This window comes from Kluyvera sichuanensis (assembly GCF_014218705.1).
Lineage (GTDB): Bacteria > Pseudomonadota > Gammaproteobacteria > Enterobacterales > Enterobacteriaceae > Kluyvera > Kluyvera sichuanensis.
In genome coordinates this window covers 1-55382 of sequence record NZ_JABBJF010000027.1, presented here as the reverse complement: position 1 = coordinate 55382, position 55382 = coordinate 1, and the positions used below count along the sequence as shown (strand labels likewise).

The window sequence follows — 55382 nt, the reverse complement described above, 5'->3', positions numbered from 1 at the left end:
GCTGCGCGGTAGCGATCTGTTTCGTGGCGCGCTGAAGGTTGCCGGGCTTACCCACTCCAGCTACCAGATTGGTACCTGGGTCAATCTTGCTCACCCGTTGTACGCGCTGCTCACTCAGGTGCATCTTATCTCCAGCAATCGCCACCAACTCACGCCGACGACCAACGTTGCGGCATCCACCTCCCTGAGCAAAAACGCATTGCAGATTATCAGCGCTGGGCTGCTGGCCCTGCTGTTCTTTATTCTTAGCCTGATGCTGATGATGTGGCGGCATATGAATAAGAACCGGGCCATTAACCGCAGCATTGTTGAGGCGATGGAGAAAATTAACCATGTCCATGATGATGAGACCGGGTGCCATATTCGCCGGGTAGCAGCCTATTGCAGCCTGCTGGCAGGCGCGCTAAAGCTACCGCCAAAGCATATCCGTGAGATAGAGACCTTCGCTTCCCTGCACGATATTGGCAAAATTGCCGTGCCTGAACATATTCTGCGAAAAAAAGGCAAATTGACCGACGATGAGTTTAAACAGATCCAACAGCACGCAATTAAAGGCTGGCGTATCGTCCAGGGGCTGGTGCTGGGATCGGTGGCAGAAAACCTGATTCACTATCACCACGAAAAATGGGACGGTACTGGCTATCCCGAAGGTTTAGCCGGAGAGGAGATCCCGCTGGAAGCTCGTATTCTGGCACTGGCCGATGTCTACGATGCCCTGCGGCAAAAGCGTGTTTATAAGCCGAGTTTTTCTCATGAAAGCGCCTACGAAATTATCGTCAGCAGCGCCGGCAGCCATTTTGACCCAACGCTGGTATCTCTGTTCTGCGAGCTACACCCGCAATTTAAGGCGATTTATGAGTCACAAGAGGATTAGCCCCAGGTTATTGCGGCTATTCAAAGGATTGCGTTCAGGAACGACAGCTACAATGAGATCACGATTATTGCGCAGAGCGAATTGATGAAAAGCCTCATTCTTATTCCCGCCCTCCTGGCTCTGACGGCCTGTACCGTACCCCGTGCGGCGAGCGTAAGCCAGGTTGATGCCAACAGCGGCATCGTCCGTCTGACCTATGGGCAGGCGATGTTGCAGAATGCAAAAACCGATAACTATCTCGCCCAGTCCGAGGCCAATAAGGCCTGCCAGCAGATAGGATACGCCACCGCCTTTTCCTACGGCCAGCCTATCACCACCTGTACAACCACCAGCGGTTCGCTGTGTCTGAACGAACACATCACCTTGCAGTATCAGTGCCGCGGTATTGCCAACGTTCCCACCTCCGCCGCCTATTATTAAATGCGCGCCGGTGTATTCCGGCGTTAATATCACAATAAAATAAACCGTTATATTTATGCCAATGCGTTTTATTCCCATTCGCATTATTAAATAAATGTTTTTATATTTACCTTTTGCAAATAAATTAATAACAATTTATAGTGCCGCTGTAATTAACTCGTAACGTATTTTTCCAGGAGCGAAAACATGCTTAAAGCGGCAATGATCGAGAAATTAAATGAACAGATGAATCTCGAACTCTATTCTTCTCTGCTGTATCAGCAGATGAGCGCCTGGTGTAGCTTCAATAGTTTTGAAGGGGCTGCGGCCTTTTTACGCCGCCACGCTCAGGAAGAGATGACCCATATGCAGCGCCTGTTTGATTACCTGACCGATACCGGCAGCCTGCCGCGTATTGCCACCATTCAGACCCCGTTTGCCGAATATGCGTCACTGGACGAACTGTTCCGCGTGACCTACGAGCATGAACAGCTGATTACCAGTAAAATCAATGAACTGGCTCACGCAGCAATGACCAATCAGGACTATCCGACCTTTAATTTCCTGCAGTGGTATGTGGCTGAGCAGCACGAAGAAGAGAAGCTGTTTAAATCCGTTATCGATAAGCTGACGCTGGCGGGTAAAAGCGGTGAAGGCCTGTACTTTATTGATAAAGAGCTGGCCACGCTCGATACACAAAATTAAGGTTCGTGCAGCGGCGTATTTCACGCCGCTGCCGATTAATGGCGACAGATTTTACTTTCCGTCGTCGTAAAGCCAGATTCCTGCGGAATAAACTTCCCTTTCTTATGCAGAAACGCGACCAGTTCGCCAGCACTCATATTTTCCGCTGAACAGGTATGAAAACGCGCCTGCTCGCCAAAGCGTGCATGAATGGCCGTTTCCAGGCTTTCAATACTGTACTGCTCACCTGAATCAATCATCATATTCAGGACTTCATGACCGTGAATGGATTCCATTATTCCTCCTGTAAAAAATGCCACCATAAACTGCATTTACTTTGCATGTTTTGCGCTAACGCAGCTTTTATCACACCGCCTTAAATCGTAAATAATACTGTACACCTGCTGTAATTCAGATTTGACGAACCTTCGGGTTTCACATACTCTGCGCGACATCTTTGGTCGTTAATCTGTTCTGCAGTAGAGGAAAGCGTGAAGAACCGTACCCTGGGGAGTATTTTAATCGTAGCCGGCACCACGATCGGCGCAGGAATGTTGGCGATGCCTTTGGCATCGGCGGGCGTAGGCTTTGGCGTCACCGTCTTGCTGCTAGCAGGCCTATGGGCGCTGATGTGCTATACCGCCCTGCTGCTGCTGGAAGTCTACCAGCACGTACCTGCCGACACCGGTCTCGGGACGCTGGCGCTACGCTACCTCGGCCGCTACGGCCAGTGGGCGACCGGTTTTAGCATGATGTTCTTGATGTATGCGTTAACCGCCGCCTACATCAGCGGCGCAGGCGAACTGCTGGCTTCCAGCCTGAGCCAGTGGTTCAGCATGGATATGCCGCCGTCACTTGGCGTGCTGCTGTTTACCGCCGTCGGCGGGCTGGTGATTTGTATTGGCACTTCGCTGGTCGATCTGTTTAACCGTTTCCTGTTCAGCGCCAAAATCATCTTTCTGATCGTCATGCTGATCTTGCTGCTGCCGCATATCCACAAGATCAACCTGATGACGCTACCGCTGGAGCAGGGTCTGGCGCTCTCGGCAATCCCAGTGATTTTCACCTCCTTCGGCTTTCATGGCAGCGTGCCGAGCATCGTCAGCTATATGAACGGCGATATTCGTAAACTGCGCGGCGTGTTTGTTATCGGCAGCGCTATCCCGCTGGTTGCCTATCTGTTCTGGCAGCTCGCCACGCTCGGCAGCATCGACTCGCCGGTGTTCAGCGCGCTGATGGAACAACACTCCGGGCTGAACGGCCTGCTGCTGGCAATCCGTGAAGTGGTGGCCTCGCCGCACGTCGAACTGGCGGTCCACCTGTTTGCCGACCTGGCGCTGGCAACCTCATTCCTCGGCGTGGCGTTAGGGCTGTTCGACTACCTGGCCGATCTGTTCCAGCGCAAAAACAGCGTGCGTGGCCGTCTGCAAACCGGTGCCATCACCTTCCTGCCGCCGCTGGCCTTCGCGCTGTTTTACCCACGTGGGTTCGTGATGGCGCTCGGCTATGCCGGCGTCGCGCTGGCGGTACTGGCGCTGATTATTCCGTCGCTGCTGACGATGCAAAGCCGTAAACACCACCCGGAAGGCGGCTATCGCGTGGCGGGTGGCAAACCGGTGCTGTGGCTGGTCTTTGCCTGCGGGATTGCGGTGATTTTGATTCAGGCGGGGATTGCGACGGGGTTGCTGCCGTCGGTGGGGTAACATCGCGACTGCTGCCTGGCCCTTACTTTTTTAGTTTCCCAGGCCAGGCAGCATTGTCGGTTCCAGCGTTGAGCCAATAATTACACCTTTATCCTTTTCAGGATTTCCTCTACCGCTAGGTAGTTATGGTATTTCTTCTGAATGCTGTGGTTATATTTTTCAAGTGCGCGATCCCAATAGGTAGCAATGCCCTCATGTACCCCAGGTAGTTCCAGAAACTCAAGACAGTCTGCAAAATCGCCGCGAAACGACACCGATTTCGAATCCGGCAAGGCCGTTTTGTAGTAACCCGTCGCTATCTCTCCATCGCGCTTTCTTAACCACGCCAATGTCCTCTGATGCTTCAAAATCAGGCTATCCATACGTAGCATATTCGATTGATAGTCGTTGGCCCTCGTACAAAAAGCCACTTCATGACTATGAATATTGAGCGTAAAGAAGCGAGCCCAGCCAGAATGAGTGGCGCCAGGAAAGAGAGTAAACGTCCAGACTCCCTCTTTTGAACGCCAGCGTTCGCATCCTGCAGTGCTGAACAACTTAACCAAATAATCACTCATTGCCTGGTTATGAAACATACGATCAATTTTGGGGCGCGCGGTCGGGAGTAATGGTCCAAGTTCTTCAAGACGCAGTGAAACATCGCTAGCCGGTATCAGGAAAAGTTCTTTTTGGTTAGGGATGTCCCGACAAAGGCTGTCACGATAAATATAATGCAGATGATGTTCCACCTCACGCCAGTTATCAACTTCCCTAAAATCAACGATATGCCATGGTGCATACTGACTGTAGGCTGGCATCTTATCTATCTCTTTACATCTTTTCTGTGGCAGATAATCGGTTCCACCAATCTTGATATAATTCGTTTTTTCGGATGCCAGAATATAGACATAGCCATGTGTAGATACCCTATTCATATCAACCTCTGCTATTCCATGCAAAAATCCTTTCGCCCACAATAGCAGAGTGTTTTACAACTGAAATCCGATAAACGACGTAGTTTGTTGCGCGCGATATACAAATACTGCAGCGCCTGCTATTTAGCGCCTCAGCGCTAAATAGCAGTTCAAACAGCTGAAAAACCAGCGCTAGAAATCAAACGTAACAGATGCCCGCACTTCGCGCCCCGGGCCGAGGAAAGCGCTTTCTGAGCCGCCGGATCCGTTAATATCGCCAGGGAAAATCGATGCCCAGTAGTGCTCGTCGGTGACGTTGGTGACGTCAACGCGCCAGGTCGAGCCGACGTTCTCAATCTTCCTGTTGTAACGCAGGCCGAGATCCAGCGTGGTGTAACTGGCCGCCCAGGTGGTGTTGGTGTCGTTTGCCGCGCGCTTGCCGGTGTAATGGACGTTAGCGTCATACACCACGGACGGAATCGACGGCAGGCTGTACTCCATCAGAATATTACCCTGCACCTTCGGTACGCCAACGACGCGTTTATCGGTGGTGGTTTCATCACCGGTATCTTTCAGCTGCGGATCCAACAAGGTGACGCCGCTATAGATATTCAGCGTTGACCAGACGTTGCCGTTTGCCGTCAGCTCCAGCCCTTTGTTGAGCTGCTCGCCTTCTTCGCGGAAATAGTCGTCATCATCAACGTAGGCGAACGGACGCTTCAGGCGGAACAGCGCCGCGCCGTAGTTCATCCCGCCTTCCGTTGCTTTGATACCAAACTCAAGCTGCTGGCTGCGGTAAGGATCCAGCGTCTGACCGGCGTTTTTCACACCGTCATCGGTCGGCGCGGTATCGCCCATCTCCAGTGAATCGGCGTAGCTGATATAGGTCATCACCGACGGCACGATTTTATACATCAGCGCCGCTTCCGGGCTCATGCCCTGCTGATCGTCCTGATCGGTCTTCTCACCGGTTTTGGCGTAGCTTTGCGTCTCCATCCAGCTCTGGCTGAGATAGATCATGGCCGACCACTGCGGGTTAAAGGCAATGGTGTCACCGGCGGTGATGCTCTGCTGGCTGCTGGTTCCCGATTTGTAGCGGTCGCCGTCGGTATGAATTTTACCGTCCGACGGCTCTACCATCGCGTCCGGGTCATACATATTGGTGGTGCCCAGATCGTAGCTCTGGCTTTTACCCGTCGCCGAATAGCTAATTTGCTGATAGCCGGTTGTCGACAGCGCCACATCATGGCCCCAACTGCCGGTGTCGAAGTGGCCATTCAGGGTCATTAAATCACTTAATACCCGAAAACGCCCTGCCGCGCTGTAGTCGCTAATCGAACGATCGATATCGCCTTTATTATCGACAATTTTATTCGTCACATTGCGTGTGGCGCGGTCAGCCTGTTGATATCCCGCCGCCGTGGTTAAATACCAGTCCGGGGAGAAATAATTAATCAGTTTGGTGCTGATAGTATCGGTGGTTAAATCTTCCCCCGCCGTATTGAGCGCCAGATTTTTATTTTGTGGGTCTGGCGCTTTCGGTAACTGAATATCATCGCTGTAGCTGAAACCGCCCGGATACCCTTTCTGGATAAATTCATAATGGCTGGCGTTCAATTGCAGTTGCGTGCCCGGACGGATATCCCAGTCCAACGCCAGAGAGGCCAATTTCCGGCGCAGCGTACTGCCGACCACATCACCTTCGCCGTCTTCATCCAGTAAATTGAGTCGATAGCCAAACTGCTTATTGCTGCCCACCGTATCGCCTAAATCAAGATGGCCGGAATAGGCGCTGCGCCCTTGATAAGAGGCGGTGACGCTATGGTAAGCCTGCGGCGTAGGCCGTTTCTGCACAAAGTTAAACTGACCTGCCGGGCTCGCCGGGCCGTACAGCGCGCCGGTCAGGCTATTGACCACATCGAGGCGATCCAGCATTTCTACCGGGAACGCCGTGGTGGAGACAATATTCAGCCCGTCAAGACGGCTGTTTGCCACCACGCTGCCTTCCATGCCGCGGCTTTGCGGGCGGCCGACATCCAGCCCACCGCGCGCTTCCATCTGCGTACTCGGCGCATATTTGAGTAAATCGTTGACGCTTTTCGCCTGCTGATTTTTTATCATCGCCTGGCTGATGGTATTGCTGGAATAGGGCGTATCAATCCACTGCTTATTTCCCAGCGGCCCTAACTCAATATCATCTGCGACAAAGCCGGACCCCGCCTGGGAATCGGAGGTGTCCTCCGGTGCCGCAGCCGTCACGACCATATTGTCTTCTTTTTTCGTTTGCTGCTGAGAAGAGAGACTACCGTTTGCAAGCACCACCTGCGGACACAACGCTGCGGCAGATGAAAAGAGAACTATCCGCCAACCGTACTTATTTTTCACTTAAAAACCTATTATTTAAATCGCTATATAAAAATTTATATTACGATCGTTAATAGCCCTGCCGTTTGCGTTTGATCAACATTCACAATACGTCCACATTGTGTGTTTTTTACGTAAGAATATCTCTTTATATAAATAGAGAGTAAATAATAAATATTTGTATGATGATTGAATTCAGCGTATCGCGAATTGTAAGGTGATGTGATTAAATCGAGGATTATCCGGGCAACAACCCCTTATTGGCGGTGAAATAAAAAGGGACCATCAGGCCCCTTAAAAAATTATTTTCCGCAGCACTGCTTATATTTCTTACCGCTGCCGCACGGGCAAGGGTCATTACGCCCAACCTTCTGCTCGTTTTTAATCGGTTGTTTGACCGGCGCTTCTTTCGGATTGTCCATCCAATAGTCAAACAGCGCCAGCGCCGCCGGGCTGATGCTATCGATGCTGTCGAGATACTGCTCGGCAGTGAAAGCACCCAGCGCCGTTGTTTTTTCTTCATCACCGTGCAACGCAATGCAGTCAAACGCCGCCTGCAGCTCTTCCGGCAGGCCGGACCAATCGGTCAGCGCCGCACCGCGCAGGTAGCCATAGCACCACTCTTCAACGATGGTCAGCTCCTGGCCCTCTTCTTCGCGGGTACCAAACAGCGGATCAAACTGATCCGGGTAGTCGTTCAGACGGTCGGCGATGTCGCTCATATGCTGCAGCGTCAGATTGACGAAACGGTCACGCTCGCGGTCGGTCGCCCAGTGTGGCACGTGGTCGGCTCCGCCCCAAACGGCAAACATCCACTCGGCAGGTTCAATCTCCAGTGGAGACGACAGAATCGCCGTCAGCATGCCGTCCAGTTCAGACACATCAATAATTGACGCATCGGTGGCATACTTTGCAATTGTTTCGTCCAGCCATTCCAGTTCGCTTTCGGTTAACGGTCCCGTTTTCATACTCTTTCTCTATCGTTGTTGATGAGGCATATCAGTTAAGGCGCAATGATGCAGGAGTTTGCCGTTGAACTCCAGCGTCATTGCCCTTTCCCCGGCGACATGGCGCTGCCGCCGAGCAGCATACGCAGACCAAGACCAATCATCACCCCCCCAGTAAAGCGCTCCTGCCACTTGAGGAAACCAGGGTGTTTGCCTAACCATTCGCCAAAGCTGCCGGAAGCCATCGCTACGGTACCCAGCGAGAAGATCCCGGCAAGCTTCTGAATAACGCCAAAAATCAGCAGCTGAAGCCAGATAGGCCCGACGGCTGGGTCAACAAACTGCGGCAGGAAGGCGAACATAAACAGCACCGATTTGGGGTTAGTCAGGCTGTTGATGGCCCCCTCTTTTAGCGCCTGCTTGCCGGAAATGCGCACCGTGCGCTTGAGCCGGGTATCGGTGCCGGAGGTGGCCAACATCTTGATGCCGAGCCAGATAAGATAGGCCGCGCCGACCCAGCGCAGAATATCCAACGCCATCGGCCAGGCGTGCACCACCGTAACCAGCCCGAGAACCAGAAACGAGACCTGCACAAACCCGGCAATAAAGACGTTCCCCAGCACGCAGAGCAGCGCAATACGCCGACCCTGACCGATGCCGCGCGCAATGGTCAGCATCATGTCAGGGCCAGGAGAGATTTCGAGCAGCGCCAGCGCGGCCAGGAAGGTTAAAAACGTTTCGAGCGTAGGCATGATTATCGTATACAGCAGCCAAAGATGCTCTGTTATAGCACGCTACGCCCCGCCCAGATACGCTTTACGCACTTCCTGATTACCGAGCAGCTCTTCACCGCTGCCGCTGAGGCGAATCTGACCGTTAACCATCACGTAGCCACGGTCCGACAGCTTTAGCGCATGGTGCGCATTCTGCTCCACGAGAAAAATGGTCATGCCGTTGCGCGCCAGCTCGCGCAACGTCTGGAAGATCTGTTTGACCACGATCGGCGCCAGCCCGAGGCTCGGTTCATCCAGCAGCAGCAGTTTCGGGCGGCTCATCAGCGCGCGGGCAATCGCCAGCATCTGCTGCTCACCGCCGGACATGGTCATCGCTCGCTGTTTACGCCGTTCTTTTAAGCGCGGAAAGAGATCGAACATGGTTTGCAGATCGTCTGCCGCATACTGTGTACCCACCGGGATGGTGCCCATCAGCAGGTTCTCTTCAACGGTCATATCGGGGAAGATTCTTCGCCCTTCCGGTGCCTGGGCAATCCCGCCTGAGGCCACGTAGTGGGTCGATTTATGGCTGATATCATCACCGCAGAAGAGAATTTGTCCGCTGCGAATGCGCGGCTGGCCGAAAATCGACATCAACAGGGTCGATTTTCCCGCCCCGTTGGCGCCAATCAGCGAGACCGTTTCACCCTTATTAACCTGCAGAGAGACCTGCTTAAGCGCCTGGATCACGCCGTAAAAAACATCGACCTCACGAAACTCCAGCATCGGCTCGCTCATAGGCTCACCTCGTCTTCGCTGGTGCCCAGATAGGCGGCAATCACCTTTTCATCGTTCTGAATTTGCTCAGCCCTTCCCTGCGCAATCACATCGCCGTGGTCGAGCACGATAATGTTGTCCGATATCTCCATCACCATCCCCATATCGTGTTCAATCAGCAGCACCGTGATCGCATGGTGCTCGCGCAGGAAACGGATAATCTTGCTTAGCGCCCGGGTTTCCACCGGGTTCAGCCCCGCCGCCGGTTCATCAAGGCAGATCATCTCCGGCCCGGTGCACATGGCGCGAGCAATTTCCAGACGTCGCTGCTGGCCGTAGGACATCTCGCCCGCCAGCCGGTTCGCGCAGTCCACCAGATCCACCACCTCCAGCCAGTAGAAGGCGCGATCCAGCGCATCGCTTTCGGCCCGGCGATAAGCAGGCGTATTCAGCACCCCGGCAATCAGGTTGCGGTTGACCTGCATATGCTGCGCCACCAGCAGGTTTTCAATCACCGACATTTCGCGGAACAGGCGGATATTCTGGAACGTTCGCGCCAGCCCGGCCCGGTTTACCAGATGGGTGCCGCCAAACATTTTATAGAACAGCCGCTGGCCAAACTGCGCAGGGTTTATCCAGTCGCCGGGTTGGAATTTCTGCCCGAGGATTTGAATCACGTTGGTGGTTTTATTACGGGTATTGAACAGAATGTTGCCGCCGGAGGCTTTATAGAAGCCGGTCAGGCAGTTAAACACCGTGGTTTTCCCCGCGCCGTTCGGGCCAATCAGCGCTGTAATTGACCCGCGCTTAACCTCAAGGTTAACGTCGTTCAGCGCCTTAATGCCGCCAAAATGCATCATCAGATGCTCAACGCTCAGAATCACGTCCTGGCTCATGGCGCAACTCCTTTACGCACGGCAAAACCGCTGCGATTGATACGAATCAGGCCACGCGGCCGCCAGATCATCATCACCACCATCAGCACGCCAAACAGCAGCACGCGATATTCAGCAAAGCTGCGCAGCAGCTCCGGAGTGACGGTGAGCACAAATGCCGCCAGCACTACGCCAATGGTCGAGCCCATACCGCCCAGCACCACGATGGCGAGGATCAGCGCCGACTCAAAGAAGGTGAACGAAGTCGGGTTGACGAACCCCTGATAGGTGGCGAAGAACACCCCGGCGATACCCGCCGTGGAAGCGCCGAGCGTAAACGCCGACAGCTTCACCAGCACGTGGTTAAGCCCCATCGAACGGCAGGCGATTTCATCTTCCCGCAGCGCTTCCCACGCGCGGCCAATCGGCATGCGGGTTAAACGATGTTTGATGTAGAGCACCAGCAGCACCACCAGAACCAGCACCGCATAGATAAAGATAAACTTCATATTGGGGTTGTAGGTGAGATGGAAAAACTCGTGGAACGGCACGCCCCCCTCTTTCGCCCGCCGACCAAACTCGAGGCCAAAGAAGGTTGGCGGCGGTGCCGATACGCCGTTCGGGCCGCCGGTAAAGCTCAGCCAGTTGTTGAGCACCAGGCGGATGATTTCGCCAAACCCCAGCGTCACGATCGCCAGATAGTCGCCGTGCATCCTCAGCACCGGGAAGCCGAGCAATGCGCCAGCGGCAGCAGCCATCAGCGCCGCAATCGGCAGCATCGACCAGAAGCCCAACCCCAGATACTGATACCCAAGCGCCAGCCCGTAAGCACCAATGGCGTAGAAGGCGACGTAGCCAAGATCCAGCAGCCCCGCCAGCCCGACCACGATGTTCAGCCCCAGGCCTAGCAGCACGTAGATAAGCCCAAGGATTGCCACCGTCAGCACATATTTGGTCGCCACAAACGGGAAGCAGACCGCCAGCGCCAGGATCAGCGGGATAACCCAGCGCATGTTGCTTTTATAGTCTGGCGAGCGGACATAAACCCCGGCACTGTCACCTTCAAACCGCGCGCTGAAGCGCCTGCCGACGGCGGTCATCGACAGCGCGCTTAATGCAAAACGCCCTATCATCACCGCCGCGACAATCCACACCAGCCGCTGGCCGTTAAAGTTGAAGCTGTAGCCGTCCAGCACTACGCCCACGATGGGGCCAAAGATAATCAGCGCCACCAGGCCTGCGAAAATCGCATCCAGCACGCAGCGCTTGAGAGAAAAACCGTCGTGTACGGCCGTTGAATGCGTCATGTTCGGCTCCTACACTTTGGCGACAATCGGGCGACCAAGCAGCCCCTGCGGACGGAAAATCAGAATGACCACCAGCAGACCAAAGGAGAAGACGTCCTTATAGTCGGTGTTCACCATTCCGGAGAACTGCGCTTCGGCAACCCCGAGCAGCAGCCCGCCGAGCATCGCCCCCGGCAGCGAGCCGATGCCCCCTAACACCGCGGCGGTAAAAGCTTTAATACCGATGATAAACCCGGCATAGAAATCAAAGGTGCCGTAGTTCATGGTGATAAGCACCCCTGCCAACCCCGCCATCGCCGCGCCAATAACGAACACCAGCGAGATAATCCGGTCGGTATTAATGCCGAGGATGGATGCCATTTTGCGATCCTGCTGCACGGCACGACACATGCGCCCAAGGCGGGTATGGCCGATTATCCAGGTCAGCAGCAGCATGCCCGCAAACGAGGCCAGCAGAATAAAGATTTTGGTGTAGGTTATCTGCACAAAGCCTTCACCGATATGCAGTCGCAGCACGCCGTCGAGCATCGTCGGCACGCCCTGTTGACGCGGCCCCTGGCTGATTTGCGCGTAGTTTTGCAGAATCAACGACATGCCGATGGCGGAAATCAGCGGCGCCAGGCGCGTGGAGTTACGCAGCGGTTTATAGGCGATGCGCTCAATCGTCCAGCCGTAAACTCCCGTCACCACGATGGTAAACACCAGCGTGCCGAGGATCAGCAGCGGAAAAGAGTGCAGGCCGAAATAAGAGAGCAGCGCCAGACCGATGGCGCAGAGATAGGCCGATATCATATACACTTCGCCGTGCGCGAAGTTAATCATACCGATAATGCCGTAGACCATGGTGTAACCAATGGCTATCAATCCGTAGACGGAACCTAGCGTCAATCCATTAACTAACTGTTGCAGGAAGAATGTCTCCATCATCGCTCGCTCGTGTTGTGTCATCTATTATTGAGCGCCGGTATGAACTCATACCGGCGCTGAGCGTGATTCCGTCTCGTTACTCGACTTCCTTGTACTTGCCCTGGTCGTCCCACTGGTAGACCACGTAATCCGAGACCTTCAGGTCGCCTTTGCTGTCCCAGGCTTTTTTGCCCATCACCGTCTCAACCGGGTTGGCTTTCAGCCAGGCGCTGGCTTTCGCAGAGTCGGCACCGCCGGTAGCTTTGAACGCTGCGGCAATCGCCTGAATTGAGGCGTAGGAGTAGAGGGTGTAGCCTTCTGGCTCAAACTTGTTGGCGCGGAATTTCTCGATGACCGCTTTGCCGTCCGGGATCAGGCGTGGGTCTTTACCGAAGGTCATATAGATACCCTTGGTGTACTGCGGCCCGCCCGCGGCGGTGACCATCTCTTCGTTGACGATACAGTCGCCGGAGAAGAATTTCGCCTGTACGCCCTGCTCACGCATCTGGCGCACCAGCGGGCCTGCTTCCGGGTGACAGCCACCGAAGAAGACCACGTCCGGTTTCTGCGCGCCAATCTTGGTCACCAGGGCGTTGAAGTCCTTTTCACCACGCGATAGGCCTTCATACATCACATCTTTGACGCCACGTTTTGCCAGCGCGGCACGGGTGGCATCCGCCAGCCCCTGACCGTAGGTGTCTTTATCGTGGATAATCACCACGCGCTTGGCCTTCAGTTTATCGATGATGAAATCGCTGGCGACGCCGCCCTGCTGGTCATCGCGACCACACATGCGGAACATATCGTTCATCCCACGTTCGGTAATCAGCGGGTTGGTGGAGCCCGGGGTAATCGCAAGAACCCCAGCGTCGTTATAAACCTCTGAGGCAGGCATGGTGGAAGAGGAGCAGAAATGGCCGACCACGGCCTGCACTTTATCCTGATCGACCAGGCGGTTAGCGACCGACACGGCCTGTTTCGGTTCGCAGGCGTCATCCCCCTGCACCAGCTTAATTTTCTCGCCGTTAATCCCACCGGCAGCGTTGATATCCGCTGCCGCCTGGGTGGCGCCATGCCAGTATTGATCGCCATAGGTGGCATTTGGCCCGGTAAATGGCCCTGCCACGCCAATCACGATATCGGCCTGGGCGGAAAACGCCGTCACCAGACACCCTGCCAACACAAGAGAAAGCGGACTTTTTATAAATTTCAGCGACATTATTATCTACCTTAGCAAAGAGGTTTATGCATAACGGTGTGAAGCCGAACGACTGGCGCGAGCACCAAACAACGACATCCTGACAATATCCTGCTGATAACGGCGAGGTTTCCTTACGCTTTTCAGGCCAAATCATTAAGCAAAATGGTTGCCAACTTTACGCACCCTTGCCTGGAATTTGACAATTTTGAGTATAGAGTGCGCGGGTCAAGCCTCTGCCTCGGCGCGGTGAAATTACGGCGGGGATCACATCTCGTTAACAATAAAGTACATAAATAATGCAATAGTCACGCTTTGTGCATTTTTGTAGCAAATTGTTCGGCTTATGTTACCTGATGGTGCAAAGGGAGTGAGGCGATGCGCAGACGGCGTGCAGAGACAAACGGGGCATATTTTGCTTCCACTATGGCTAGTGGTAACATTTTATCTATACCTACCAGCGCGAGAAAAATGATGACGATAATCGAGGCCGATAAACAGATCCTGTCCGTTTTTGACTTTGACGGTACCCTGACCCGGCACGACAGCTTTATCCCCTTCCTGAAGTTCGCCTTCGGTCGTCGCCGGTTTGCCCGCAAAATGCTGCGTCTCGTTATCCCTTCGGTGCAGTGCTTTCGCCGCCGACTGACCCGCGATGAGCTTAAGGAAGTGCTGATCACCACCTTCCTCGCCGGATGTGACGAAAAATGGGTACAGGACAAAGCGGAAGCCTACTGCCAGCGCACCTGGAAAAAACTGATGCGCCCGGCCGGGCTGATGGCGGTAGCGGCAGAACGCGCATCCGGCGCCGAAGTAACGCTGTGCTCCGCCTCGCCGATGATCGTCCTGCGGCCTTTTGCTGAAAAGCTGGGGATTAAGCTGATAGGAACCGAACTGGAAAGCAAGGATGGCGTGTTAACGGGGCGGATCGTCGGCCATAACTGCCGATGCATCCACAAAATCAATCGCCTTGAGGCGGTTTATGGCCCGCTCAGCCGCTATCATCTCCGCGCCTGGGGAGATACCCGCGGCGATTATGAGCTGCTAGCCACCGCCAGCGATGCGCACTGGCAGCATTTCCAGCCTGGGTGGTCGCGCAAGAAAAACCCAATTGCGCGCTTTCGCAGTGAGTTTATGAAGGATTTGACCTGAGGGGTTTACCTAAGCGTCGTGATCCGTTTTTCTGGGTACATGGCTCCCCGACATGATATAGGGCAATTAGCTTCGGCTGTGCCCTTCACGATTAAGCAATACGTCAGGGAATAGCGAACTTGCCACGCCGATCAACAGATATTCCAGGAACGTTAATCGTGTTGGGCCAAACTCGGGCCAGATACCGACATCATTTTTATTCCACGCTTTGCACCAGAACCAGACATCCTGTTTTAGCTGCGGCCTTTCCGAGGGATATGAAACAAACAGACGTTCAGCCCAGTGCTGATACTTTAAGGTCACGTATTTAGCATCGTGTCCCGGCAGAACGGAAGCGCTCAGATCGCCAATATGATACTGGTAGTTATCCCCCCATCGAGCAAATTTGTCTTTTACCCTGTCGATATCTTTAATATTGGCGGACACCGGATTACTGCGCCCTTTTGACTCTGCTTTACCGATATAGAGCGGTATCACATCGTCGTTCTGGCGGGTAAACATCATATAAATAAGTCCGTCGAACTGCTCACGAGCGTTCGAAATATCATCGATAAGAATGGTGGTCTCGGTGATAACCTTTTCTTCCATCGATAGGCTTCGCGAGAGAATACTCCTGGATGCGGTTTTGCCTATCTGGCGAATGCGCACGACAGATTCGTGGTCCAATTCGAAGAGCGGCGCGCTGTTTTTAATTATGTTCTGATCGCGGCAGAAAGCATCCCATAATGCTTTACGCTGACCTACTGCATGTGAGTCCATCATCTTTGCATCACCATCGTAGCGTTATTATCAGACTATCGCTGGATGGTATCATTTTGCAGGTAATTTGGGTTGTGAGAATCAGAGGAATAAGCTGTTGAATGATTGCCCTCAAAATGAGGTATCGTTTTCGGGCAATCATTTCTGTCTGCAAAGCAATATTGTCGCAAGAATCAAGAAATATGAGCATTCAGGTGGTTATTAAACACGCACTACCGCTACGCTCCGATGCGTTCATCTACCCACGTAGTCATATCTTTCAGAAGCATCATCGCATCCTTTTTACTGTGCGTATTACCCCAGAAACTCAACTCGAGAAGCTGCCCCTTGCTCGTGATTGAGACATCGTAATCTTCAGGGCTGGCCGTTGGAATAAAACTCCCGTTGCTTAACGCAAGCCTCACCTCTTCTTTGAGCGCATTAATATCTGGGTAATTATCAGAGTGAATCCAACCATTCACATAAAACTCAGCTTCGCCTTGCCCATTAGAAGAAGGACGATAAACCAGGGTCACACCGGTTTTCCCCTGCCCCCAGCATCCAGGCATCAGATGAATGGCTTTATAGTAGTCCTTCCAGTTATTGATACTGGTGGCGATATGCGCATCTGGCAGGACTTCTGATACCACGAGCTTTGCTTCTTCGGTTATCGCGCTCTCATACATCTCAAGCAATTGGACCGACTTAATTAATGAGCTGAAGTTCTCAGTGACGAACTCGACATTTTTATCTGATACGCTATCCATGCTAGTCTCGCTTAAATTTTTAAGATGATTTAAAAACTCTTGATAGAAGACAGTCCACTTGCTGAGCGGATTGTCCATTAACTCACCGCCTAAACGCTGCAGTGCGGTTGTTAGCAGTTCTGAATAATTGACAAGTTGCCAACCCTCCGCACCTTTCGCGTAGTTGTTATCGGGCTTCAATATGCATCGATAAACGCGTTGATTGTTATCACCATAGCGCTCAATAAGATTTACATAGCTTGGGAAAGGGTTATACGTATCAGCACGAACCTTATGCTCAATGCCGATAATGAACTCATCATGCTTTATCAGGATATCCAGATACTTTCCATCAGCTGTTTGAGCCTCTCTCTGAACTTCCAGCGAAGTGAAATCAATATCATCAACATCAAGAGTTGTATCCAGGTTGCACAACAATGCTTTGAGCAACCATGGCGAAACGGTCTTCTGAGCCCCCATAAAAAGCGCGATTAAGTCTGACGTTGGATTTTCAAGATATCCGGAGCCGCCCAGTTCAAAAAAGTTGAGCTCAGATTCGCTATCAATTGTAATATTTTTAAGTCGTTCGATAAAATTGGTATCTAACTCTGTTATTGACATTTAACCATCCTTTTCATGCTAACACCTACTTTGTCCATCTCATCCCCACTGCAGAATGGCGCTCTTAGCGGCATCAACTCGAGCGTCAGTACCTCAATGCAATTGGCATGATCGATACTACTCGAAACCCCAAAACCGGAACGCGTCAGACAAGACAAAATTAAAAATACAGAGGAGAATAAACGGTAAAAATAAGGAGATAGATGAAAGAGAGTAGAAAGGACAAAAACAAAAAAACCACCCGTAGGTGGTTTCACGACACTGCTTATTGCTTTGATTATTCTTTTGTTTCCCATGGTAGCCGGAGTGGGACTTGAACCCACACAGCGCGAACGCCGAGGGATTTTAAATCCCTTGTGTCTACCGATTCCACCATCCGGCCAGGGAAAAAAGTGGAGGCGCGTTCCGGAGTCGAACCGGACTAGACGGATTTGCAATCCGCTACATAACCGCTTTGCTAACGCGCCTTTGATGCTTAAACACCCGCTAATGCCGATGCTTTTAATTTGGAGCGGGAAACGAGACTCGAACTCGCGACCCCGACCTTGGCAAGGTCGTGCTCTACCAACTGAGCTATTCCCGCATTATCAAGTTGATTTGCTAACCACTTGATTTTGCTATCGTCTGGCAATCAGTGCTGCCGTTCGATGCGTTGCATTCTACTTATCTGACGCGGTGAGTCAACGGTAATTTTCTCAACTTTGAATCGTTTGCTGAAAATTACGCCGAAACGATCACTCTTGAAGCAAATCACCGCGCGCCGCGTTCAAATATTGCAGCATTGACCACAGCGTCAGCACCGCTGCAACCATGAATAACGCAATACCGGCCCACTCAACCCAGATATTTGGGCGCCACAGCATCCAGACCAGCGCAGCCATCTGTGCGGTGGTTTTAACTTTGCCAATCCAGGAGACCGCTACGCTGCTGCGTTTACCCAGCTCCGCCATCCACTCGCGCAGCGCGGAGATGATAATTTCACGGGCAATCATGGTCGCTGCCGGCAGCGTCACCCACCAGGTGTGGTAGTGTTCGGCCACCAGCACCATCGCAATCGCGACCATCACTTTATCCGCCACCGGATCGAGGAAGGCACCGAAACGGGTACTTTGGTTCCAGCGGCGCGCCAGATAGCCATCAAACCAGTCGGTTACCGCTGCGATAAAGAAGATAAGCGCACACACAAAGGGAGCCCAGGTGAACGGCAGGTAGAACGCCAGCACGAAAAACGGGATCAGGACGACGCGGAACAACGTGAGCAATGTAGGAATATTATATTGCATGGCGAGGTAACTATCTGTTGTCAGTAAATATTAGCCCTATGTTGCTACAGAGCCCCTAATGTTTCAACGAGTAGAAGATCTTTTCTGCGAGTCCGACCGAGATTCCCGGCACTTTCGCAATATCTTCAATGCTTGCCTGCTGCAAACCTTGCAGCCCGCCCATGTACTTGAGCAACATCTGGCGGCGTTTTGGCCCCACGCCTTCGATGGTCTCCAGCGAACTGGTGCTTTTAACCTTAGCGCGTTTCTTACGGTGCCCGGAAATCGCATGATCGTGTGATTCGTCGCGAATATGCTGAATGACGTGCAGCGCCGGGGAATCCGGCGGCAGGCTGAAGCCCTCACCTTCCGGCTCAAAGAACAGCGTCTCAAGGCCCGCCTTACGGTCGCTGCCTTTTGCCACGCCCAGCAGCAGCGGGTGGTTTTTGTCCCACGGCACGTTAAGCTCGGCAAATACCGCTTTTGCCTGGCCCAACTGCCCTTTCCCGCCGTCAATCAGGATAACGTCAGGAATTTTGCTGTCATCGATGGCTTTACCATAACGGCGACGCAGCACCTGGTTCATCGCCGCATAGTCATCGCCCGGCGTAATACCGGTAATGTTGTAGCGGCGATATTCGGCGCGCAGCGGACCATTGGCATCAAATACCACACACGAGGCAACGGTTTGTTCCCCCATGGTGTGGCTGATATCAAAACACTCCATGCGCTTGATAGCCGGTAACTTTAGCTCAGCGGAGAGCGCCTGCAGGCGTTGATGGACGGTCGACTGTTGAGAAAGTTTAGTCGACAGCGCCGTCACCGCATTGGTGCGCGCCAGCTTCAGATAGCGCGCACGGTCACCGCGCGGCTTGGTTTGCACCTGAATGCGACGCCCCGCCAGCTCGGATAACGAATCGGCCAGCAGCGTTTTGTCTTTCAGCGTAAAGTCGAGCAGGATCTCGCCCGGCAGCGTTCGCATCTGGCTGCCCTGGAAATAGAACTGGCCGACGAAGGTTTCCACCACTTCGCCCAGTTCGGTATCGCTTGGAACTTTGGGGAAATAACTGCGGCTACCCAGCACTTTCCCCTGGCGGATGAACAGCACGTGCACGCAGGCCATACCCGCTTCAAACGCCACGCCAATCACATCGAGGTCGTCGCCGTTGTTGGAGACAAACTGTTTCTCGGTGACACGACGGACGGCCTGAATCTGATCGCGAATACGCGCGGCTTCTTCAAACGCCAGCGCCTGGCTCGCTTTCTCCATCCGCGCAATCAGCTGGGTCAGCACCTGGTCGTCCTTGCCAGCGAGAAACAGCCGCACGTAGTCAACCTGCTGGGCATACTCTTCCTCGCTTACCAGTCCTTTCACGCACGGCCCCAGGCAGCGACCAATCTGGTACTGCAGGCACGGACGCGAACGGTTACGGTAGACGCTGTTTTCACACTGACGAATCGGGAAGATCTTTTGCAGAAGCGCCAGCGTTTCCCGCACCGCATAGCCGTTAGGGAACGGCCCGAAGTACTCCCCTTTCGCGTGTTTAGCGCCGCGATGGGTCGCCAGACGCGGATGCGCGTCGCCGCTCAGGAAAATAAAGGGATAGGATTTGTCATCGCGCAGCAGAACGTTATAGCGAGGCTGATAAAGCTTGATATAGTTATGCTCAAGCAGCAGCGCTTCCGTTTCGGTATGGGTAACGGTGACATCAATCTGCGCTATCTGCGCCACCAGGGCTTCCGTTTTGCGGGAAGCAACCTGAGTGCGGAAATAGCTGGAAAGGCGTTTTTTGAGATCTTTGGCTTTGCCAACGTAAATGACCGTACCGCCGGCATCATACATACGATAAACGCCGGGCTGGCTGGTTACGGTTTTCAGAAAGGCTTTTGAATCAAAAACATCACTCACTGACTTGCTAACGACTCCGCATTGCACAGGCCATGGCGAATTGCCAGGTGCGTCAGTTCAACATCACCGTGTATGTTCAATTTGCTAAACATACGGTAGCGGTAGCTGTTGACCGTCTTAGGACTCAGATTCAACTGTTCTGAGATCTCATTCACCTTCTGGCCTTTAGTGATCATCAGCATAATCTGCAATTCACGTTCAGACAAACTGGAGAACGGGGATTCGGTCTTTTCCGGCTCAATCTGGCTCAACGCCATTTGCTGGGCGATGTCTGAGGCAATGTAACGCTGCCCGGAGAAGACCGAGCGAATGGCGTTGACCACCTCTTGCGGGGCGGCACCTTTACTCAGATACCCCGCAGCGCCGGCCTGCATTACCTTCGCGGGAAGTGGGTTTTCCGTGTGTACGGTTAACATGATGACTTTGGTGTCGACGGCAGAGCGCGCAATCTTACGCGTGGCTTCCAGGCCACCGATGCCCGGCATATTCATGTCCATCAGCACAACATCGACCGGGTTGGCGCGGCACCATTTCACCGCATCTTCCCCGCAGTTGGCTTCGCCGGTCACTCTAATACCTTTTATATCTTCGAGAATGCGTCGTATCCCTGCGCGCACCAGTTCGTGGTCATCAACAAGAAGGACGTTGATCAAAGGAATAATCTCCAGAATAGGGATAACGCTACTACTTCTTAATTCACCCATACTACCGGGTTTTATATCAACTGTGAAAGTCTAAAAATGCCAGAGCACCGTTTTCGATCTCGTTTTTGGAAATATTCGTGTACAGGTGCTGGAAAGACCTAAAAAACAATAAGATGCCCAACACAAAAGTCAGTATGCGGACAACAATAACCCGAGTAAACAGGCACTTTGTCGTATATTTGATAAATAGCCCCTATAATATGTAACAACAATTAACGATGAAGGAACCATATTTAAACAATTCGGCGCTAACTGCCTGTCTTCTCACCGCTAAATAATAATGAATAACAGATCTGAGCTGCGCGCAAAAAACAGGCGCTCCTTTTTTTCCTCCGGCTTGTGGTATACTGCGCCGCTTTCATAATCCGGAACGCGCATAATGCGCAGAAATTGTACGAGGCAATAAATGAGCACACCTGATTTTTCTACCGCTGAAAATAATCAAAATCTGGCCCAGGAACTTTCCTGCCTGAAGGCAATGCTGACGCTGATGCTGCAGGCAATGGGGCAGGCAGATGCGGGGCGTGTGATTATTAAAATGGAAAAACAAATTGCGCAGTTAGAAGATGAAGCTCAGGCTGCCGTATTTTCCAGCACCGTTAAGCAAATTAAACAAGCTTATCGCCAGTAATCTTAAACCGGCTGAAGCATCGCTGCTTACAGCCGGTTTGCCGTCTGGCACGCAGAACGTACGAACGAGTCAGATCAATCCAATCGCCGCCGCATAGCAGGCAATCTGCGTTTTGTTAGGCGCACTAAATTTCTTCTGCATGTTCTTCTGATGGAAGTTTACGGTATTCTCGGAAATAGACAGAATCATCGAAATCTCCGCCGATGTTTTCCCCTCCGCCGTCCATTTCAGAATTTCTAATTCCCGCTTACTGAATTTCATTTCCCGCGGCATCACCATTTCGTCTTCGACGCGTAATAACGCCAGCAGGCTCATCTCCAGTAATATCTGCAACCGCATCGCCATTTCGTCTTCCGCAAGCGGTTGACGCGCCACGCGCGTGCGCGATACCGACAGGAAACCGTGAGCGTGGTTTGGCAGCATCAGACACTGGGTCGCCCCGGTATGCAAACCGTGCTTGCGCGCGGCGAGCCACAACTCCTGTGCATCGCTAAACAGTTCATCGTTCCAGCGCAGGTGACCCAACGAGAAGTTATCCGGTTTCAGCACCGGATCGATAGCCATATAATTCGCAGACTTATAGTGACTCATCCAGGCATCGGGATAAGTGGTATATACCGAGATGCGAGGCCGTGTGAAAGGCACCGGATGGCGCACGCACAGTGCGAAGAAGTCATATTCCAGATATTCGGTCTGCTGCTGTAAGAGCGCATATATCTGATCGCTTGCTGTAGCCGCCTGGAAAATTTGCAGCATTTCCCGCCGCCAACTGAAAAAATCATCGTCTCTCATAACTACGAGAAACCCCCTGATCAATAATCATTTTTATGAATACAGAAACCTAACACATAAATCTTATTTATATGTATAAAATATCACGCTTCGGCAAAATAATCCTAATTTCCCCTATTTTTGCAACGAATGCCGCGTAAACACCGTCACCAGGCCATTTGGCTCTATTCAGGGCAATATAAAGCCCACCTATTGATTAGGCATACTTAAGTAAAATTTTTCATTAAAAGCGCGTAAATAACCTTAGGGCATCATTTGCGATAAAAAATAAGTCGTACGCGGACGCGCGCCGTTAATCCCGGGCGCGTCCGCGCCGCTATTACTGCATGAGGAATTTTTCCAGGAACTGGCGGGTGCGCGCCTGCTGTGGGTTCGCAAACAGCGCCTTCGCTTCCCCCTGTTCAACCACGCGCCCTTGATCCATAAAGATGGCCCGGTCGGCGACGTCGCGGGCAAAGCTCATTTCGTGGGTGACAATAACCATCGTACGCTTCTCTTCGGCCAGCGCGCGGATGGTGTTGAGCACCTCCCCTACCAGCTCTGGATCTAACGCCGAGGTTGGCTCATCGAAAAGGATCACGTCCGGGCGCATTGCCAGCGCACGCGCAATCGCTACGCGCTGCTGCTGGCCACCGGAGAGACGGCGCGGATAGCTCTCCTCTTTCCCTGAAAGCCCCACCTTGCCGAGCAACTCCCGCGCTCTGGCGGTGGCTTCTGCTTTATCTTCGCCTTTGACAATCACCGGCCCTTCAATGATGTTCTCCAGCACCGTGCGGTGCGGAAACAGGTTGAAGTTCTGGAACACAAAGCCGACGTGCTGGCGCAGGCGGCGGATCAGCCCTTTCTGCTGGCTGAGCGGACGCGCGGTGTCGATGGTCATATCACCCACCCGAATAGTGCCGCTTTCCGGCACTTCCAGCAGGTTAATGCTGCGCAAAAGCGTGGTTTTCCCCGAGCCACTCGGCCCGATGATCGCCACCACTTCACCCTCTTTTACTTCCAGGTCAATCCCGTGCAGCACCGTCTGCCCGTGGAATTTCTTCACCAGGTTTTTGACTTCGATTGCACTCATTTCGGATCTCGCTCCTGGCGGTTAAGCTGATTTTCAAAATAGTTTTGCAGCGCCGACAGCACCGTCGCCATCACCCAGTAAATCAGCGATGCAGCCAGATACATGGTGAACACTTCCAGCGTACGTGAGGTGATAAGCTGCGCCTGACGAAACAGTTCCGGCACCTGGATGGTCGCCGCCAGCGAGGTGTCCTTCACCAGGCTGATAAAGCTGTTCGACAGCGGCGGCAGCGCCACGCGGGCCGCCTGCGGCAGAATCGCGCGGCGCATGGCTTGCCACGGCGTCATCCCGATACTGGCGGCCGCTTCCCACTGCCCTTTATCGATTGACGAAATCGCCGCACGTAGTGTTTCCGCCGCGTAGGCCGCGGTATTGAGCGACAGGCCAATCATCGCCGACGGAATCGGGTCAAGTTCGATACCAAACTGCGGCAGGCCGTAGTAGATCATAAACAGCTGCGCAATCAGCGGTGTGCCGCGGAAAATAGAGATATAGCAGCGTGCCAGCCAGCGGATGGGGCCAATGGGCGAGAGCCGCATCAGCGCGAGAATAAAGCCCAGAATCAGGCCGAAGAACATCCCGCCGATACTGAGCTGGAGCGTAAAGACCGCGCCTTTAAGCAGATACGGCGCGGAGTCGATAACCAGTTGAATACTTTCTTGCATGAGCGCGTTCTATTTAAATATGAGGATGATAGGCAAAGAGCGCTGGCGCTCCGCCGGTATGGATAAACAGAATCGGCCCTTCGTCTTTAAAGCGTTTCTGATTGATACCGTCGATAAGCCCGGCCATCGCTTTGCCGGTATAAACCGGGTCAAGCAAAATGCCTTCCAGACGCGCCAGTAGCTTCACTGCTTCCATGCCGTCATCATTAGGAATGCCGTAGGCTGGGGCAAAATAGTCGTCCCACAGCGTAATACCGGCGCTTGCCGTCAGCTCAAGGCTACGGGCCACCTCCTGCTGCAGTGTAACCACTTTCGGCAACTGGTCGGCCACTTTGCGCGAAACGGTCACGCCAATCAATTCCGCGTCAGGCATTACCTGCTCGAGGCCAACGGCCAGGCCCGCGTGGGTTCCCGCACTGCCGGAAGCCACCACCACGGATGAAATCGACACCGCCCCTTCGCACTGCTGGGCAATTTCCAGCGCGCTTTCAACGTAGCCCAACGCGCCCAGCGCATTCGAACCGCCCACCGGGATGACGTACGGGCGAAAACCCTGTGCTTCCAGGCGCGTGGCAAGCTCGGCGAGCTGTGCGTTCGGGTCGGTCAGCGCGTCGCACATCTCGACCTGGGTGTTAAACAGATCCAACAGCAGACGGTTGCCGTTGCTGAGGTAGTTTTCCGCCGTCGTGCCCATCGGATTTTCCAGCAGCGCCACACAGTGCAGGCCAAGCTTGGCTGCCACTGCCGCCGTCTGGCGTACGTGGTTGGACTGAATCGCCCCAGCGGTCACCAGCGTGTCAGCGCCTTCACGTAATGCATCGGCGGCGAGGAACTCCAGCTTACGCAATTTGTTGCCGCCCATCGCCAGCGGGGTGACGTCGTCGCGTTTGATAAAGATATCGCGGCCGATGTAGTCAGAAAAACGCGGCAGATATTCCAGCGGCGTAGGTGCGCCGATCAATTCGAGGCGCGGAAAGCGGGTTAAATTTTGCAGTGACATAGCATCTCCTTGGTCTTGTTTTTATTATGCGCCTTAAATAAAAAATGTAGCCCTATTTTCATGAATCACTAAAGAGCGCCCAAGAGCATGTGTTTTCTTTATGTTATTCAATGCATTGAACATACACGCCATATGAAATTCGGTAAAGTTCATATGTGTTATAACGTCCCAATCATGCCCCAAAATGCCCCAAATATGCCTTTTTTGCCCCATAGATGCCCCACGCAGACCAGCTCTAACCGAGCTTTTTACCCGTTCACATCACCGGGCAGTCGTCAAACTCTCCCGTTCTGGCATCGTTGATGATGTACGTAATCACCCCGAAAACAGGGAGTGACCCCGTATACCCACCTTCATCTTCCGGTAGCTCTTCTCTTCGGCCATTTTCCAAATTGATCAGATGTGGAGTCGGATGCAGGCGATAACGCTTTATCCTGAACTCCCCTTCGATAGCACACACAAGCAGTGAACCATCGAATGGAGAAAGCGAAGAGTCGACCACCAGCAAGGCCCCTTGTATAACTCCTTCACGGAAATGAGAACACGCAGCTCGCATAAAGTAAGTCGCCGCTGGCTTGCTGATAAGCAGCCGATCAAGAGAAATACTTGTTTCGGCGAAATCAGCCGCTGGTGATGGAAATCCCATAATTGAGCCCTCACTTGAATACTGGATAAAAACACAGTATAAATACTGTATACATAACCAGTAAAGAGGGAGTTAATCATGTTTGTGGAACTCGTTTATGACAAAAGGAATTTTGATGGTTTGCCTGGTGCGAAGGACATCATTCTGGGTGAATTGAGCAAGAGGGTGCACCGTATTTTCCCTGATGCTGATGTAAGAGTTAAGCCGATGATGACGCTACCGGCGATCAATACTGATGCCAGTAAGCATGAGAAGGAGCGGATCAGCGCCGCTGTGCAGGAAATGTTTGAAGAGGCTGAATTATGGCTTGTGGATGAATGAGTGATTTCACCTATACTTGCGCCAGCGCCATGGCATGAACACCTGGCCTACTGCTGCGGTCTGTGCTTGCATACCACGGTCGCAGCAAACTAACATTGAGCGCTTTTGCTGCTCACTATCTTTTCCGTAACGCCTTTTGCTGCTACTTTCAACGCCCGGTTAAACGCAATAACGGTTACAGGCTTACCCTGATACTTGACCCTGTTAGAGTGGCTCTGAAAAATATAGATATCATCGGGATATTTTTCTCTGCGTCTCTGTATGAGCTCGCAAATCAGAGGGGGAGCCTCTACCTGAACACTCTTAAATCTCGCCCCCTTTTCGAGATTCAGATATTTTCCGTCAAAGTTCCTATGCTTAAGATTGATAACCTGGCCAACACTAAGTGGCACCAGGCAAAGAAAAATCCATAAATCTGACCATGTATCACTGATATCTTTTAGCTTATGGGATATTAGCGCTATTTCTTTGATGGTGAATTGGCTCATTTTCCAGGCTGCTACTTTTTTGTTCTAAATCCGCAATGACTTATAACATATATTACATCGATTAGTTACATTTCACCCCTATGTCAAATGGTGGGTCGCTTTCAGATATACGTTCCACCATTGCCTCAAAAATTACTTTTCGACTATGACCGATTCAACATATTGGCGTTTATCAACTCGCGGTGGATATCACCTGGTTTCCCTCAGTGCGAAAGCATGGGGAAAGCCATTATGATGGCGGTTCGGCAGAGCAAAGCGCTGTGGCGTTAATTTTCCGGACGCGGCGGCCACTCAATTTCCGGTGCCGCGTCCAGATCGAGCGCATCAAGTTTCTTCACATACGCCCGCCACAACTTCAGCTTAGCCAGGTCATCATCAGTAATGTCACCCAATTGTAGGTCCAGAACCCATCCGGCCATGATCCGGTTAGCTTCTTCCTTCAACTGCTCACGCAACGCTACAGAATCAGCCACATCATCAGCATGAGTTCTGATATATGGCGCATCAACAACCCACTCACCAGTGAAGCGGTTGTATGTCATTGCCCCCCCGGCAAAACCATCCGCAACGATTGCCGGGTAATTCAGGCCGCCGAACGCCGATGCGCTGGTGCTCCAGTCTCTATTATTTTTCTGGCTTACGTAGATAGTCTTCATTCTGTGATTTTCCATACGTGAATGCGTACTGGTGAAACGGTGGTGTAGTTTGTCGTAAACTCCTGGCTCGCCCCGCAGTTCAGAGAAATTGTAACAAAAGCAGCTTTGCCACATGTCATTACAATTCCCTCGCCCTGCGAATAGCTGGAAATCATCCCATAGCTGTTGGGGCTCGAATAAATCCAGGGTGTCGTTGTCCATTTCTGCAACGTCGCATGGAAAATCTCACACACGCATATCACGGGGGTATTATTGCCAAACGGATTTTCAAAAACGGTTCTGCTGCCCAGTGCTGGGTTTGTTTCCGGAGAGATAAGCGCATAATCAATGCGCGCATTAGTGGCGATAATTTTTGCAAGTAACTCAGCATCCCCAGCAGCGATAGCCGTAGCCAGTGCCAGTGCATCGATGCTGCCGCCATTGGTGGCCTTAGCTGCGTAACGGACCGTCCAGCAACCATACTGCCGGTTTGGTCGGATTTCGGTTACGCCATCCTGGTATATACCATCGTAAAGCTTAGCGTTAAAACCCAAAGGAACCCCAGAGGTTAAGGACGCAATCGTCGCCCCTTGGGTCGGTGGTGACACGGTTTCTCTCTCTAATAATTCAAACGCGCCATCGACAATTGAATCATTGCGCATTAATGATGATGTCGCGCCAAGTCGTACCACGGTCCCTTTGATGTTAGGTAGCGCCGAGCCAGCCATAGTACCTTCTAGATCCGCGACCCCACCATCACCAACTTTAACCGGAATCTTTAAGGACCCTGGCTGAACGCCGTTATCATCTGGCAGGCGCATTTTCCCCGGCGAGGACTCCAGCACATAACAGCCGCGGTTAAGCGGGTCAGCCTGCCATTCTGCTTCGGTACAGGTTGGTAGCTTACCGGCCAGCGCTTTCGCGTACAGGTCAGCGAAGATGCCTGTCTGGTCCACTTCCTGCCCGTCGCGCGGCGCCGTACCAGGCTCCAGCGCGGTGCGCATTTCCTGCCAGTCAATCTGGCCCAGATAGCCAGGCAACATGTCAGCGATTTCGGCTTTGGAAAAGACTTCCAGCGTGGCACGCGCCTCAGGGATATTTGTGAGATCAGACAAGTGCTGATCGACATGTAGCAAGTTTTTCGGGTTAACCTGCGATGCATCATGCGCCGCATTTGTTGCTGCAAGTTCTGCCGCCGCTTGTGCTGTCTCGGACTTACCTTGTGCCGCCTCTGATTTCTGCTGTGCCGCCTCCGCTTTTCCCTGCGCTGTCTCCGATGCTGTTTTAGCGGTTTCAGCATCAGTCTTGGCCTGAAGGATGATCGGCTTGTCGGTCGCTACCTGCTGCGCGTCGGTGTTGATCTGCGCTGCCGTCGCTGACAGGTCGTCTGGGTCCAATGCTGTCAACAGGTCGTTAATCTTGCGCCACGAGAAACCGGTAAGCGTCGTGCCGTCAGGCAGGAGGACATTAACGGTATCATGGGATGATAGAACTGCCTGCCAGTTAATTGCGTTCTCATTTGCGACGCGCAGTGATTCGGTCACCTGTTTATTTAGCTCTGCCGTTACACGTAGCATCGTTTTGCGCGGAACGGCCTGCCATGCCACGCCGGTGGTTGTAGGCCCGGTGAACGGCAGGGATAACACCAGAGCTGTATCGCTCGTTACAGAATCAACCGCCAGCGAATAGACGGTTCCTCCTACGGTAACCACCACAACATCGGCGGCGGTCATATCAGCTGTAAATGTTGTGCCAGTACCGATTACGGCGGTGCTGCCATTAGTGAGCTTTAAAGTGCCTGCTGACATAAAAGCCTCTTGTCAATTTTTGGATATGCGGAATCCTGCGCGGAACACGCAAAATTTATAAATATTAAGTGTGGGAATATCCCAATGAAAAAATTTATCGTTCGTGGTGGCAATGGTGCGCTGATTAACGATTCGGAAAAAGGTGTAATGACGGGCCATTGGCCCCATTTTAACTTTACGTAAATCGATCTCGTTTTGGTGATACTATTATTGACATCCCGCTAAACATAAGGGCTGCGTTTGATGAACTTGAGCCAGGGGCTACACCCCACTCAACTTTAATAGGAACATCAACCGTGTTCGCTGGTATGTCAACATAGCCAGTAGTGCCAAGTTTTATCGTCTGATCAGATTGGAACCAGCCATTAGTGAAGCCAACGCCATTTATCGCTTGCCCACCTATCGTTACCCTCGCCCTGAAAACACCAACTGCATTCACAATATTAAACTGGAAAAATGGTATAGAGATTCGGACGTCAAAATCAACGCCACCAGCCCAAGTGACCGTTCTTGAACCAGAGCCAGAAAGCCCCGTTAAATAAAGCGGAGGCATTGCGTATGTGACTGACAAATCACCCTCAATGTGCGAAGCATAAACAGTGCCATAAAATACACTGCCTCCCGTTTTGTTTAACTGCCATCCGGTTTTGTCTGTTACGCTGAAGTTAGTGGATTGAATGGTGTCAGAAATTTTCGCCATATCAATTGTTGCGTCTTTTATCTTCACACCGTCAATAGATGCATCCTGAATAAACGCATCGGTAATAAACGCCTGCCCACCCTTCACCGCAAACGGTGAGAATAGCTTGTCATCGCTGCCTGAGAGCAGTACGAACTCTTCTGCGTTAAACGCAACACGAGCGACGGGTGGCTTGCCGGGCTGAGCGATTGCCGCAATCGACATACCCGCGTTAATTTCCTGTCCGTTGAATTTCACACCGACACGAAGCGTGTGGATAGCGCTGGCGCCGTCCGAGTCAACCATGGCGGTCAATTTGTCAGAAATTGCCGCCGTGTTGGCTGCTACCTGTGCCTTCAGGTCGGTGCCTAGTTCAGCCATGGCTTCGTCGACTTTCGCCACAGTGGTCGCTACTTGCAAAATCTCGGCGCGTACCGGACCAAGCTGTGCAAACTGGCTATGCAAAATGCTTCCGCCTGCCAGCGCGTTCTGCCAGTTTGCTTCAAGGCTACCCTCAACACTTTCTGTAAGGCGCTGCCCATCTTCCGAGGTTAGCAGGCCGTCGGTTATGTCCCCCAGATAGTCGGAGGGGTTATCGTTCGCCATCCCCCGGCTCCAGCCAGTCCACCCGGACTCATTTCCGCTCTTATCTACTAGCTGCGCGCGGTACCAGAACATCTGCCCCGCTTTGAGCCCGAGCTGGATGTATTCTGATGATGGATATGGCACATCGCACAGCAGCAACGGATCAGACTGATCAGAGTTGGGAGTGTACTGAATTTCGGTTTTCAGCGTATCGGCAGTATTTGCCTGGAATCCCCAGTTCAGCTGAATCCCCCAGTTGATGCCGGTCGCCACAAATCCGACAGGCTTTGGTGGGTTGCCCACTTTGCCGGTCAGCGTGACCTCTTTCGAGTATCCCCACCCGGACGATATTTCCGCCGCATTGATTGCGCGAACGCGGACCAGGTATCGGCCGGCATAGATAGATTCAACCTCAAAACTGGTTGTCGAACTGCGAGGCACGTTAACCCAGTTGCCATCATCACGGCGCCACTGTGCTTCATAGGCGATAGCGTTATCCACAACCGACCAGGTCGCGCGCAGCGTTTCGACACTGATGCCCTGCTGCACAACGGAATAACTCCCGATGGCAATATCATCAGGCGCTGACTGGTTGCTAGGTGGAATGACGCTGACAGGCCGCTGGTCAATAATGGCGCCAGTATCGATCCGGGCATACTTATCCGGGTCATGGGCCGCGCCGGAGATCGTAAATGTGCCGTCGTTATTATCGGCGACACTGACAACCCGGTATTGCTGGGCATAGAGTTCGTCCGATTCGACAACCCACACACATTCCGCCTCTGGCGTCTCGCTGAATGCCGTTGTGACGGTTACCGTGTTGTTGTTTATGGCCTGAATCGTCCGGCTCTGTGCCGCACCGGATGGCAGGTTGAGAATCAGACGGTTGCCAGCAACAGCATCAGCAACCCGGTCAAGCTCAATGACACGACCATTTACCGAACGGACACGCCCACCGGTCACCTTTCCGGAAAGCAGCTCATCAGCGACCGCGATGATGTACCCCGGCTGCGGAATGTTTCCGTCCAGCCCGACATCAAACGAAACAACACGATCCTTGTTGTTGGTGAGAATACCCCAGCGCCCCTTTCGGTTCGCCTCTGACTGCCGGGTGCAACCGATGGCTGTCATTTCCAGCTGATTGAATCCGTAACGCGCCACCAGAGCCTGCTCAAATACCGGTTCCATCGCGTCTGCATAGGCGTTACCGGGATCGGACCATGACACCAGCGCGGTGGTGTAGCGACTTTTCGTGGTGCTGCTCGAATAGGTAAAGCGACCGCCAACAACGTTGGCGCGGGTATAGCTGTAATCCACATCGCGCGGCATATCAGCCAGTGCCACGATCTGATCACCCCCCCAGTAGGTCATGCCACGGAAAATAGCAGCAAAATCCCGCAGGACAGTGTAAGCGTCATTCCGGTCCTGAATGTACACGTTGCAGGTATAGCGTGGTTCGGTACCGTTGCCCCCTTTGCCGTCTGGCACCATCTGATCGCAATACTGAGCAACCTGATAAAGTGTCCATTTATCAATGTTTGCAGCAGTCAAACGATGCCCAAGACCGAACCGGTCAGAAACAACCAGGTCGTAAAAAATCCACGCTGGGTTATCTGTCCACGCCCACTTAAATGCGCCGGTCCATGTCCCGCTATAGATACGGTTTTCAGGGTCGTAGGTATCAGGAACGCGAATTACACGCCCGCGCGGTTCGCAGGAAATCTGCGGAATAGAACCATTAAACTGGCTGGAGTCAAATTCGATGTAGAGTAGCGCTGTGTTGGGATAGCGTAACTTGGCGTCAATCACCTCAGTAAAACTCTGCAACGTCATCGTATCGCCAATCTTCGCGCTGTTGGCGTCAGAAGTAATCTTACGCAGCCTGATTGTCCAGGTGCTGCCCTCCTGCGGCAAATCAATACGATGACTCCGTTCATAGCCCGTGGTGGTTTTCCCTGATACACGAGTACTTAGAACTGTTTTCCATGTGCCGCCGTCCGTCTGCAGGTCGATGGCGTAATTTATCGTGTATCCCACCAGGTCGCCGTTGTCCTCCTGTTTGAAAAGCGAGGGCCATTTCAGACGCAGACGAACTGCTGAAAGTTGCGTATTGGTAAACGTGCGCGTCCAGGCTGTAGCGCTTGAAACCTCAGTTCCCACGCTGATCTCGTTTTCTGTACCGGGAATACCCTGAATATATTTTTGCGCCTGTGTTCCTGCGCGAAACTCCCACGTCACGCCGCTGAAGTTTTGGGAGCCGTCGGCATTCTCCAGGGCCGTTCCGTCCAGGTAGATATCTTTGCCGGTTAGCTGCCCTGCAAACTCCCCTTCCCCAAGCGCAACGAGGATTTTTGCCTTCGCTACAGATTGCAGATCATCAGGCTGTTCGGTTGGGGTTCGGGAACTTGAGCTGCCGCCCTTGCGGCCCTTTAACACTTTTTCTGTAGCCATATTGCGCCCATAAAAAAGCCACCCGAAGGTGGCTACTGTTTGAATATCAGGATGTTGCTAACTGTTAACCCTGGTTAATGTGTGAGGTCAGCTCGCCAGTGGTGGGACACTGGCGCACCAATATTTCCAGAGGGATGGCTGTATACCTCTGCAAAGGATAAATGGAATGTCAAATCAAGATATTGATAAGTTAAAAGAAGACGTGCAGATACTTCAAGATCGAATGGGTGGGGCTGAATACCTAGTCAAAATCTTGATTCAAAAAATGCACACTAACGAAATAAAGCAAATCGAAAATGATATTAAAAGTAATATCAATAAATTTGGCGCTAATAGTGCAGTAGCCAAAATCCTTGAAGAGTCATTACGTTTGCTTGGCAAGTAAATCTTCAATTCCTTTTTTAGCGGCATGAGATACTGCCGCTTTTACTCTCTGTAATTCCTTATCCTCTAGTTTGTGTCGCTCAGTAATATCTTTAATTTCTTTTTCGAGTGCTTCAATTCGTTGTTCTAAAGTCATAACTATCTCCCACCTTTCGGCTTACTGTTTGTCTTCAACATATATTCCCGCCGACACAATCGCGCCACCGATTCGACGGCGACCGTAGAGAAGCGGTACCGGGTAGCCTTGCGCCGCGGTATTTGTCACCCCGCCGAACGCATACGATGCACGGTTATCTGCGCTTTGTTTGCTGGCCAGACCTGCCGGTTGAGGTGATAACATCTGGACAACGCCTCCCAGCATCATGGCTGCACCGAATTTTGCAGCCCCATACCCCACCGCTGATAGAGTGCCACCTGTAAAATAGCCAATCGCTACACCAACGACGACGAGAACAGCGCCAAGAATTGTTTGTAATACCCCGGCTTTTTTACTTCCTATTACAACAGGTACAATTCGAATAACTTCACCAGTTACCGGAAAACCAAAATCATCCTTTCCGATATTTTTTTTATCTTTAAAGACGGCGTAAGTCAGGCCCCTTGCTTTGCTGGTGATCAGGAATTTCTCCAGCCCGTTTATAGTTTTTGTAAGAGAATTGATCGCCTCAGCCGTTGTGCGTATTAATCGATGGTGAACCTTTCCGTAGGTTTTACCCAAAACACCGCCAAGTTCAATTCGGGTCATTACCTCTGACATTTTCTTTCTCCATAAAAAAAGCCACTCGAAGGTGGCTTAGCTTATTTTTAACTTTTCAAAGGCATGATCTGGCAGCCGTGGCCCAGTGATCGCTCCATCCCTTTGCGACGGCGTAAACTTTTACATCGCTTCCGCCTGCTTCTGATTTATCGATATTCACTACTGAAAGAGCCCCGAATATATCGTCTGATGCTGTGATTTTGTATCCTGACTCAGTGGGTATGCTGGAGCTTGAATATCGTAGCTCTACCCATTTAGGAGCAAGGCAACGGTTAACCTCATCAATAGTTTTTGTTGAATGCTCTGATAGAATAGGTTTTTGTTCTTCCAGTGAGGAAACAGAACACCCCATCTGCAGGAAGATAAAAATTGAGAGGATAATCTTTTTCATCGCACATCAGTCCTTTTGACAGATTGACTCATAAGAATCAATTTTCTTTTGGTCTTGGTCATTAATAATGATGATTGGTCCATGATTATTGACCTTTCCATCTTTGACCTCAATCCGCACATAATATGGTTTTTTACCCGTGTATGCGCCGTATGAATTTTTAGCATTCACATAACCGCAAACATATCCAGTATTTTCACCGAAATCACGGAAGAATGATTCAAATTTAGCGCTATCCGGATCTTTGAGGGTGTCTTTAACTAAGGACTCCCCCATGTCAATAAAATCCTTTTCCGAAGGTGAGCAACCAACAATAATCAGGCTACACGCCAATATCGAAAGAAATTTCCTCATATCCCTAACCCCTTTTTTCGTTTTACAAAAGGTTAGCACAGAGATTTGTAACGGAGAATCTTCATCGTTCGTTCCTGCCAGTAGCCACCATACGGCACGCGCTGACTTAGGTGACCGTACAGGTGGTGCAGCAGCATGTTTCCATCCAGCAGGATACCAGCATGGTTCCACTTATTGGCTTGGACCTGCATGATCACCATATCGCCGGGTTTCGGTGGCCCGCTAAACTCGCGGAATCCGCATTCATACCAGCAATCACGGTAAAAGTTCTCCGGGTACTGGTCTTCCCACCAGGGATAATCCACGCGGTAATCGGTCAGCTCAATGCCATGCGTCTGCCGGAAATAACTCATCACCAGCCCCCAGCAATCGAAATGTCCGAGCACAAACGGACGCTCCAGCAGCGGCAGTTCCCCACGCGGTTGGATGGTGCGTAAATCCCCCTCTGGCCAACTCACAATATGCCAGGGTAAAAGCGTTGCGTCACATTGCGCTTTATCCAGTTCGCTCGGTTGCGTCGTGGCGTCAGGGTGACTGTGAGCGATGGCGATCACCGTTCCCCAGTCTTCAGCAGTTGCATAGTCTTCGGGGCAAAGGACAAAATTGTCCTCCGGCGCCGCGGCAAGATTCCGGCACGGGAAATAACGTTCAACACGGCTTTTCTGCGCTACTACGCCGCAACACTCGCGAGGATATTCAGCTGCAGCATGCGCCATAATCGCATCGATGGTTTTCTGACGCATATCAACTCCTGATCAAAGACGTGCCCGGGAAGCCACCAAACGAGAGTTCGTTATTTTCGCCGAATCGGAGTTTGCAGGCCGTCAGCGTGCCGTTGCATTCATCCAGCGACGGATCGCTTACCGGGTTGTTGTTTTTGTCGAAATAGTGATTGCCGGCATAGTCGCAGCCGTCGCCGGTACGATATTTATTCCGGATGCACCAGGTACACAGGGAATAAAGCTGTCGCGTCGGGATCATTTGCCCCTGCAGGTCCATCGGGCTGGACAGAACAAATTCAACGGTTTCACCGGCAAGCTCGCCCGTTTTCCCGTCGATATACCAGACCTGCAGCTTTTCCTGAGCCGGGTCTGCTGTAGGGTTGCCGTCTGCGAAATTTATGGCATCGAGATATTTCTCTTTTGTGTCGTGAATAATGACTTTCGCCTGCAGCAGATCGTCATACGCAAGACACAGGGCAGAAATGGAGCTTTCGATGTTCGCTACCGTCAGGGATGGCGTTGCATTGCTCCCACTGGTTGATTTCTCCAGACCTTCCAGTTGATATGGCCAGGCGGCATATTCATTTCCCTGCCACCAGACTGGTTTTGCCGCAAGCTTGGACTCATCCCCACCAGCGGCGATGATTTCCGCTTCTGTGTGGGGAATGCTGTAATTGTGAAAGCGGAGGACGTCTGTCAGACCAAAGGAAGAACCGTCCACCTCAATCAGACGAACATCGTTTCCGGATTCCAGCTTCTGATAATCTGCGTTTAAGCTCATGGTTTAAATGCCTGGATGAATGTTGCTTCAAGGTTGAATTTTCCCGCGCCCAGCCCGGTGGGTTTATACGTTTCGCAACGATACAAACCCAAAGGTTCGAGCGGCGGCTTCCACTGGAAGGCTTTCGTTCCTTCATGCCTGTCGAGGAAAGACTTAATGGCAGAAATGTAGGTTTCGTTGCCAGTAAAATTGAGCGTCCATTGCTGAGTTCTGGTGTTCAGTCCATCCCCTGAAACCTGCTCATATCCATCGCCAAACTTGGCTTTCCTGACGCGGAAATTTGTATCAGCCTCAGCGTTAATCCGTGGGCACCATGTGAAAGTTTCGATGGCCATATTTATCGGTTTCCTTTCATTGCGTTCCAGATGTCACCGCCGGGGCGGATATCACGCATTACATTCTGCTTATATCGCTGATCAACGAATTTCCCGACTTCTGCACCAAATTGCTCAAGGCCTGGTGAGGCTTGAGTTTGAGTGTTGCCGTTGCCATCGATGGTGATATAAACCTGTGGCGCCGAAGATACAGACTGACCGCCGCCAGCGCCGACAGTTCGAACACCAAGAGAACCATCCGGCGCGCGGGTCAGCGGCATGATTGCCTCCGGCCCAGCCTCGCCCATGATTCCGGCCCCGCCTTTTGCGAAAGCGAACATAGTAGGGTTTCTGACGATCCCATTACTGAAAGCGCTAAGGGATGGCGAGTCATAAACACCGCCCTTCGCATTAAACTGGAAGCTCGATCCATAGTTTGAAACTGCAGTCCCAGTACTGGCTGATGCACCTGCCCCACCGCCGAAGAAACTACCGACACTACCGATAAGAGAGCCAAAGATGCCAGAACCGGAAGAGGCTCCACCCATCGCGCTGACCACCGCCATCTGGAGTGCCACTTTTTCAATGATCTGCAGGACAGAAATACCCCACGATTTCCAGCTAACTTTATTGCCTTCGAGCATTGAGGTGACGTTACCAAACGCGCTGTCGAGTGTAGTTTTCACCCCGTCAGAAACCGTGCCGGATACGTCACTGATTTCATCAAACCAGTTGGCATAGCCGCGTGATACTCCTGACATCCAATCCGCTTCAGCTGCTGCTATCGCCTTGTATTTCTTATCCAGAGCATCGAGGGCTTCGCTTCGAGCTATCACAGCCTGGGTGCTTTTGTCGCCACCTGCTTTAGCAAAAACACGGTCGATCTGTTGCGTCTCGTCGGATCGACTTCGCTGGCGATCACTCATGCCTGCTGTGTCGGTTGTCAGCATCGCCTCATCCCTGAATTTTCTGCCAGCGTCCATTAAATCCTTTAGAGCACCTGCCTGCTCACGCATTTTTTTAACGTTATCGTCTGCAACCTGAGTCAGTTTTGCTAATTCTTCAGCCTGTGCGCGGATTGCCTTGCGTTGCTCGTCGGTCCATTTAGTGCCTGCCTGGTGTGACGCCGCGTAAAGCTCGGAAGCTTTTTCTCCTTCCGTCGCCCGGATGCGTTGCACGTCGATAGCCACGCTCAGATCGGCCATTTTTCGGGAATACTGTTCGGCGGTACTGGCCGCTTCGCGCTCGGCTTTGCTCTGTGCTTTTGAGGCGGCGGTAGAGGTTTTTTTCGCCTCCGCAGCTGCTGCACCCTTTTTAGATGCCTGATCTTGGTTGTAGATATATTTCGTATAAAGCGCCCCCGTCAGCTGCAGGTCTTCTGCTTCATAGACGTGCTGCTGATGGAGTTTTTCTAATCCACTGAGGCTGGCCAGTACGTTATTGCGGCGCGAACGCTCCAGTGCGGTTTGCTGTTGCGGTGTTGCGTTCGCCAGTGAAACGACGGGCCCGGCATATTGTGGCGGCTTGGCTCCAGCGGTTGCTGACATTGAGCGGTTAAGCAGGTCATACGCACCTTTCAGGATTGAGACGGCACCAGCCTGTTCGATAGCCTTTTGCGTGGCCAGATCGCTGGCATTGTTTACCAGTTTCTGCGTTTGCTCGACTTTTGAGGCTGCCTGTTCGCGCTGGTACTCCAGTTGGTTCAGCTTATCGGTAAGCTCAATGTTTTTGGCCGTGATGTCGGCCTGGTCCATAAAAGTGTTGATCAATGTCCGCGTTGGATGAAGGTTGTAGTCCTGCTGTATTTGGTCAACAGCCTTAAGGCTGTCTTTCACCTTCGCAATCTGAGAGTCGAGGTCGGCCAGGTCCTGTTTTTGCGCCTGTAAGGATGTACGAGCATCGGCGGCCGTGGATCGCAGACCCAGAACCGACATTTTCTGCAGCTTGCCGTTTATTTCATCCAGATTATTGGCAAAGCCGACAGCCTCTCGGTGCACCTGCTGGGTGTGCTGATAAAGACCATACATCGCTGCGCCAGCACCGATAATCACACCGGGCCATCCGCCGAGAATACCCAACACCCCACTACCCAGCCGTGACATTACCGAGGCTGTATTGGTGAGGTTGTTAACTGCAGAGGCCCTGCCAGCAAGCGCCGTATTCAGTGATGCCTGAGCTGCAGCAAGATTACGCTCAGCGACAATCTGAGCCTCAATGCTCGTCGCCGCTGCGCGCGCCTGTTGAGCACGGTAAACAGCCTGCCGACCAGCGGCAACGCTAACCTGAGCGCCGCGAACCTGAGCCTGCGCCAGTGCGACCTCGGCGGCCGTATTAGCGAGCACTGCCCGGGTTGACTGAGCGACGCTGCCAACCATATTGCCAAAATAACGAGCGAGGCCAACACCAACCAGAATACCGGCTGTATTTGCCACATCATCGATGTTATTCGCCAGACCATCCAGCACGCCAGAAAGCGTGGATGATGCGCCGACAGCATCATTCGCCCCGCCAACCCATGCAAGGAAGGCATTTTGCACTTTCTGTGCAGATCCGCTGATGGATGCAGGAAGGGTGTCGAATTCTTTACGGAGGATCTCAACGTTGGTCAGAAGCGGGACGATCTTGTTGGTCGTCAGCTCGCCGTTGTTGGCCATATTTCGCAGCCCACCAACAGTGGTACCCAGCCCATCAGCCAGCAGTTTCGCCAGGCGGCCGCCGTTCTCCATGATGGAGTTGAATTCTTCGCCTCGCAAAACGCCTGAGCCAAGTGCCTGGCTAAGCTGGGTGATAACAGAACTCGCCTCTTCGGTACTGGCGCCAGACAGCTTCAGTGAGGTTGCTACGGTTTCCGTAACTTTTGCGACGTCAGCAGAAGCGTAACCGGCATCTCGCAGGGACTGCGCAATTCTGCTGTACAGGTTGCTGTTTGCCTCGAGGGATGTTCCGGTGCGCTGGCTAATCTCCATCAGTACGCGCTGGGATTGCACGTAATCCTCACTGGAAGAGGACGCAAGGCGAAGACGCCCATTCAACTGGTTCCACGTGTCGGCAAACTGAATCAGCTGATGCGTAGCAAATGCACCAGCCCACGCACCGGCAAGCCCGGCAGCAGAAGATCGCACGGTAGCAAGCTGAGAGTTCAGGTCAGCCAAAGAACGCTGAGTTTCACGCGTGGCCGCTGCAGCTTTTTTCCCGCCCTGCTCCATAGTGCGGTAGTAATCGGTCCCCATGCGGGAAGCTCTGGCGATCTCAGACTGGAAAGAAGAAGAGTTCGCCGATATTTTGATGATTAGCTCGCGCAGCGTTGCCATATTTCACCCATAAAAAAACCCGCAGCCGCGGGCATCAAAGACTGGATATCCATCCTTCAAGTTCAGAGACTTCAGCGCCTTCTTCCTGCTCACCCCATTTCAGCATCACGTCAGGAATGGTGAATTTCCCACCCTGAGAGTTCAGCATTGCAACGGAGATCTGCGCCGCCTGTGCATCGGCGCGCCAGTCACCAATCGGACTGATGCGGTCGAACTCGATCCACATTTTGAGCTCGCTGGCGGTCATGGTCTCCCGCAATTCGTGAAGAGTGCGCCCCATCCGGAGCGCCAGCGACATCAGGAAGAAAGTCAGCGGCTGCTTTACGGCTTTCCCGCTTCTTCCTGACTCATACCGAGGTTGAGGGCCTGAGCCAGCAGGCGGGAGTGCACAGGTCCATAAATTTTGGATACCTGCTCCTGATCCTCATCGCTGAATACGCGCTCGCCGTTTTCATCCAGCAGAACGTCAATAAACAGAACCACATCAGCCTCTTTGTTACGCAGAAACTTTTCCGCCTCCGTCAGCGTCGGTGGCTCTTCGCCATCGGCGAGCTGGGGATTAACGATCTCCCGGAATTTCACCCAGGCATCGCCAGAGGGTTCACGCAGCGTTACCTTTGCGCCATCCCATTCAGGGACCGTGATACCTTCTTTGGTGCGATAGGCTTTCGATGCTGTAAGCGCCACGTTGCGTAGTGAATTCTGTGATGTTTTTTGCGCCATTTCATTTTTCTCTTGTTACTTAGTCGAAGTAGTTAAAAAAAGCGGCCGAAGCCGCTCAGGAACCTGATGTGAAAATGCGTTTAGGCTTACCCCGAACACGAAGCGAGTACGTAGCGCCGACAACTGAAGAGGTTCCCGCAGACCATGAACTCTGGCGTACTTCCACCAGCACGTAAAAACCGTTGCCAGATGGGAATACCACACGCAGAGCACGCAGTTCGTCATTTTCGTAAGCGGTCTGCAGTGCCTCCTGCGCTGCTTCATCGCCAACCCAGTTACGGGTAATGCTCATTTCAGCAGGCGCGGCGAGGCCGTTGGTTTGCTCTTGTTCAGTTGAGCACAGCGTGGTTACGTCGATATCCCCTTTCTGCCCGCCGGTGAAGGTGATCTCCTTTGTTGCACAGGCTGCTTCCAGCCAGGTAACGCCAGAGCCAGGGAAAGTAGAGGAAGTAAAATCCTCCGCTGTTACGGGTGCGTCGGAGACGGCAAAGTTCATCCCCTTTGTGACTTCATACTTACTGGTCATGGTTTCTCCAGTTAAAAAAATACCGCCGAAGCGGTCTGTTATGGTGGGTAAGGTTAAACGGTTACCTGAAATTCGAGCGTTGCCCGGTGATAGCGCAGATCAGGCTCATAGCCTGGCGTTTTAACAATGCTTTCCGGCTTCAGCACCTGCAGGGCATCAAGCGCCAGATTCCTGATCGTGCGCGCTTCAGTGATGGTGCTGGAATAAACATCGACCTGCACCGAAACGGCAGATTCTGCCTGTCCACAGAGAACATCAGCGGCCACGTCGGTAATAATCGAGAAAATTACCCAAGGCGGAGAGACTGAAGGCTTCCCGTCACTGCCGAGCGGTGCAACGTAGGGATAAACCCGCCCTCCGGCCAGCGGCTTCAGCAGAGGATAGAGATCGTCTTCCGTCATTTGCTTAATGCCTCGTCAATGGCCTGGTTCATGCGCCTGATAGCGACCTCTGTCGCCTGCTCCTGGCGAACATCGAACGCGGGACGAATGAAAGGATGCGGTGGCATGTTAATGGTACCCATTTCAACAAAGCGCCAGTAAAACGCATTTCGCGGGTCGCTGGCTTTCATGGTGTTGTCGCTATTACCGGTTCGCATGTTGCGCCCACGGATATGAACGCCTGAAGAAATTTCCCCGCGGCGGCGGCTTTTTTGGGTCAGCACCACCACGTTTTTTTTCAGTTTCCCGGTACGCACTGGCGCGCGTGCGATCACTTCTTCCTTAAGCACTTCGGCCCCGGCGCGCGTGGCATCACGCAGAACCTTGTTGTTCTCAGCGCGGCTAAGCGCCCCCAGGTCCTTTGCGATATCATTTAACCCGGAAAAATCAAGGCTCGTCTCAATCATTTTTCAGCCCCCAGCTTGCACAATATCTCAAGACGCTCCCCCTTTTCATCGGGGATAGGCGGGCCTATAACGTTAAGTATTTTGCCTCGGTATGGTCCACTCAGGACCTTTATCCTGGATGCTGCCGTTATTTTTTCTCCCGATTTTCCGCGAACCCATACCCTGACATCAGCCAAGGCAATTTCGGCGCCTGCTGCCATTAATTCTCTTCCGCTCCGGCCTCTGATATCTGCGCGGATGGTTTCACCATCCACCCATGTTTGAACTGGCTGGCCTGATGCGTCACGAATATGTACGGGGTTTTGTATTACAATAATTTGTATGAGCTTACCAGCGGATATAGCCATGAATGCCCTCAAATAATTGTCGGAAGTCGGAGATCATGAATTAAAAACGACACAGAGAAAGGAAGCTCTCCATGAAGTAAATCTTCCTTGTCAGCTAGGTCAGGATTTCGGTACAACATGCCCACCAGACGCATCGTAGCGGCTTTCATCCGACTGAGCGCCTCACCCTCTATTAACTTTCCTGTCTCATCAACGACCTTGTCCCGGCTTCCCTGGATAAAAGCCAGCAACACCGAACTGGCTTCCTGTATTTTTTCCTTAAGTGGGCCGTCGTCAGCATCATGATCAACGTGCAGGTGTTCCTTAATCTCATCCAGTGTCACAAGTTCAATCATGTGTTACCCCTCCCGTCGCGGCCACGCTTGGCTGCAAGGGTCCAGCCTTTCGACCCTGCCTCACCCGGCTTGTCCTGGGTCTGCTCGTCGCAGTGCCATAGCGAACCGCCCCATGTAACCGTGTCGCCAGGCAGATATTCCTGACCGGATTTGAATACGCCCTGATAAATCATCACAGGCACGTCAAAGGATTTGGTTTCGCTGGCGCCACTGGTGCGGTTAACCGTCAGGGTGAAGCAACGCTGCTCAGATTGTTGGATATCAATACCCGCCACACCATCAACAAAACACTCCCAGCCACGCATACCATTGGTTTTCTCGTAAGCGCGCCACAGGCCACCGTTATGCGTTGCATAGCTGCCACGTGGGTAGCTTTTCCCCTCATCAATGAAAGGTAGAATCTCCAGTGACAGGGCGTCCCGGCCATTTTCTCCATCTTTACCCGGCTCTGCTGCGGGCAGAGCTGCAATCGCCTCATTCACCAGCGATTTCACATCTGGCAGCTCCGGCATGGATGCGGAAACCATCTCCTGAATCATCGGCTGGACATCTTCAGTTGTGACACTTTTACCGTCCTGCGGCACAGGAATGGCTGCTACCGCCTCGCTGACAGCCTCTTCAACTGCCTGTTTAAGCGTGGCGGGCTCAACGTCTTTCCCATCCTTCGGAGCAGGTATCTCAGATACTGCCTTGCTGACCATCTCCTGAATCATCGGCCGGACGTCCTCAGGGGTGATACTTTTACCGTTCTGCGGCACTGGAATGGCTGCTACCGCCTCGCTGACCATCGCGGCAATATCAGGCAGTTCCGGCGCTGACGGTACTGGTAATTCAGCAATTGCTGCCTTTACCATTCCCGGAAAATCGGGGGCAGGCGTAGAACAGATTTCTTCAACCTGCTTTGCGAGTAGGGATAGCTTTTCTTCATACTCTACTCGCTGCGCCTTAAGACCTTTATTGAAGCTGTCACGCATTTCAGCGAGGACCTGACCAAATTCCTCGCCCAGCACCTTTATCAGGGATAGTTCGCGTTCATTCATTTGGTAAGAAATCCTCTGATCATGGCTTTGGCCGCCGATTGCTCAGCGTCGGTTAAAGCCTTTCCTTCATTCGGTGAGACTGATGACTGGGACGAACTGTTTTTACCAAACGGATCATCCGAAGCATCACGGCGCGCCAGCGCCGCAAGGCTGAAGTTCTGCTGTTGAAGGTAAAGAGAGTCGCCACCGGCCAGCGGAGGAAGATTCTCAATTCTCCGTGCTTCGTTTGGTGTAAGGATGGTGTTTTTCACCCCGTCGCCCAGGGATTTGATGCGACGTTCGCTGTCCATACGCAGCAGTGCATTCACGTCAAACTCAGTTCCCGTATCAGCCTCAAGTTCAAACGCTTCATCCAGTAATAATTCGATGGACTCAATCAGGGACTGAAGGCACTGAGAGTAATACTGCTGATCCTGCGCTTCGATGTTGTCATGTGTTGGTAGTTCACCGATGCCAACCTTATAAGCCGGTACGTGAAACACGGAACAGACAATCTGCGCGGTCATGCGGAGTTGTTCGACGGTCTGCGCATCAGCAGCTGAGACCGTACGGGGAACATATTTCGCGCCATTACTCAGAATGGCGGTTTTACCCGCATTTTCTCCGGTATAGCCAGTGTCCCAGTTTTCTTTTATCTTCCTGGCGTTCTCTTCCGTAATCGAGCCCGGAACCTCGATAACACCGCTGGGTTTCCCGCCATTGCGGAAAAAGTACGCTGAGCTTTCCTGAATATGGTGACCCTGCATAGCAGCCAGACCAGCCGCATAAATCGGGGAAAGACCAATAAGGGGATGGAACAGACAGTTGAACCGATCGTGAATAACCTCTCGTGCCGGCACTGTCACAGATGATTCAATACCTGCCATGTTATCCGGATTGATCTGGTAGAAGACCGAGCCATCATCAGCTACCAGCGGCGTAACTTTGTCCCAGTCCAGCAACCTCAGCTCAGTTATCTCACCGCGATTATTCCGGATCTTGAGCGCAACGGTATTACCTTCGCACAGCTTGGAATTCAGCCAGTGCTCAAAGAACTGGATGCGGTTCTGAAAGGTATTTGGCCTGGAATACAGCGCGGCTATCTTCCCGGTTTTAATTTCCCGCCGAACGCCATTTGAATCCTGTTTCATCAGGCGCGGAGGCATTTTAGAGATATCACTTGCGATCAGAGATATGCAGGAAAACACAGCATAATAGGAGAGAACCGTTTTGGGCTTAATTTCCATGTTCTGCTGCCAGGCCCCGGCGTAGGGTTCATGGACATAACTGAACATTGGCGTCCAGCCGCCACGGCTGACAGGCTGCTGTAGATTTTTGACTTGCCCCTCATTTTTTCGGAAAGGATTCCACATTAGCCGTTCTCCGCTTTACGCTTATTCTTCCTCACTCTGGTATTTACCTCGGTGAAATATTCAGCCTTACCGAGCAGAACCAGCACCTTTGCGCACCGATCGTCCACGGTTTTTACGTCTCCCGTAACTGAGTCATGAGTGCGTTGCAGATATCTGATTTTTGCCATGCAACATGGCGGGGCTTCCCCCCGCCCTCCTTCCGCGATTAGCTTCCCTGGTTAGAGCCGTAGTTCACACCAGAAATAACCGCCACCGCTGCCGTGCGGCGACGCTTCCAGTTGATCCAGCGCTCGGCACGGATAGCCACGCTGTTCGTCTGGAACATGGAAACCAGCTCCGTTCCGGTTGGGCTGACGCTGTCGCCAGTAGGATCGCTTTCCATTTCCAGAGAGGCTTCACGTGACATATCCACCGCCACACCACCGTCGTCAGCCAGATAGATATCCGGTGCGTTCAGCAGGGTCAGATTGCTTCCGGCGTACTGGGAAACGATAGCCGGAAGCCCCTGGAATGTGCCGCCAAGCAGGGTCATTTCCGGATACATTTTCTGGCCCAGTGCATTTTTCTTCATGGACAGCGCCAGCGCATTAGTGCTGGACATGATCCATACACCGCCAGTTGGCTGAAGGTTATTGGAGACAAACTGAGCGAATGCCGCTTCAGCATCTGCATCCGGATCGCCGGTGGATGGAACAGCCACAATACCGTTGGTAATTGAGGCCGGAGAGACGTTAGCAACTTCGGCTTTCGCCGGGTTAATGAAGTCAGTATCCAGGCGTGCAATGACCGCTTCTGCCAGCGCATTACGCACCAGTGCGTCAGCTGCCGGATTGGAGAACCGGATCAGCTCATCAGTCAGCACCGCAATGGCTGCGACTTTGGCGAAGCTGAACGTGATGGACTCAAAGTCGAATTTGGTCAGCGGCTTGGCCTTACCCTGACCTACCCAGTTTGCAGATCCGCCGGAAGTTTGTGCCGGAATGCGGATATTGAACGGGACCTGGCGCAGGGCTGGAATACCACCCTGACCGAAACGACCGATAATGGTCTGCGGGCGAAGGAATTCAACAAAATCATTTGCATATTCCTGATACTCCACCAGCGCACCAGCCCACTGAGGATCGGTCGTTGTACCAGCACCAACAGCGGCTTTCAGCACATGGTGAAGTTTTGCATCATCCGGGTACTGCTTACGTGCAATTTCCAGCGCTTCAGAACGGCTGCCGTTTGCCGCCGCCAGTGCTTTGGCAAAACGGGCAAAGGCGATGCCTTTCTCCAGATTTTGCTCAACGCGAATGATCCCCGGTGCGTTTGCTTTAACGGTGGTGACTTCGCCACTGGCTGCTTTAGATACCGGCTTTGCCGTTGATGCCAGATTGCTTTCCATGTCGCGTAGTCGCTTGAGGTGCGCATCAACGGATTTAATTTCTGCGGACGTGTTGTCGTAGCTCTCTTCTTCTCCAGCGTCCAGGGTGCGCCCCTCTTCAGCCGCCTTTGACATCACTTCATCGAGTGATGCGGCCAGCGCTGCACGCTTCGCTTCAAAGCTCTTGATTTGTTCTGCGATATTCATCGAATTGTTTCCTTTTTTGGTTTTAAGTGCTGTAGCGCCAGCGGTTTTAGAGGTTTTCACTACCGGTTTCTCATTGCCTGACGCGGCGAGAAACTGGCGGTCGAAAGATTTAACGGTCTGGATGGAGCATTCGGCATTGGCCGGAATGGTCACCGCCGAGACCTCAAGCAGGTCCCAGGACAAAAAGCGAATACCGCCTTCATCCAGGAAGGAATACTCAATTGGTCGGAACCCAATCGACAGGCCTCGTACCAGCCCCGCCTTAATCGAAGCCCAGGCTTCATCAAGACGCGCGATCAGCTGTGATGGCATGTCGGAGGTTGGTTTCACGAGCTTTGCTGTGATTTGCAACCCCTCTTTCACCATTTCGGGCGTGCAGGTGCCAATAGGCTGGGAGCGGTCGTGCTGCCAGAGGAACGGCGTGTCGCTGCGGAATTTCGCCCCCTCTGGCTCCATGATGTCACCGTCACGATCGGGAGAAGGCGTTGAGGCGATGCCGGTGATAATCCGTTCATCCTCATTTACTGACTTCACCGTCATGAGGGTGCAGGCGCGTTTAAGCGTCATTTGCTGTCCTCCAGAAATGAAAAAACCCGCATGCGCGGGTCATTAACTGACGTGTGTGTTAAACGAAAAATACCTGGTAGTCTTTTTTGACCGGTTCGGGGTTCAGCGCCATTAACGTTACGGCGTTGAATGTCGCCATCAGGGGATCAATTTTCCCCTTACCGCTGGCCTGTTTGGTGATAAGTATGGCGTTACCTCGCGGTTCAACGCGTGCGTTACCGACGCACCAGGCCATAAGAGGCTGTCCACCGTGAAGCAGAACACCTTCAGCGAGCTTGCGCTCAGTAGTTTTAATAGCACCGCCGAGCTTCCAGCCCTGGCTGACACCCGTCACAGCCTCATCAGGAATGCCGGCCTCGCTGAGCGCGTCAAGAATTTGCCCGACTTCAGAGGGGTCAATACCGATTTTATCCAGCAGTTCTGCTTCATAAATTCGGCTGACATAGTCTGCAACCTGCTCAATATCCTCACCGACCCGCTTAACGATCGTCAGGTCACCAGCCCTCTCAAAATCTTTCAATTTTGAAATTTCACTTTTGCGCCTTTCCAGTGCGATGGTATGCGCCCAGGCATGACACCAGCACAACCACTCGCGAGTTTCGCGATCGCGCCCGATAACAGACAGGCCCAGAAGGTCATCGAGACCACCGCCATCAATACCGACGGTGACCACCTCGGAACGACGAAGAATATCCTCAAAAGTGACGCGCCTTGCCTGTTGCTCCCAGAAATCGACACCCGCCCAGCGGTCGCTGCGCAGGTTCAGCCCAATCTCAATATTCAGGTGTTTTGCCAGGAACTGCTGCAGCGTGCCGTCCGTTTTGGCCTGGTTTTTTCGAAGCTGGTCAGCTATCCACTCTGAGCTGACCGACCGCCCGATATTCGGGTTGGTGATATAGAAATTTTCTGACTCGAGGTAGGCCTTGCCTTCCACCATCCGTTCCGGGAACTCGTAAAGAACACCCAGCGTTTTGGGGTCGCTTATTTTGCCGTCCCGCACGCTGCGCCAGTAATCCAGCCGCTCCTTGAATACGCCGGCGGGCGGCTCATCGCTCTGAGTGGTAAGGAATATCACCCACCCCTCGTTACGAGATACCTGTCCGCCCAGCGCTTCCATGAACATCGCTTCAGCATTGGCGCGCTTTCCGAACAACCAGAGTTCGTCCACCAGAATGCGGCCCGACTTTTTACCCGATACGGTATCCGTATCGGCGGCCACAACCTTCAGGGTATTGCGTGTCACCCTGTGGGTGATGGTGCGAATATGATCCTGAATCTGGAACATATCGGTCAGCTCATCGTCAGCCCGTATCATGCCTGCGGCAGGTTTAAAGCTGTTATCCGCTACCTCCTTTGTCGGCGCCAGAATCAGATGTTCTTCATCCTCTCGCCAGCAGAGGATTAGTGCGGTCAGCATAATGCCTGCCGCGATGGTCGATTTGGTGTTCTTCTTGGATATCAGCAGGCCGTACTCACGGATCAACTGATTACCCGTTTCAGCGTCATAGCCGCCGAAAATTGCTTTTACAAAGTCGAAAACCCACCCTTCAGAACACTCGCCGAATGTTGGCTTCCCGGGCAGGTCAGAAACCCGCAATTCACGGAATATCCCGAGCGCCTGCTCTGCCTGGTCGGGAAAAATCGGCGGAGGAATGATTGATTCGCCAGCCACCAGGCGTGATTCCCAGTCTGTGCAGGCTGTAGTCCACTGCGCCATGATTTACCCCTTGTTATTTACCACGAGCTTTGGCGGTGCCATGGCGCCGAATTTACTGGCACCGGCGGCCACCTTCGCAGCGGCATTGCGCGCGTCTTTTTTCCCGGTCTCGCCCTTTTTGGGGTGGATATAGGGAAGCATCGCTTTTGCGGCATCCTTCCTGACGTCAATTTCTTCGGTGGCATCATTCATCACTGCCATCAGAAACTTGAGCGGGTCGTCGAAACTGCCGCTAACAGGTGGCGCCTCCAGCGGGGGTGTCGCTGCCTTATTTTTCTCATTGTTGTTTACCGCTGGGGTATAAACATTCTGGCGGTAGGTCGGTACGTCGTCTGTCTCGATCACTTCCTTTTTTTTACGTTCAATAAACGCGATGACCTCCGGGTCTTTTGCAAGCTGCGAACCCTTTGACCGTGCGGATTTCTCAGAGTATCCCGCTTTTATTGCCGCATCTTTTTGAGACATACCGGACATCAGCGCGACGGCGAATTTCCGCTTTTGCGCTGTTAACATGTTTACACCCTCCAGAGGGGAATTTTTTCTGTGCGTGAGAGAGGGGGCGGTGTCCAGGGCGGTCGATGTTTACTCTGGATGATACCCCCCCCGGGGGTTGGCAGGCTTCAGAGTCCTACAAAACCAGCTCCACGATTACCTTCAGGCACATCATGGTGCAGGGCTTGCTCGTCAGGCTGTCCGGAGGCCACTTCACGCGCTGACTTGCCTGCGTGACATTCAGTGCAGAGTGTCCACAGGTTCCGCTCTGAGTTATCGCCTCCGAACTGAAGCGCGATGCGGTGGTCCAGTTCGCTGTCAGTAAGATCGACAACCCGATTACACATACAGCAGCGACCACCATCACGCGCATAGATTCGACGCTTCAAACTCACCCTTGCACTTCCACTTATGCGGCGCTGCTCACCGGAAACCGGCTTTATACGACGCGTATCAATGGCTTTCAGGCGTGGCTTTAACGTTGTGAGCTTAGACATGTAACCTCCTGGCGCGTCGGCACTCTGTTCGTGGCATCACAACCTCATTACTGGAAATATTGCCAATCGCCACGCTCGGCGGCGCTCTGTTCTGGGTGTTAAGTCAGGATGGCGCTCTACCGGCTCTCCGTCTGCATGATCAACCAGCGAATAACACGGGTAAATCACCTCGCCGCCATATGCATCACCAACGGCATAGTCAGCAGGCTTGTGGCTGTCCCATCGCGACAGCACCCGTTCAAGGTGGTGTGGCGGCACGCTATAACAGACGCCGTGAATCAGTCGCGGCAGCGTAATGTAATTGGCCCGCGCTTTGTCGGCCGCTATCAACCGTTCTGCTATCTGCATCTGATACTGAGGTGGTCGGCCAGTGCCGAGATAAAAACTGATTAGATGATCTGGATATTCTTCTATCCATTTGCGGAAATTATCAGCCGATTCGGACAGCGGCAACGCATCATCTTCGATGATTACAACCCGACAATCCTGCTTTGAAGCCCATTCAAGCGCGCGCCTGTGATTCCAGTTAGCGCCGTTATTACCTTCATCAATAAGGATGTGGGCACCAAGCTCACCTGCCAGCAATGCTGCTGAAGCAAAGCGGGTATGGTGTCCAACCACAACAAACTTCACTTGTGTTTCCACCATGCGCCCTCCTTACCGATGCCGTCAGTTTTGAACACTGTGTGCACCAGAGGGCCAGTGACAAGCCTGTCGGCAAATGACTGTGCAACGATGCCAAAAGCGATCATATCCCCCACCGCGGCACCGGCCTGTTCTTTCTTCCAGAAACGATAACTCTCGATCCGGTAGTAAAGGCGGATAATGCCGTGGGCGAACGCCATTACATCAGCGCGGGTGCCACCCAGCAGACCAGCGTTAAGCATCACATCGTTGCGGTGCGCTTCAATGAATTCCTGATAGATGCGCTCCGGATGATTCTGCTTTGCCCAGGTGTCGGCGTAGGTCTTCGGTTCTGAGCCGAGATAAACCTTACCAGGCTGCATTTCCTCCCACGGTGCGCGGAGCATTTCGACATCCGTACCATCGGTACACCAGACGAACCGGTATTCAGGGTGATCACGCAGGTGCTGCCAGATGTGCAGCCAGCGCCGGAAGTAGACATTCATCTTCACGTCAGGAACGCGATAAAGCTCAACGTCTGCCGGTGCTGTCTGCAGTTCATCCACCAGCGCGATACGGCCACAATTTCGAAGCGAGACAGCCCACTTGGTCAGCATGTCAGGTGCGGCCGCCATTTTCGTACCGCGCTGCGGGTCCAGCTGACTGGTGAGAAGCGCTGTGATAACCACGTCGCGCTGCTGGCGGTATTCAACGTAACCAGTAAACCCGGCATCACGCCGTTCGTTGTGGATCTTCACGTTACGTTCCACCAGCGTCTGGCGGTCTGGCCTCGGCACCGAACGCTCCACAGCCTCATGCTCATCGAGAGAATGGATCAGGTTTTCTGAACCAACCACATCACCGTAAGCCCACGTCGTCAGGCCAGCATTATGGATGCGCAGGGCGAGGTCGCTGTGTTCGTACATGCCGCGACCGTACACCGGGTCGAATCCGCCCACCTTCTCGATGGCGCTGCGGTGGTAATACAACATCACGCCGCGCTGCCCGGTATACGCCACATGCTGATCGTCACGGTAAAGCACCGAAAGGTCATTCAGCTTATTGCGGCCAGCCAGATCGAGAAACTGGTAAGCGAGGTGCGGCTCTGGTGATTCGATATAAGGCAGATGCCAGTTATCAGCGATGGGCCAGGCATCATCGTCCCACAGGAAAATATGCTCGCACCCGGCATCCATCAGGGCTGATAGGCTGGCGTTCTTCGAAGCAACAATGCCGAGTGATGTTTCATGGCGAAGCAGCTGCACGCCGTGGGGAACTACCGCTGCAGGTTTTGAACCATCATCGACTACCACCACCAGCGCGCTGGCGGGAAGATGCCTCATGTGCTGTTCGAGTGCTCGTTTCAGTACTTCTGCGCGATTATGCGTTGAAATGGCTATGCCGATTCGAGAAGAGGCGTTGCTGGCCGGGGAGTAATCCACTCCATCAATTGTGACCTGCATAAACTCTCCCGTCAGCGGCAGCGCTGATGCCAGATTAGGCCACCGGGCAGGCACTCTTTGTGAATGGTCTTGCGGACAGCCTTCTCAAAGGCATCCATTGCTTCTGTCTGCTTTGCCGCAACTCTAGCTGTGTTTTCCATCACGTTCTTCAGAATGCCTTCAATGTTGATTGAAACGGAATGCGAGGAATCAGCCGCAGGCTGCTGGGGCGTAGGGTCTGAGATGAATGCATCATTAATAAATACCGTAGCGGCTACTTGGGGAACGAAAGGTTCTACACCATTAATCTTCCCAATTTTTACTCTTACAGTGCCATCGCCATCCTTCTGGTCGATGTAACCACCAGTGAAATAAACTGGCAAGCTATCCCATGATTTTGGCAATCCGTACTCGTCAACACTTAGAGCAATCAGTTTAAAACCATCAGGCATCATGATTTTTTGGCTACTCTTGTGTTGCGTGTCGCTATAACCTTCACGCGTAAACCACCCAACGATAAACCCTTCAAAGTTGCTACCAGAATGCCAATCAGGTTTCACGGCATACAGATGCACGCGGAATTTCTCGCCATGTTTAACCTGATTTCCGAATCCATCATTGGATATTGCTCCAAGCGGTGGAACCATTACCGCTACTTCACAAATTTGATATGTCTTAGACATGGTTTTTTCCTTTTAGGTGTGAGCCTGTCGCACGGCAATATCGCCCGAGAGCAAACGGATTGCCCAGGCTCACTACTGAAAGACTCTCTTTGATGTGCGCGTGCGAGACGCATAAAAAAGCCCCGCTATTGCGAGGCCGGTGTGAGGCTTACTAGTGTTAAACCGCTTTATCTGTATCAGATACGCGAATATTATTGACCCCTTTAGCGGTAACAGTTGTTACCAAACGGCCATCTCCACGCGCTGCATTATTTTCCCACTGCAGTGGGCGTAAATTACTTAACTCGTCAGTCCCATTATTCGAAACTGTCTTAATATGATCGATTTCCCAACCGTACACACTGTTACGGTCACCATATTTATCACGGCTGATCCAAGCTCCACACTGGTCTTTGCGCCATTTATCTTTGTCATTGTTAGAGGCAGTATCAGCCTTCTCCCAAACTGCCTGAATATCTTCTTCAGTCCATTTTCCCATCAGTAAATCCTCAATTCATCGCCTCACCATATATACATTGAGGTTAACTAATTATTTTTCAACACTGTGATTTAATTATATTTTTTGGAGTTATTTGGAATGTTTTATGGAATTATTGGAATTGTTGCAGGCACTCAGTGAATGCCTGCTGTAATGCCATTATTCGCCGAGCTGCAACACACCGTGCGCCAGCGAATCTGAATAGGCGATCAGCCCGGTGTATTCAGGGATAATCTCACCATCCTCAGCTTCGAACTCAGGGATGGTCCCGGTGGTGATGGTGTATTGTGGCTGGCCATCTTCTTTCGCAAAGGTTGCCAGTTCTTCAATCTGTTTTGCCGTAAGAACTACAGTCATGCTCATTCCTCAGTTGTTAAAAAGCCCCGCTATTGCGAGGGTACTAGTTGCCCGGTTCGCTGGGCCAGCACCGGATGCCACCCAGTCCGGTTTGCTCATTCGTTACACCACTATTTCGATTCCAGGGTGGCGGTGTTGCCGCTAACCACTTCCACCTTAAAGCACTTATTGGTTAACCAGTCCCAGTGCAATACACCTGAGAGGATAAGCAAAGGCTTCATGTAAGGACGGATGGAAACCTTTGCTGTTATGATTCCTGTCTTAATCATGTTCGGATCCTCGCATTGACATTATCGAAGCCCCTCACCCTCAGTGAAGAGCTTCTGTAATGCATATGGCTCTTATCTCAGCGCAGCCCCTTGCTGCGTGCCGGATGCTCGGTGATGATCACCAGCGTTGAGATGGCTGAACCGGATTCACGCCATTTCGGTTTCTCCAGCGGTCGCCAGAGCCATAGCGACAGGAGAGTAATCAAAAATAAATACACCATTTAATCAGCAGTCGGCGTCAGGGCGGGCGACTGCACGGCATGCCCACATGCAGGCTTCCTGCATTTTGGTGCGGGCAATCGCCAGACAACGCAGAGCTTCTGCACGCTCTTTTTCAGCCTGGCTGCCACTCTCTACAACCTCCAGAGAGAGGTGCGTGCGTTCAAGGTCGAGAGTTTCGCAAAAATTACGGCTAATCTCTTTCAGACCATTCATTTGCGCGATATCGTCGGCGGTCAGGGATCGATACCCCTTAACGGTACTGCCGTCCTGCGGTTTTGCTTCGTTCATTGCTTTACCTTTTGAGTTGGTTGTTGGCGTTGCTGTTCGATGTCGCGGATCCCCCCCAACTGGTTATTGGCCTTCTCAATAGCTGCCAGTAGCGGATTAATCCACAGCACTGCCTGGCAATACGTTATTGAGCTGGCGGCAGCGGCGCTATCACCGGCTGCGTCAGCGTTCCCGGTATCGGTGTGCATTGCGCTGGCACGTAAACGGTTCGCGTAGTTGAGCAGCCCACCAGCGACATCAGCAGGAACAGGCAGATCACAGGTCTTTTCACGTTGGAGAATCTCCCGGTATTCGATGACAGTTTTCTCGGTACCAGCATCTATCAGCGAGTTCATGCGACTGGCGTTCTCCGCTACCAGGTTAAACCGGTTGAAGTTGAAAGCCTGCGTGGTTATTACCGTCGCCTGTAATGCGTTGTCGCTGCGAAGTACCCGGTTGTCACTCTCGGATGTGTTCAGCGCGGCGTTGCTGCGCACCAGCAGTACACTGAGCACCGCAATGATTACGACGACCACCAACAAAATCGCCGAGCCAATAATGGCGGTTATACGGCTCATGACATAATCACCCCAACAGCCAGAAACCACGGCCACGCATCATTGCCATGAAAGGCAAGCAGGGCGGCGATGAAGAAGCAAATCACATTCACTCCAGCCCCCACATACACACTTCACGCTCAATCTCACGGCGTGTCATCAGCCCCACCCACTTCTTCTTCCCGGCGTAAATCCAGACGCGAAGATGATCACATGCGCCTTTCGTATCGCCCAGGTTGATTTTGCGTAACAGCGTAGAGGTTTTGAAGTTGCCAGCGCCGACGTTGTACGCGAACGAATAAAGCGCCCCGCGCATTGTTGCCGGGATAGGAACCTTGATGTAAGGGTCAATCTGGCGCGCCACAGTATTCAGGTCTTTTCTGAGAAGAATACGGCACTCCGCCTCGGTGTAGGTTTTCCCAAGCATGATGTCGCGGCCTGTATGCCCGTAACAGACTGTCCACTTATTTACCACATCCTGATAAGGCTGATAGCGCACACCCTCCAGACCATCATTACCGGTCGGGCCAGTGATAAGCGCGGAAGCGATAGCGATAGCGCCAAGCGGTACCGCCGCAATAACGCTATTCCTCAGCTTTGTTGACATAGCCATTAAGACGGTCCTCCCGCTCTTTTCGTCGGTAATACCAGTTCACGCCGCAGGTGATAACGGTGCATGCGATACCGACAATAATTGCCCAGTCACTTAAACCGAGTCCTGCCACTTTGTCGGCCAGCATCCACGATACCTCTTTAGTTATTTCGGCATGGGCCTTTGCAGAGACACCGCAGCCAGTCAACGCGGTTCCCGTCCCATATGAAAGTCTGCTGTAAATTGTGCTCATTCGGGTCATAGCCTCACCTCCGGACAAATCGGATGGTGCTGTGTGTTTTAAAGGGGTTCAGGC

The 55382-nt window shown here is 52.6% G+C and carries 63 protein-coding genes and 3 tRNA genes (1 of these 66 running past the window's edge); 8 read left to right on the top strand and 58 right to left on the bottom strand.

All coding sequences use genetic code 11. The annotated features are described in order from the left end of the window. The 3 genes from HII27_RS21275 to ftnA form a co-directional block, all read left to right on the top strand. A protein-coding gene (locus HII27_RS21275; protein WP_185669420.1) for an HD domain-containing phosphohydrolase crosses the window boundary here: on the top strand, positions 1–874 show its end. The gene continues 1313 nt to the left of window position 1, outside the view; 874 of the gene's 2187 nt are visible here — the last part of the coding sequence; the start codon falls outside the window, past its left edge; the stop codon is at positions 872–874. Between the two features lie 84 nt (positions 875–958). Further along, positions 959–1294, top strand: coding sequence for a YecR family lipoprotein (gene yecR, locus HII27_RS21270; RefSeq protein ID WP_185669419.1), 336 nt, complete (start codon positions 959–961; stop codon positions 1292–1294). 186 nt (positions 1295–1480) lie between these two features. Further along, positions 1481–1978 (top strand): non-heme ferritin, encoded by a 498-nt coding sequence (gene ftnA, locus HII27_RS21265; RefSeq protein WP_185669418.1) that lies wholly within the window; start codon positions 1481–1483, stop codon positions 1976–1978. 35 nt (positions 1979–2013) lie between these two features. On the opposite strand, the gene HII27_RS21260 is transcribed toward ftnA, so the two are convergent. Next, positions 2014–2253, bottom strand: coding sequence for a YecH family metal-binding protein (locus tag HII27_RS21260; protein WP_185669417.1), 240 nt, complete (start codon positions 2251–2253; stop codon positions 2014–2016). Positions 2254–2448: 195 nt separating this feature from the next. Here HII27_RS21260 and tyrP point away from each other — a divergent pair, with 195 nt between their 5' ends. After that, positions 2449–3660 carry a tyrosine transporter TyrP gene (gene tyrP / locus HII27_RS21255; RefSeq protein WP_185669416.1) on the top strand — a complete coding sequence of 404 codons (1212 nt, stop codon included), beginning with the start codon at positions 2449–2451 and terminating at the stop codon, positions 3658–3660. Between the two features lie 80 nt (positions 3661–3740). On the opposite strand, the gene HII27_RS21250 is transcribed toward tyrP, so the two are convergent. From HII27_RS21250 to HII27_RS21210, 9 genes are all read right to left on the bottom strand, one after another. Continuing rightward, on the bottom strand, positions 3741–4574 hold the full coding sequence (locus tag HII27_RS21250) for a GIY-YIG nuclease family protein (protein ID WP_185669415.1): 834 nt from the start codon (positions 4572–4574) through the stop codon (positions 3741–3743). Between the two features lie 171 nt (positions 4575–4745). Then, complete coding sequence (locus tag HII27_RS21245; RefSeq protein ID WP_317983862.1) at positions 4746–6875, bottom strand: TonB-dependent receptor; 2130 nt, start codon at positions 6873–6875, stop codon at positions 4746–4748. A 344-nt stretch (positions 6876–7219) separates the two neighbouring features. Further along, the gene (locus tag HII27_RS21240; RefSeq protein ID WP_185669414.1) at positions 7220–7885 is read right to left on the bottom strand and encodes a YecA/YgfB family protein; all 666 of its coding nucleotides are present in this window, start codon (positions 7883–7885) and stop codon (positions 7220–7222) included. A 77-nt stretch (positions 7886–7962) separates the two neighbouring features. Further along, positions 7963–8616 (bottom strand): LysE family translocator, encoded by a 654-nt coding sequence (locus HII27_RS21235; RefSeq protein WP_185669413.1) that lies wholly within the window; start codon positions 8614–8616, stop codon positions 7963–7965. Positions 8617–8658: 42 nt separating this feature from the next. Further along, positions 8659–9375 (bottom strand): ABC transporter ATP-binding protein, encoded by a 717-nt coding sequence (locus HII27_RS21230; protein WP_185669412.1) that lies wholly within the window; start codon positions 9373–9375, stop codon positions 8659–8661. Next, a complete protein-coding gene (locus tag HII27_RS21225; protein ID WP_185669411.1) occupies positions 9372–10250 on the bottom strand; it encodes an ABC transporter ATP-binding protein in 879 nt (292 codons plus the stop codon). The genes HII27_RS21230 and HII27_RS21225 overlap by 4 nt, the downstream gene beginning before the upstream one ends. Next, positions 10247–11536, bottom strand: coding sequence for a high-affinity branched-chain amino acid ABC transporter permease LivM (gene livM / locus HII27_RS21220; RefSeq protein ID WP_185669410.1), 1290 nt, complete (start codon positions 11534–11536; stop codon positions 10247–10249). The genes HII27_RS21225 and livM overlap by 4 nt, the downstream gene beginning before the upstream one ends. A 9-nt stretch (positions 11537–11545) precedes the next feature. Further along, complete coding sequence (locus HII27_RS21215) at positions 11546–12460, bottom strand: ABC transporter permease subunit (RefSeq protein ID WP_185669431.1); 915 nt, start codon at positions 12458–12460, stop codon at positions 11546–11548. Positions 12461–12539: 79 nt separating this feature from the next. Beyond that, on the bottom strand, positions 12540–13661 hold the full coding sequence (locus HII27_RS21210) for a branched-chain amino acid ABC transporter substrate-binding protein (protein WP_185669409.1): 1122 nt from the start codon (positions 13659–13661) through the stop codon (positions 12540–12542). 453 nt (positions 13662–14114) lie between these two features. Between HII27_RS21210 and HII27_RS21205 the strand changes: the two genes are divergently transcribed. Then, positions 14115–14792 carry an HAD family hydrolase gene (locus HII27_RS21205; RefSeq protein WP_185669430.1) on the top strand — a complete coding sequence of 226 codons (678 nt, stop codon included), beginning with the start codon at positions 14115–14117 and terminating at the stop codon, positions 14790–14792. A gap of 66 nt (positions 14793–14858) precedes the next feature. Here HII27_RS21205 and HII27_RS21200 read toward each other — a convergent pair whose 3' ends face one another. The 8 genes from HII27_RS21200 to uvrY all read right to left on the bottom strand — a co-directional run bounded on the left by HII27_RS21200 (position 14859) and on the right by uvrY (position 20721). Beyond that, positions 14859–15554, bottom strand: a complete 696-nt coding sequence (locus tag HII27_RS21200; RefSeq protein WP_185669408.1) for a hypothetical protein — start codon at positions 15552–15554, stop codon at positions 14859–14861. 215 nt (positions 15555–15769) lie between these two features. Next, positions 15770–16897 carry a PD-(D/E)XK nuclease family protein gene (locus HII27_RS21195; RefSeq protein WP_185669407.1) on the bottom strand — a complete coding sequence of 376 codons (1128 nt, stop codon included), beginning with the start codon at positions 16895–16897 and terminating at the stop codon, positions 15770–15772. Between the two features lie 295 nt (positions 16898–17192). Next, positions 17193–17279: transfer RNA gene (locus HII27_RS21190), tRNA-Leu, on the bottom strand. Between the two features lie 11 nt (positions 17280–17290). After that, positions 17291–17364 (bottom strand) — tRNA-Cys (locus HII27_RS21185). Between the two features lie 40 nt (positions 17365–17404). Next, positions 17405–17480, bottom strand: a tRNA-Gly gene (locus HII27_RS21180). Positions 17481–17631: 151 nt separating this feature from the next. Then, the gene (gene pgsA / locus HII27_RS21175) at positions 17632–18180 is read right to left on the bottom strand and encodes a CDP-diacylglycerol--glycerol-3-phosphate 3-phosphatidyltransferase (RefSeq protein ID WP_185669406.1); all 549 of its coding nucleotides are present in this window, start codon (positions 18178–18180) and stop codon (positions 17632–17634) included. 55 nt (positions 18181–18235) lie between these two features. Further along, positions 18236–20068: an excinuclease ABC subunit UvrC gene (gene uvrC, locus HII27_RS21170; protein ID WP_185669405.1), complete on the bottom strand. Its 1833-nt coding sequence runs from the start codon at positions 20066–20068 to the stop codon at positions 18236–18238. Continuing rightward, positions 20065–20721, bottom strand: coding sequence for a UvrY/SirA/GacA family response regulator transcription factor (gene uvrY / locus HII27_RS21165; protein WP_064544562.1), 657 nt, complete (start codon positions 20719–20721; stop codon positions 20065–20067). Before uvrY ends, uvrC begins: the two co-directional genes overlap by 4 nt. 457 nt (positions 20722–21178) lie before the next feature. On the opposite strand from uvrY, the gene HII27_RS21160 reads away from it, so the two are divergent. Beyond that, the gene (locus HII27_RS21160; RefSeq protein WP_035894108.1) at positions 21179–21403 is read left to right on the top strand and encodes a DUF2594 family protein; all 225 of its coding nucleotides are present in this window, start codon (positions 21179–21181) and stop codon (positions 21401–21403) included. A 69-nt stretch (positions 21404–21472) separates the two neighbouring features. Here the strand turns inward: HII27_RS21160 and sdiA are convergent, their stop codons facing one another. From sdiA to HII27_RS21135, 5 genes are all read right to left on the bottom strand, one after another. Beyond that, on the bottom strand, positions 21473–22195 hold the full coding sequence (sdiA, locus tag HII27_RS21155) for a transcriptional regulator SdiA (RefSeq protein ID WP_185669404.1): 723 nt from the start codon (positions 22193–22195) through the stop codon (positions 21473–21475). Positions 22196–22514: 319 nt separating this feature from the next. Further along, positions 22515–23267, bottom strand: a complete 753-nt coding sequence (gene tcyN, locus HII27_RS21150; RefSeq protein WP_185669403.1) for an L-cystine ABC transporter ATP-binding protein TcyN — start codon at positions 23265–23267, stop codon at positions 22515–22517. Next, positions 23264–23932 (bottom strand): cystine ABC transporter permease, encoded by a 669-nt coding sequence (tcyL, locus tag HII27_RS21145; protein ID WP_185669402.1) that lies wholly within the window; start codon positions 23930–23932, stop codon positions 23264–23266. Before tcyL ends, tcyN begins: the two co-directional genes overlap by 4 nt. Positions 23933–23945: 13 nt before the next feature. Further along, complete coding sequence (gene dcyD / locus HII27_RS21140) at positions 23946–24932, bottom strand: D-cysteine desulfhydrase (RefSeq protein ID WP_185669401.1); 987 nt, start codon at positions 24930–24932, stop codon at positions 23946–23948. 256 nt (positions 24933–25188) lie between these two features. Continuing rightward, positions 25189–25578, bottom strand: coding sequence for a HumD family translesion DNA polymerase (locus HII27_RS21135; protein WP_185669400.1), 390 nt, complete (start codon positions 25576–25578; stop codon positions 25189–25191). A 78-nt stretch (positions 25579–25656) separates the two neighbouring features. Between HII27_RS21135 and HII27_RS21130 the strand changes: the two genes are divergently transcribed. Continuing rightward, positions 25657–25899, top strand: coding sequence for a DinI-like family protein (locus HII27_RS21130; RefSeq protein ID WP_185669399.1), 243 nt, complete (start codon positions 25657–25659; stop codon positions 25897–25899). 89 nt (positions 25900–25988) lie between these two features. Here HII27_RS21130 and HII27_RS21125 read toward each other — a convergent pair whose 3' ends face one another. The 4 genes from HII27_RS21125 to HII27_RS21110 form a co-directional block, all read right to left on the bottom strand. Further along, positions 25989–26387, bottom strand: coding sequence for a hypothetical protein (locus tag HII27_RS21125; protein ID WP_185669398.1), 399 nt, complete (start codon positions 26385–26387; stop codon positions 25989–25991). Between the two features lie 266 nt (positions 26388–26653). Beyond that, positions 26654–27043: a tail fiber assembly protein gene (locus tag HII27_RS21120; RefSeq protein WP_035891288.1), complete on the bottom strand. Its 390-nt coding sequence runs from the start codon at positions 27041–27043 to the stop codon at positions 26654–26656. Beyond that, the gene (locus HII27_RS21115; protein WP_185669397.1) at positions 27040–28830 is read right to left on the bottom strand and encodes a hypothetical protein; all 1791 of its coding nucleotides are present in this window, start codon (positions 28828–28830) and stop codon (positions 27040–27042) included. Before HII27_RS21115 ends, HII27_RS21120 begins: the two co-directional genes overlap by 4 nt. Before the next feature lie 175 nt (positions 28831–29005). Further along, positions 29006–32545 (bottom strand): host specificity protein J, encoded by a 3540-nt coding sequence (locus HII27_RS21110; RefSeq protein WP_223883267.1) that lies wholly within the window; start codon positions 32543–32545, stop codon positions 29006–29008. A 166-nt stretch (positions 32546–32711) separates the two neighbouring features. On the opposite strand from HII27_RS21110, the gene HII27_RS21105 reads away from it, so the two are divergent. After that, positions 32712–32930 carry a hypothetical protein gene (locus HII27_RS21105; protein WP_185669396.1) on the top strand — a complete coding sequence of 73 codons (219 nt, stop codon included), beginning with the start codon at positions 32712–32714 and terminating at the stop codon, positions 32928–32930. On the opposite strand, the gene HII27_RS21100 is transcribed toward HII27_RS21105, so the two are convergent. The 31 genes from HII27_RS21100 to HII27_RS20960 all read right to left on the bottom strand — a co-directional run bounded on the left by HII27_RS21100 (position 32910) and on the right by HII27_RS20960 (position 55328). Next, complete coding sequence (locus HII27_RS21100) at positions 32910–33065, bottom strand: hypothetical protein (protein WP_185669395.1); 156 nt, start codon at positions 33063–33065, stop codon at positions 32910–32912. The genes HII27_RS21105 and HII27_RS21100 overlap by 21 nt on opposite strands. A gap of 21 nt (positions 33066–33086) precedes the next feature. Further along, positions 33087–33686, bottom strand: a complete 600-nt coding sequence (locus HII27_RS21095) for a tail assembly protein (RefSeq protein WP_185669394.1) — start codon at positions 33684–33686, stop codon at positions 33087–33089. Positions 33687–33741: 55 nt separating this feature from the next. Further along, the gene (locus tag HII27_RS21090; protein ID WP_185669393.1) at positions 33742–34077 is read right to left on the bottom strand and encodes a hypothetical protein; all 336 of its coding nucleotides are present in this window, start codon (positions 34075–34077) and stop codon (positions 33742–33744) included. Positions 34078–34083: 6 nt separating this feature from the next. Then, positions 34084–34431, bottom strand: coding sequence for a hypothetical protein (locus HII27_RS21085; RefSeq protein ID WP_063132024.1), 348 nt, complete (start codon positions 34429–34431; stop codon positions 34084–34086). A 32-nt stretch (positions 34432–34463) separates the two neighbouring features. Then, entirely contained in the window at positions 34464–35174 is a 711-nt protein-coding gene (locus HII27_RS21080) for a C40 family peptidase (protein ID WP_185669392.1), read from the bottom strand. A 1-nt stretch (position 35175) separates the two neighbouring features. Beyond that, positions 35176–35934, bottom strand: a complete 759-nt coding sequence (locus HII27_RS21075) for a phage minor tail protein L (RefSeq protein ID WP_185669391.1) — start codon at positions 35932–35934, stop codon at positions 35176–35178. Then, a complete protein-coding gene (locus tag HII27_RS21070) occupies positions 35931–36269 on the bottom strand; it encodes a phage tail protein (protein ID WP_100152964.1) in 339 nt (112 codons plus the stop codon). The genes HII27_RS21075 and HII27_RS21070 overlap by 4 nt, the downstream gene beginning before the upstream one ends. Positions 36270–36271: 2 nt before the next feature. Further along, on the bottom strand, positions 36272–39559 hold the full coding sequence (locus HII27_RS21065) for a phage tail tape measure protein (protein ID WP_185669390.1): 3288 nt from the start codon (positions 39557–39559) through the stop codon (positions 36272–36274). A gap of 34 nt (positions 39560–39593) precedes the next feature. Continuing rightward, positions 39594–39857 carry a phage tail assembly protein T gene (locus HII27_RS21060; RefSeq protein ID WP_185669389.1) on the bottom strand — a complete coding sequence of 88 codons (264 nt, stop codon included), beginning with the start codon at positions 39855–39857 and terminating at the stop codon, positions 39594–39596. A 23-nt stretch (positions 39858–39880) separates the two neighbouring features. Next, positions 39881–40282 carry a phage tail assembly chaperone gene (locus HII27_RS21055; protein WP_185669388.1) on the bottom strand — a complete coding sequence of 134 codons (402 nt, stop codon included), beginning with the start codon at positions 40280–40282 and terminating at the stop codon, positions 39881–39883. 55 nt (positions 40283–40337) lie between these two features. After that, the gene (locus HII27_RS21050; RefSeq protein ID WP_185669387.1) at positions 40338–40808 is read right to left on the bottom strand and encodes a phage tail tube protein; all 471 of its coding nucleotides are present in this window, start codon (positions 40806–40808) and stop codon (positions 40338–40340) included. 53 nt (positions 40809–40861) lie between these two features. Beyond that, complete coding sequence (gene gp17, locus HII27_RS21045; RefSeq protein ID WP_185669386.1) at positions 40862–41209, bottom strand: tail completion protein gp17; 348 nt, start codon at positions 41207–41209, stop codon at positions 40862–40864. Further along, a complete protein-coding gene (locus HII27_RS21040) occupies positions 41206–41655 on the bottom strand; it encodes an HK97-gp10 family putative phage morphogenesis protein (RefSeq protein WP_185669385.1) in 450 nt (149 codons plus the stop codon). Before HII27_RS21040 ends, gp17 begins: the two co-directional genes overlap by 4 nt. Continuing rightward, positions 41652–42002 carry a phage head closure protein gene (locus tag HII27_RS21035; RefSeq protein WP_185669384.1) on the bottom strand — a complete coding sequence of 117 codons (351 nt, stop codon included), beginning with the start codon at positions 42000–42002 and terminating at the stop codon, positions 41652–41654. Before HII27_RS21035 ends, HII27_RS21040 begins: the two co-directional genes overlap by 4 nt. Positions 42003–42010: 8 nt before the next feature. Continuing rightward, positions 42011–42337, bottom strand: a complete 327-nt coding sequence (locus HII27_RS21030) for a head-tail connector protein (RefSeq protein ID WP_185669383.1) — start codon at positions 42335–42337, stop codon at positions 42011–42013. After that, a complete protein-coding gene (locus tag HII27_RS27245; protein ID WP_223883266.1) occupies positions 42334–43377 on the bottom strand; it encodes a phage gp6-like head-tail connector protein in 1044 nt (347 codons plus the stop codon). Before HII27_RS27245 ends, HII27_RS21030 begins: the two co-directional genes overlap by 4 nt. Then, complete coding sequence (locus HII27_RS27240) at positions 43374–44729, bottom strand: phage portal protein (protein ID WP_223883265.1); 1356 nt, start codon at positions 44727–44729, stop codon at positions 43374–43376. The genes HII27_RS27245 and HII27_RS27240 overlap by 4 nt, the downstream gene beginning before the upstream one ends. Positions 44730–44934: 205 nt before the next feature. Continuing rightward, the gene (locus HII27_RS21020) at positions 44935–46869 is read right to left on the bottom strand and encodes a phage major capsid protein (RefSeq protein WP_185669382.1); all 1935 of its coding nucleotides are present in this window, start codon (positions 46867–46869) and stop codon (positions 44935–44937) included. A 58-nt stretch (positions 46870–46927) separates the two neighbouring features. Next, positions 46928–48586 carry a terminase large subunit gene (locus tag HII27_RS21015; protein ID WP_185669381.1) on the bottom strand — a complete coding sequence of 553 codons (1659 nt, stop codon included), beginning with the start codon at positions 48584–48586 and terminating at the stop codon, positions 46928–46930. 3 nt (positions 48587–48589) lie between these two features. Further along, positions 48590–49099: a terminase small subunit gene (locus HII27_RS21010; protein ID WP_185669380.1), complete on the bottom strand. Its 510-nt coding sequence runs from the start codon at positions 49097–49099 to the stop codon at positions 48590–48592. 107 nt (positions 49100–49206) lie between these two features. Further along, on the bottom strand, positions 49207–49575 hold the full coding sequence (locus HII27_RS21005; RefSeq protein ID WP_185669379.1) for an HNH endonuclease: 369 nt from the start codon (positions 49573–49575) through the stop codon (positions 49207–49209). Positions 49576–49611: 36 nt separating this feature from the next. Beyond that, positions 49612–50223, bottom strand: coding sequence for a hypothetical protein (locus HII27_RS21000; RefSeq protein WP_185669378.1), 612 nt, complete (start codon positions 50221–50223; stop codon positions 49612–49614). After that, positions 50205–51662: a glycosyltransferase family 2 protein gene (locus tag HII27_RS20995; RefSeq protein ID WP_185669377.1), complete on the bottom strand. Its 1458-nt coding sequence runs from the start codon at positions 51660–51662 to the stop codon at positions 50205–50207. The genes HII27_RS21000 and HII27_RS20995 overlap by 19 nt, the downstream gene beginning before the upstream one ends. A gap of 11 nt (positions 51663–51673) precedes the next feature. Next, positions 51674–52324, bottom strand: coding sequence for a hypothetical protein (locus tag HII27_RS20990; RefSeq protein ID WP_185669376.1), 651 nt, complete (start codon positions 52322–52324; stop codon positions 51674–51676). Positions 52325–52481: 157 nt separating this feature from the next. Further along, positions 52482–52802, bottom strand: a complete 321-nt coding sequence (locus HII27_RS20985; protein WP_185669375.1) for an HNH endonuclease signature motif containing protein — start codon at positions 52800–52802, stop codon at positions 52482–52484. 159 nt (positions 52803–52961) lie between these two features. Then, on the bottom strand, positions 52962–53159 hold the full coding sequence (locus tag HII27_RS20980; protein ID WP_185669374.1) for a hypothetical protein: 198 nt from the start codon (positions 53157–53159) through the stop codon (positions 52962–52964). A gap of 346 nt (positions 53160–53505) precedes the next feature. Beyond that, positions 53506–53634, bottom strand: a complete 129-nt coding sequence (locus HII27_RS27375) for a hypothetical protein (protein ID WP_263407173.1) — start codon at positions 53632–53634, stop codon at positions 53506–53508. Positions 53635–53653: 19 nt separating this feature from the next. After that, a complete protein-coding gene (locus HII27_RS20975; protein WP_185669373.1) occupies positions 53654–53938 on the bottom strand; it encodes an Acb2/Tad1 domain-containing protein in 285 nt (94 codons plus the stop codon). After that, positions 53935–54495 carry a hypothetical protein gene (locus HII27_RS20970; protein ID WP_185669372.1) on the bottom strand — a complete coding sequence of 187 codons (561 nt, stop codon included), beginning with the start codon at positions 54493–54495 and terminating at the stop codon, positions 53935–53937. Before HII27_RS20970 ends, HII27_RS20975 begins: the two co-directional genes overlap by 4 nt. An 88-nt stretch (positions 54496–54583) precedes the next feature. Then, positions 54584–55087 (bottom strand): lysozyme, encoded by a 504-nt coding sequence (locus HII27_RS20965; RefSeq protein ID WP_317983861.1) that lies wholly within the window; start codon positions 55085–55087, stop codon positions 54584–54586. Beyond that, positions 55059–55328, bottom strand: a complete 270-nt coding sequence (locus HII27_RS20960; protein ID WP_115073978.1) for an HP1 family phage holin — start codon at positions 55326–55328, stop codon at positions 55059–55061. Before HII27_RS20960 ends, HII27_RS20965 begins: the two co-directional genes overlap by 29 nt. Between the last annotated feature and the right edge of the window lie 54 nt (positions 55329–55382).

What these genes read in the sequence shown, in the direction of transcription:
- HII27_RS20960 (WP_115073978.1), bottom strand. Translation starts at nt 55,328, where the DNA reads ATGACCCGAATGAGCACAATTTACAGCAGACTTTCATATGGGACGGGA.
- HII27_RS21000 (WP_185669378.1), bottom strand. Translation starts at nt 50,223, where the DNA reads ATGGTGGAAACACAAGTGAAGTTTGTTGTGGTTGGACACCATACCCGC.
- HII27_RS21195 (WP_185669407.1), bottom strand. Translation starts at nt 16,897, where the DNA reads ATGTCAATAACAGAGTTAGATACCAATTTTATCGAACGACTTAAAAAT.
- HII27_RS21010 (WP_185669380.1), bottom strand. Translation starts at nt 49,099, where the DNA reads ATGTTAACAGCGCAAAAGCGGAAATTCGCCGTCGCGCTGATGTCCGGT.
- HII27_RS21125 (WP_185669398.1), bottom strand. Translation starts at nt 26,387, where the DNA reads ATGAGCCAATTCACCATCAAAGAAATAGCGCTAATATCCCATAAGCTA.
- HII27_RS27240 (WP_223883265.1), bottom strand. Translation starts at nt 44,729, where the DNA reads ATGTGGAATCCTTTCCGAAAAAATGAGGGGCAAGTCAAAAATCTACAG.
- HII27_RS21200 (WP_185669408.1), bottom strand. Translation starts at nt 15,554, where the DNA reads ATGATGGACTCACATGCAGTAGGTCAGCGTAAAGCATTATGGGATGCT.
- HII27_RS21135 (WP_185669400.1), bottom strand. Translation starts at nt 25,578, where the DNA reads ATGGGATTTCCATCACCAGCGGCTGATTTCGCCGAAACAAGTATTTCT.
- HII27_RS21240 (WP_185669414.1), bottom strand. Translation starts at nt 7,885, where the DNA reads ATGAAAACGGGACCGTTAACCGAAAGCGAACTGGAATGGCTGGACGAA.
- HII27_RS21210 (WP_185669409.1), bottom strand. Translation starts at nt 13,661, where the DNA reads ATGTCGCTGAAATTTATAAAAAGTCCGCTTTCTCTTGTGTTGGCAGGG.
- HII27_RS20995 (WP_185669377.1), bottom strand. Translation starts at nt 51,662, where the DNA reads ATGCAGGTCACAATTGATGGAGTGGATTACTCCCCGGCCAGCAACGCC.
- HII27_RS21090 (WP_185669393.1), bottom strand. Translation starts at nt 34,077, where the DNA reads ATGAAAAAGATTATCCTCTCAATTTTTATCTTCCTGCAGATGGGGTGT.
- HII27_RS21060 (WP_185669389.1), bottom strand. Translation starts at nt 39,857, where the DNA reads ATGTCGCTGGCGCTCCGGATGGGGCGCACTCTTCACGAATTGCGGGAG.
- HII27_RS21105 (WP_185669396.1), top strand. Translation starts at nt 32,712, where the DNA reads ATGTCAAATCAAGATATTGATAAGTTAAAAGAAGACGTGCAGATACTT.
- HII27_RS21080 (WP_185669392.1), bottom strand. Translation starts at nt 35,174, where the DNA reads ATGCGTCAGAAAACCATCGATGCGATTATGGCGCATGCTGCAGCTGAA.
- HII27_RS21070 (WP_100152964.1), bottom strand. Translation starts at nt 36,269, where the DNA reads ATGGCCATCGAAACTTTCACATGGTGCCCACGGATTAACGCTGAGGCT.
- yecR (WP_185669419.1), top strand. Translation starts at nt 959, where the DNA reads ATGAAAAGCCTCATTCTTATTCCCGCCCTCCTGGCTCTGACGGCCTGT.
- HII27_RS20990 (WP_185669376.1), bottom strand. Translation starts at nt 52,324, where the DNA reads ATGTCTAAGACATATCAAATTTGTGAAGTAGCGGTAATGGTTCCACCG.
- HII27_RS21015 (WP_185669381.1), bottom strand. Translation starts at nt 48,586, where the DNA reads ATGGCGCAGTGGACTACAGCCTGCACAGACTGGGAATCACGCCTGGTG.
- HII27_RS21040 (WP_185669385.1), bottom strand. Translation starts at nt 41,655, where the DNA reads ATGATTGAGACGAGCCTTGATTTTTCCGGGTTAAATGATATCGCAAAG.
- tcyN (WP_185669403.1), bottom strand. Translation starts at nt 23,267, where the DNA reads ATGAGTGCAATCGAAGTCAAAAACCTGGTGAAGAAATTCCACGGGCAG.
- pgsA (WP_185669406.1), bottom strand. Translation starts at nt 18,180, where the DNA reads ATGCAATATAATATTCCTACATTGCTCACGTTGTTCCGCGTCGTCCTG.
- HII27_RS21075 (WP_185669391.1), bottom strand. Translation starts at nt 35,934, where the DNA reads ATGAGCTTAAACGCAGATTATCAGAAGCTGGAATCCGGAAACGATGTT.
- HII27_RS21100 (WP_185669395.1), bottom strand. Translation starts at nt 33,065, where the DNA reads ATGACTTTAGAACAACGAATTGAAGCACTCGAAAAAGAAATTAAAGAT.
- HII27_RS20980 (WP_185669374.1), bottom strand. Translation starts at nt 53,159, where the DNA reads ATGACTGTAGTTCTTACGGCAAAACAGATTGAAGAACTGGCAACCTTT.
- HII27_RS21055 (WP_185669388.1), bottom strand. Translation starts at nt 40,282, where the DNA reads ATGGCGCAAAAAACATCACAGAATTCACTACGCAACGTGGCGCTTACA.
- HII27_RS21005 (WP_185669379.1), bottom strand. Translation starts at nt 49,575, where the DNA reads ATGTCTAAGCTCACAACGTTAAAGCCACGCCTGAAAGCCATTGATACG.
- dcyD (WP_185669401.1), bottom strand. Translation starts at nt 24,932, where the DNA reads ATGTCACTGCAAAATTTAACCCGCTTTCCGCGCCTCGAATTGATCGGC.
- HII27_RS21030 (WP_185669383.1), bottom strand. Translation starts at nt 42,337, where the DNA reads ATGATTGAACTTGTGACACTGGATGAGATTAAGGAACACCTGCACGTT.
- HII27_RS21130 (WP_185669399.1), top strand. Translation starts at nt 25,657, where the DNA reads ATGTTTGTGGAACTCGTTTATGACAAAAGGAATTTTGATGGTTTGCCT.
- HII27_RS21260 (WP_185669417.1), bottom strand. Translation starts at nt 2,253, where the DNA reads ATGGAATCCATTCACGGTCATGAAGTCCTGAATATGATGATTGATTCA.
- HII27_RS21215 (WP_185669431.1), bottom strand. Translation starts at nt 12,460, where the DNA reads ATGGAGACATTCTTCCTGCAACAGTTAGTTAATGGATTGACGCTAGGT.
- HII27_RS21160 (WP_035894108.1), top strand. Translation starts at nt 21,179, where the DNA reads ATGAGCACACCTGATTTTTCTACCGCTGAAAATAATCAAAATCTGGCC.
- HII27_RS21020 (WP_185669382.1), bottom strand. Translation starts at nt 46,869, where the DNA reads ATGACGCTTAAACGCGCCTGCACCCTCATGACGGTGAAGTCAGTAAAT.
- HII27_RS20970 (WP_185669372.1), bottom strand. Translation starts at nt 54,495, where the DNA reads ATGAGCCGTATAACCGCCATTATTGGCTCGGCGATTTTGTTGGTGGTC.
- HII27_RS21035 (WP_185669384.1), bottom strand. Translation starts at nt 42,002, where the DNA reads ATGGCTATATCCGCTGGTAAGCTCATACAAATTATTGTAATACAAAAC.
- HII27_RS21230 (WP_185669412.1), bottom strand. Translation starts at nt 9,375, where the DNA reads ATGAGCGAGCCGATGCTGGAGTTTCGTGAGGTCGATGTTTTTTACGGC.
- HII27_RS21095 (WP_185669394.1), bottom strand. Translation starts at nt 33,686, where the DNA reads ATGTCAGAGGTAATGACCCGAATTGAACTTGGCGGTGTTTTGGGTAAA.
- HII27_RS21110 (WP_223883267.1), bottom strand. Translation starts at nt 32,545, where the DNA reads ATGGCTACAGAAAAAGTGTTAAAGGGCCGCAAGGGCGGCAGCTCAAGT.
- tcyL (WP_185669402.1), bottom strand. Translation starts at nt 23,932, where the DNA reads ATGCAAGAAAGTATTCAACTGGTTATCGACTCCGCGCCGTATCTGCTT.
- HII27_RS21050 (WP_185669387.1), bottom strand. Translation starts at nt 40,808, where the DNA reads ATGACCAGTAAGTATGAAGTCACAAAGGGGATGAACTTTGCCGTCTCC.
- HII27_RS27245 (WP_223883266.1), bottom strand. Translation starts at nt 43,377, where the DNA reads ATGAATGAACGCGAACTATCCCTGATAAAGGTGCTGGGCGAGGAATTT.
- livM (WP_185669410.1), bottom strand. Translation starts at nt 11,536, where the DNA reads ATGACGCATTCAACGGCCGTACACGACGGTTTTTCTCTCAAGCGCTGC.
- HII27_RS21120 (WP_035891288.1), bottom strand. Translation starts at nt 27,043, where the DNA reads ATGAAGACTATCTACGTAAGCCAGAAAAATAATAGAGACTGGAGCACC.
- HII27_RS21115 (WP_185669397.1), bottom strand. Translation starts at nt 28,830, where the DNA reads ATGTCAGCAGGCACTTTAAAGCTCACTAATGGCAGCACCGCCGTAATC.
- HII27_RS21225 (WP_185669411.1), bottom strand. Translation starts at nt 10,250, where the DNA reads ATGAGCCAGGACGTGATTCTGAGCGTTGAGCATCTGATGATGCATTTT.
- HII27_RS21205 (WP_185669430.1), top strand. Translation starts at nt 14,115, where the DNA reads ATGACGATAATCGAGGCCGATAAACAGATCCTGTCCGTTTTTGACTTT.
- HII27_RS21085 (WP_063132024.1), bottom strand. Translation starts at nt 34,431, where the DNA reads ATGAGGAAATTTCTTTCGATATTGGCGTGTAGCCTGATTATTGTTGGT.
- gp17 (WP_185669386.1), bottom strand. Translation starts at nt 41,209, where the DNA reads ATGACGGAAGACGATCTCTATCCTCTGCTGAAGCCGCTGGCCGGAGGG.
- ftnA (WP_185669418.1), top strand. Translation starts at nt 1,481, where the DNA reads ATGCTTAAAGCGGCAATGATCGAGAAATTAAATGAACAGATGAATCTC.
- HII27_RS21065 (WP_185669390.1), bottom strand. Translation starts at nt 39,559, where the DNA reads ATGGCAACGCTGCGCGAGCTAATCATCAAAATATCGGCGAACTCTTCT.
- HII27_RS20965 (WP_317983861.1), bottom strand. Translation starts at nt 55,087, where the DNA reads ATGGCTATGTCAACAAAGCTGAGGAATAGCGTTATTGCGGCGGTACCG.
- HII27_RS20975 (WP_185669373.1), bottom strand. Translation starts at nt 53,938, where the DNA reads ATGAACGAAGCAAAACCGCAGGACGGCAGTACCGTTAAGGGGTATCGA.
- HII27_RS20985 (WP_185669375.1), bottom strand. Translation starts at nt 52,802, where the DNA reads ATGGGAAAATGGACTGAAGAAGATATTCAGGCAGTTTGGGAGAAGGCT.
- sdiA (WP_185669404.1), bottom strand. Translation starts at nt 22,195, where the DNA reads ATGAGAGACGATGATTTTTTCAGTTGGCGGCGGGAAATGCTGCAAATT.
- HII27_RS21250 (WP_185669415.1), bottom strand. Translation starts at nt 4,574, where the DNA reads ATGAATAGGGTATCTACACATGGCTATGTCTATATTCTGGCATCCGAA.
- HII27_RS21235 (WP_185669413.1), bottom strand. Translation starts at nt 8,616, where the DNA reads ATGCCTACGCTCGAAACGTTTTTAACCTTCCTGGCCGCGCTGGCGCTG.